Genomic DNA, 57,671 nt, shown 5'->3' with positions numbered 1-57,671 from the left:
GATGGCGCAAACGTACCAAAGGTGACATCGTCGCGCCGATGGAGGTGACGCCCATGCGCCGTCCAGTCTTTTCCAATTTGCTTCTAGCATCCGGTTTTTTTGCGCTCGCACAGTTGATGATGCCGACCGGCGCCGCCGCCGAGGCACGGCTCGCGCTGGTGATCGGCCAATCCGCCTATCGCACCGTGCCGGAACTGCCCAACGCCGCCAACGACGCCAAGGGCATGACGGAGCTGCTCGGCAATGCCGGCTTCACCGTCACCACGGCGGCCAATCTGGCGCAGAGCGAGATGCGTGCGGCGATCTCGGATTTCGCCGGCAAGGTCAGCGCCAGCGGCGCCGACACCGTGGCTCTGGTGTTCTATGCCGGCCATGGCCTGCAAATCGACGGCGAGAACTATCTGGTGCCGGTCGATCTCGACCCCAAGCGCGAGGCCGACATTCCGCTCCAGGGCGTGCGGCTGAACGACCTGCTCAACACGCTCGGCGCGCTGCCGACGCGGGCGCGCATCTTCATGCTCGACGCCTGCCGCAACAATCCGTTCCCCGCGCTCAGCGGCGCCGGTCATGGGCTTGCGATCGTCGACACCAAGGCCGGCGCGCCCGGCTCCTTCATCTCCTATTCGACCTCGCCCGGCGCCGAAGCCGAGGACGGCAACGGCATCGACAGCCCCTATACCACCGCCGCACTGACCATCGCCAAGCAGCCCAATCTGCCGATCGAAGAGGTGTTCAAGCGCATCCGCGTCGCCGTGGCGCAATCGACCGCAGGGCGGCAGATCCCCTGGGAAAGCTCGTCGTTGACCACTGATTTCAAGTTCTTCGGCGAGAGCAGCGACCAGCCGCCTTCCCTTCCGGGCGCAAATTCGATGGCGCTCGCCAGCGCCACGCGCAGCGTCGAGGACTGGCGCAAGGATTTGCAGGGCAAGCCCGCCAAGGTCGCCTATGAGCTCGTGATCAGTGAGGATACGGTGCCGGCCTATCAGGCCTATATCGAGCTGTACGCACAGGACGCTCAGACGCCGCGCCTGCGCACGGTGCTGGAGCGGCGGCGGCAGATGCTGGCCTGGGAGCGCGCGGTCTCGATCAATACCCGCGCCTCGTTCGAAGCTTATCTTGCGAACTGGGACAACAGCGACTTAGCTGCGACCGCGCGCAGGCTGCTGCTTCGCGTCCAGAACCGCAATTATGGCCAGGCCGCTGCCGCCGCTGCGGCGCCGGCCCCGATCGCCGTCGCAATGGCGCCGACCTGCCCGTGCTCGACGCCGTCGCCGCCTGCAACGCCGGTCAATCCGAGCGTCGCGCCCATCATCAAGAAGCGCGTCGACGACACGCCGCCGAAGCGCAAGGTGGTCGAGACGCCGCCGAAGCGCCGGCCGCCGCCCGAAGAGGTCGTCTACGAGCGTGCGCCGCCCCCGGGGCCGCCGCCCGGCGCCGTGATGCAGGGCATCGGCATCGGTATCGGGATCGGCATGGGAATGGGCGGCGGCCGCGGCGGAGATCATTATCGCGGCGATTACCGCAGATACTGAGCCGGCCCGGCACAAACAGAGATCCGGCTCGCGCCGATAGCGCAAGCCGGATCTACTGCAACAGTACCGGACGATGCGGCGCACGGCGTCGTCGCGTTCAGGACATGCGGCGCGGGCCGATGGCCTCGAACTGCGCCTTCTGCTCGTCATTGAGCGTGGCGTAGAAATCATCGAGCGCTGCGCGCACCGACTTGATCCCATCCAGCATCACGCCGAGGCGCTGGCGGATTGCGGACATGCGTGCCGGCGGTGTCATCACGTCATTGGGCTCGCAGGCTGCCTTGAGCGATGCACTGATCTTGGCGCTGGTATCCTGGAGCACCTGGAGGGCCGCGCGCTGGGTATCGTTCGGACGAATCCTCTCCTCGATCGTGGCGCCAGGCCAATCGAACGCGGCGGACGCGCTGCAATTCTGCACCGACGATCCACTCGCATCGTTCGATGCGGTCGCGCGCCGCTGGTCGCCAGCCAGCGCATTGAAGCGCGCCTTCTGCTCGTCAGTCAGCGAACCATAGAACTTGTCGAGCGCAGGCTGGACCAGATCGACGGCCTTCTGCATGGCTTCGACACGCTGCTGCATCGCCGCGAGCCGGCCGGGCGCCGTCGCTGCGGCCTGCGTCGGACAGGATGTGCGGATCAGCGCTGCAGCGTCCATCGAGGCATTGCCGAGCGCATCGAGATCGGCGCCTTGCGCATCGCTCGGCTGCACCGCCGCCGCAATCTGGTCGATCGGCAGACCGACGATGGCACGCCGGTCGCTGCCGCAGAGCTGATCGAGCGGCGCGCTGCGCGCCCGCCGTCGTCCCTGCGGCTGCTGCGGCAGATAGGCCGACAACCGATCATAACCGTAGGGGCCGAAAATGCCGGCATAGATGTCCGGATAACCGTAGCCCCAGAAGCCGAGACCGTCGCCCCAGATTGTGTAGTCGTAGAGATCATTGTAGGCGAACGGCCAGAACAGCGGTCCGACCCAGCCATAGCCGCCACCCGCATGTTGCCACCATCCGCTGCTTGCGCCGCTCCAGCCGGCCAGTGCGGCCGCGGTCGCGATCTGCGCACGCGCCACTGGATTGCTGATCAGCCGGCCGTTCCGAAATGTGCTTGAGTTGAGCGCATTGCGGAAGTTCGCGGGCCGTATCGCCGCGTTGCGGATATGACCGAAATTGGGGCTGCCGCGCCGGGCGCCTGTTGCGAACCGCATCCCGCGATGATGCCCGCCGCCGTGCGCGTGCCCGCCGCCGTGGCCGCGGAAATGGCCGCCACCATGATGACCACCGCCGTGCCCGCCTCCGTGCCCGCCACCATGGCCACCGCCATGTCCGCCCTTCGCCAGCGCCGCGCCTGCCAGCATGCAGGCAAACGCCACCGCGGCAATTCCAATGACCGGTCGCATCATCACGCCCTCCCGCGCAAAGCCCTGCCGTTGAGGCATCGGAACTTGGCGGGAATGGAACCGGCAACGTTGCCAAAAGTTCCCGGTTCTTGGCTGCGCAGGGCCCTAGGCCTCCGGCACGATCTTGCCGGGATTGAAAATATTGAGCGGATCGAGCGCCTTTTTCAGCGCCCGCATCGCATCTAGCGCTTCGGGACCGAGCTCGGCCTTGAGATATTTCTGCTTGCCTTGGCCGATGCCGTGCTCGCCGGTGCAGGTGCCGTCCATCGCCTGCGCGCGCTCGACCAGGCGATGCATGAACTCCTCGCCGCGCGCCATCTCGTCGGGATCGTTGACGTCGCAGACCAGTGAGCAATGGAAGTTGCCGTCGCCGACATGGCCGACGATCGGCGACAGCAGGTTGAGCCGCTTGAGATCCTCCTCGGTCTCGCTGACGCAGTCGGCGAGGCGCGAGATCGGCACGCAGACGTCGGTCGCGACGACGCCGATGCTGTCGCCGGGCCGCAGCGCCTTCACCGACCAATAGGCATCGTGCCGCGCCTGCCACAGTTTGGTGCGGTCCTCCGGCTTTGTGGTCCAGGAGAACTCGCCGCCGCCGCACTCCTTCGCAATCTCGCCGAAGGCCTTGGACTGCTCGGCGACCTCGATTTCGCTGCCGTGGAATTCCATCAGCAAGAGCGGCGTCTCCGGCAGCGTCAGCTTCGAATAGGCATTGCAGGCCTTGACCTGCGCGGCATTGAGCAACTCGATGCGCGCCACGGGAATGCCGGTCTGGATCGCCAGGATCACGGCCTGACAGGCGCCGTGCACGGTTTCGAATGACACCGCACCCGCCGCGATCGTCTCGGGGATACCGCGCAGGCGAATGGTCAATTCCGAGATGATGCCGAGCGTGCCTTCGGCGCCGACAAACAGATGGGTGAGGTCGTAGCCGGCGGATGATTTCTTGGCGCGCGTGCCGGTCGTGATGATCTCGCCGTCGCCGCGCACCACCTTCAAGGCCAGCACGCTGTCGCGCATGGTGCCGTAGCGCACCGCATTGGTGCCTGAAGCGCGCGTCGAGGCCATGCCGCCGAGCGAAGCATCCGCGCCGGGGTCGATCGGGAAGAACAGGCCCTGGTCGCGCAGATGCTCGTTGAGCGCCTTGCGGGTGACGCCCGGCTGGATCACGCAGTCGAGGTCCTCGGCATGCACCGCGAGCACCTTGTTCATGTCGCGCAGGTCGATCGAGATGCCGCCGGCCGGTGCGTTGACCTGGCCCTCGAGCGAGGTGCCGGTGCCAAAGGGAATGACAGGGACGCGATTTTTGGCGCAGATCCGCACCACGTCCTGGATGTCGGCGGTCTCCTGCGCCATCACCACGCCGTCAGGCGGCTGGTTGGGAATCCACGTCGTGGTATGGCCGTGCTGTTCGCGAACGGCCTGCGAGGTGATGAGGCGGTTGCCGAAGCGTGCGGCAAGCTGTTCCAGCGCGCTTGTGAGGGCTTTCGGCTCCGGCCGCGGCGGATTATTGGTGATGGTCGTGCCCACGGAATTCCTCCCGACAGAAGGACCGTGGCAAAGGACATAAAATCGGTCAAGTCAAGGGACCGGACACATGGCTAGGGAAGGACATATGCCGGAGACTGCCGCCTCAGCGCCACAAGCCGAGCCGTTCCGCGCCTCGATCATGCAGATCGAGCCGCAATGGATCGACTACAACGGCCATCTCAACATGGCCTATTACAATGTGATGTTCGACCGCGCGATCGACCAGCTCTGGCTCGAGCTCGGGATCGGGCCAGCCTACATGAAGGAGCGAGGTGGCTCGACTTTCACCGCCGAATGCCATGTACGGTATCTGCGCGAGATCCACCTCGGCGATCCCGTGCAGATCTTCGTCTGGCTGCTGGAGGCCGACGACAAGCGGCTGCACACTTTTGAGGAGATGCGTCATGCTAGCGAAGGCTGGCTGTCGGCAACTTCCGAGAACATGTCGCTGCACATGGACATGAAGGCGCGGCGCGTTGCGCCATTTCCGCCCGATATCCAGGCGCGCATCGCCGCGGTCACAAAGGCGCACAGCACCCTGCCCCGCCCCGTGGGCATCGGCCGCAGCGTGGCGATGCCCTCGAAGCGGTAGCCGCTATATCCTGTTGCGGCCGCGCGCCAAGCCGACCACGGCCGAGACCAGGAACAGGACGACCGCGATGAAGAAGATGATCTTGGCGATCTCGATCGAGGCGCCGGCGATGCCGCCGAAGCCCAGGATACCCGCGATCAGTGCGATAACCAGAAACGTCACAACCCAGCCAAGCATGGTCAAACCCTCGTCTTGATGTCCGTCTTGCGTCCGGCGCTGACCGCGCCGCCTGCCCAGACAATCTCGACGCGAGAATGATGGTTCCGGCCGACGCAGGAGCGAAATTCGCTGCCTTCGCAGGAACAAATCGGCCCGCCGCGCACGTGGAAAACCCTGTCCATCGCCCCATATAGGGACTAATCCCTGTTAAGAAGGCTCCCTTCCACCACCCCGCGGTGCGATCGTGGGGCCAATGATTCGCATGACCGAGCCGAGCAAGATCACCAACGTTCCCGACCACCAGCCCGCAGCCGGCGGCATTGCCGCGCGTGCGCGGGCCTCCGTGGGTCCGAAATATCTGTCCGGGCTCAATCCGGAGCAGCGCGAGGCGGTCGAAACCCTGGACGGCCCGGTTCTGGTGCTGGCCGGTGCCGGCACCGGCAAGACGCGCGTCCTGACCACGCGCATCGCCCACATCCTGAGCCAGGGCCGCGCCCGCCCCGCCGAGATCCTGTCGGTGACCTTCACCAACAAGGCCGCGCGCGAGATGAAGCACCGGCTCGGCCAAATGCTGGGCCACGCGGTCGAGGGCATGCCGTGGCTCGGCACCTTCCACTCGATCGGCGGCCGCATCCTGCGCGTCCATGCCGAGCTGGCGCAGCTCAAGTCGAACTTCACCGTGCTCGACGTCGACGACCAGGTCCGGCTGCTCAAGCAGCTCCTGCAAGCCGAGAACATCGACGACAAGCGCTGGCCGGCGCGCATGCTCGCCGGGCTGATCGACGGTTGGAAGAACCGTGGCCTGATGCCGTCGCAGGTGCCCTCGGGCGAGGCCGCTGTCTTTGCCAACGGCAAAGGCGGCAAGCTCTATGCGAGCTACCAGGAGCGGCTGAAGATATTGAACGCCGCCGATTTCGGCGACCTGCTCTTGGAAAACATCCGCATCTTCCGCGAGCATCCGGACATCCTGCGGCAGTACCAGCAGCGCTTCAAATTCATCCTGGTCGACGAGTACCAAGACACCAACGTCGCGCAATATCTGTGGCTGCGGCTGCTGTCGCAGGCGCCGGCATCAACCAAAGCCGTCATTCCGGGGCGCGTCGAAGACGCGAACCCGGAATCTGGAGATGAGTCCTCAGCTCGAGATTCCGGGTCTGCGCCTTCGGCGCATCCCGGAATGACGGTGGCGGCTGCAGGCCCCACCAAAAACATCTGCTGCGTCGGCGACGACGACCAGTCGATCTATGGCTGGCGCGGCGCCGAGGTCGACAACATCCTGCGCTTCGAGCACGATTTTCCGGGCGCCAAGGTGATCCGCCTCGAGCGCAACTACCGCTCGACCGGCCACATCCTCGCCGCCGCCTCGCATTTGATCGCGCATAACGAAGGCCGACTCGGCAAGACGCTGCGCACCGAGGATCAGGACGGCGAAAAAGTCACGGTGACGGGCTCGTGGGATTCCGAAGAGGAAGCGCGCGGCATCGGCGAGGAGATCGAGCAGCTCCAGCGCCAGGGCGAGAAGCTGAACGAGATCGCAATCCTGGTGCGCGCCTCATACCAGATGCGCGAGTTCGAAGACCGCTTCGTCACGCTCGGCCTGCCCTATCGCGTCATCGGCGGGCCGCGCTTCTACGAGCGCGCCGAAATCCGCGACGCGCTGGCTTACTTGCGCGTCATCAATTCGCCGGCCGACGATCTCGCCTTCGAGCGCATCGTCAATACGCCCAAGCGCGGCCTTGGCGATGCCACCGTGCAGATGCTGCACGATCACGCCCGCAAGCGCCGCATCCCGCTGTTCGAAGCGGCCCGCGCGGTGGTCGAGACCGACGAGCTGAAGCCGAAGGCGCGCGGCTCGCTTCGTGATCTCATCACGCAGTTCGACCGCTGGCGCACCCAGCGCGAGGTCACCGCGCATACGGATCTTGCCCAGATCGTGCTCGACGAGAGCGGCTACACCGAGATGTGGCAGAAGGACCGTTCGGCCGATGCCGCGGGCCGGCTGGAGAACCTGAAAGAGCTGGTGCGCTCGATGGAGGAGTTCGAGAACCTGCAAGGATTCCTCGAGCATATCTCGCTGGTGATGGACCGCGACGGCGGCGCCGAGGACGACGCCGTGTCGCTGATGACGCTGCATTCGGCCAAAGGGCTCGAATTTGACAACGTCTTCCTGCCGGGCTGGGAGGAAGGCCTGTTCCCGAGCCAGCGCACGCTGGACGAACAGGGCCGCGCCGGCCTCGAGGAAGAACGCCGGCTCGGCCATGTCGGCCTGACCCGCGCCCGCCGCCGTGCCATGATCTATTTTGCAACCAACCGGCGCATCCATGGCACCTGGTCGACCACGATCCCGTCGCGCTTCCTCGACGAACTGCCGGCGGCCAATGTCGAGATTACAGAATCCAAGGGCGGCTCGGCCTGGGGCGGCACCGGCGGCTATGGCGCCTCGCGCTTCGACGACATGGAGGCGTTCGGCTCCAGCTATTCGACGCCGGGCTGGCAGCGGGCGCAGGCCAACCGCAACCGCGGCGGTCAAGGTCGCAATGGCGGTGGCCGCGGCGGTTTCGAGGAAGAGACCGCCTCGTTCTCGTCTTCCTCCTCGCCCGATTTCGGCAGCTTCTCCTCGCGCCGCCGCGGGCCCCTGACCATCGAGGGCGAGCTGGTCGCCAAATCCACCGGCACGACGTCCGAATTCTCGCTGGAAGACCGCGTCTTCCACCAGAAATTCGGCTACGGCCGCGTCACCAAGATCGACGGCAACAAGCTCACGATCGCCTTCGACAAGGCCGGCGAGAAGAAGGTCGTGGACAGCTTTGTGCAGCGGGCGTGAGCGCCCGTCCCTGTTGCAGCGGTGTTACGCCGCCGCGTTTCTTCCGCTCGCCCCTTGACCATCACGAACTTCCCCGTATCAGATGAAGCCCATGGTCCGGGGCTCCATCACATTGATCGTGCTTGCATTGGGAATGCCGCCGCTCGCAGCGGCGGAGACCATGAGCTTTGGCGATGCGATCGGCAAGCTGGCGGCGAGTTGCGGCGCGGAAATCGTCGCCAATTGCCGCGGCGTCAATCCGGACTCGACCCGCCTGAAGGAGTGCCTGTCGCGCAACCGCGACGTGCTGTCGCCGCAGTGCCAGAGCGACTATCTCGGCGTCTTCGACGCCATCCAGAAACGCGTTTCGGCGCGCGTCACGGTGGCGAACGCCTGCCAGCGCGAGATCGTCAAGGTCTGCGGCGGCTCGACCAGGGAGACCAGCAAGTCGATCCCCTGCCTGGTCTCGACCCCCAAGGGCATCAGCAACAATTGTCTGAAGGCCATCGACGACGCGGGGTATCGCTGATGCGCGCGAAGGGGCTCTCCACCGCCGGACTAGGCATCGCGCTGAGTTTCGTCCTGCTCGCGAGCGCGGCCGGCGCGCAGACGGCGGCACCGACCCGCGACGACATCGTCGGCAAGCTCAACCATTTCGAGGAAGCCGCCGAGGTCGATCTTCCCGCGCTGAAGCAGCAGGTGATGGAGCGCGCCAAGGCCAGGATCAAGAATGATCCCGGTCCGGTGAACCGGCCGTTGATCGCGCCCGATCTTGCCAAGCTGCCCGCCTTCAACGCACAGATTCAGTTCGACGCCGACACGCCGATCATCCAGCCGGCGTCTTACCAGACGGTGGGCCGCATCGCGGACGCATTGGTGCATTCCTCGCTGCTCCCCTACACGTTCCTGATCGTCGGCCATGTCGAGTCCAATTCGAAGACGCGCGAGGCCAACGCGATCCTGAGCCAGCGCCGGGCAGATGCGATCCGCGACGTGCTGGTGAACACGTTCAAGATCTCGACCAAACGGCTGCATCCGATCGGCCTCGGCGAAGAGCAGTTTCTCGACCGGGCCAAGCCGACGTCCGCCGTCAACGGCCAGTTGCAGATCCTGACCTATGCCAAGTTGCCGGAAGAGCCTGCGCACCCTGCTGCGGCACCTGCGCCTGCGGCGAAAAAGCCCGCCAAGAAGCGCTGAGCGCGTGCATCCCAGCGTCCGACGGAACCCTTTGAAGTTTTGACCATTTTGTGACCTGTCTCACAGCGCAACAGCACGGTTTCGCGCGACAATAGGGCCGGTTTGTGCACCGCCCGGTCAGGTGCTATAGGCTTTTTTCGTCCTTCCCCGACCCTGTGCTGAACGAGAGCGAGATGGCTGGCTATTTTCAACGCCAACTGGCCGACTACGTCGAATATCATCGCGATCCCTGGAACTGCGCGATGCACGTGGTCGGCATCCTGCTGCTGTTCACCGGCGCCGTGCTGCCGCTGACCCTCGTGCATGTCTCCGTCTTCGGGATCGAGGTCAGCTTGGCGGTGATCATGGCGCTGCCCGTGCTGGTCTACTGGCTGATGCTGGACGCCGGGATCGGGTTCGCCATCCTGGTCTCGATGATCGTGCTGCTTTCAGTCGCAACCGCAATCGGCAATCAGGTCTCGGTCGCCATGATGTGGTCGATTTTTGCCGTGCTGATCGGCATTGGCGTCGCAGCGCAGATTGTCGGTCACAAGGTTTTCGAGGAACGGCAGCCGTCGATGGTCGATCACCCCACGCATTTCCTGCTTGGACCGATGTTTGTCATGGCGAAATTATTCATTGCATTGGGCTTCCGTCGCGACCTTGCCGCGATTCTGGCGCCTCTTCCGGCCAATTCCCTTTCGACCCGATAACTTCCAGAAGCGAAACAGCAAACCGTCTTCATGGCTCTCGTACTGGTTACCGGTGGCAGCGGCTTCATCGGACATCATCTCGTAGAAGCGCTCCGCGCCCGCGGGCAGCAGGTGCGTGTCCTCGATGTCCGGCCGACGGCCGCGGCGCACGCGGACGTTGAATATGCCCATGGCTCGGTGCTCGACCGCGATGCGGTCGATGCCGCGCTGACCGGCGTCGATCAGGTCTATCACCTCGCCGGCCTTCCCGGCATGTGGGTCGCCAACAAGCAGGACTTTCATGAGGTCAATTGCCGCGGCACAGAAATCGTGCTCGCGGCCGCGATGAAGCGCAGCGTGTCGCGCTTCCTGCACTGCTCGACCGAATCGATCCTGTTCCCCTATTCCGACCTCAACGGTGTTCCCGCCGAAGAGGCTCTGCAGCCTGCCGAAGCGATGCCCGGCGCCTATACGCGCTCGAAGTCGCTCGCCGAGCATTGCGCCGCAAAGGCCGCAGCAAGTGGCTTTCCGCTCGTGATCGGCACGCCGACCATGCCGATCGGTGCCGCCGACCACAATCTGACGCCGCCGACGGCGATGCTGTGGTACTTCCTCCAGAAGAAGGTGCAGCCGCATCTCAACTTCCTGGTCAACCTCGTCGACGTCCGCGACGTCGCCATGGGCCTCGTGCTGAGCATGGAACGCGGCCGGGTTGGCCAGCGCTACATTCTGGGCGGCGACTGCGTCCCGCTCGGCAACATCCTGCGGATGATGTCGGCGATGAGCGGCCGACGGCAGTTTCCAATCATCGTGCCCGGCAGGATCGCCGAGCTCTCCGCGATCATGCTCGAATACATCGCCGATCGCATCACGCGCCGGCCGCCCAACGGCACTGCCGAGGGCGTGCGCATTGCGCTGGCCGCGAGCGACCTCTCGATCGGCAAGGCGCGCACCGAACTCGGCTATTCGCCGCGTCCGATCGAGCCTGTGCTGCGCGAAACCATCACCCATCTTCTCGCCCGCAACGGTCAGTCGGCCTCCGGCTCGCTCGAGCATCACGCGCTCTCCTCGCGCGCGAGCTGAGCTCTCGGCCCAACGCAAAGAACCTTCATGTCCTTCGATTTCAGCAAGCTTCTCTCTGTCGCCTGGGGTGGTTGGACCACGACCTGGCCGACGCAACTGCTCGCCCTGATCTGGCTCGCCTGGCTCGTAAGCTGGGTCGGCGCCTCGTTCTGGCAGGGCCGCACCCAGAAGCAGGTGATGACGCTGGAATCCGGCCGCTATCGGATCCCGATCCTGGTCGGCGGCATCCTGTTCACGCCCTGGACGGCCGAAGTGCTGAACGAGAAGCCGCTCTGGGTGTTCAGCAACACCGGCGTCTACATCACGGCCCTGATCGTGCTCGCCGGCATCTCCTTCACCTGGTGGGGGCGGCTGCATCTCGGCAAGTTCTGGTCCAACACCATCACCCATAAGGAAGATCATCGCGTCGTCGACACCGGCCCCTACGGCATCGTGCGCCACCCGATCTACACCGGCCTGATCGCGGGCATGCTGGCGACCGGCATCGCGGTCGGCACCGTCACCGCAATCCTCGGCGCCATCCTGATCTCGCTCGGCATGTGGCAGAAGGGCCGGATGGAAGAGGTGTTCCTGTCGAAGGAACTGGGCGAAGACGCCTATGGCGCCTATTGCCGCCGCGTGCCGATGATTATTCCGTTCCTGTCGCCGCGGTGACGTAACCAGCCGCCATATCCGCCGTTGTCATCCTGGCGAAAGCTTGGCTTTCGCCAGGACGACGCTGGGGAAGCAGTGCGTGGGACCGCATCAACCCTGCCTGTTATGAGGAACCACCGCTCCCTGCGCCCGTTACCCACGACGCCTGCAACTAGCCGCAGAGCATCGCCATGTCTGATGCCTACGATTATTTTCGCGAGCACGCGATTGCCGCCGTCCGTAAGGCGCGGGCGTTGCCGCCCGGGCGGCCGAAGCGAAAGCAGCGCACGGTGGCGCGGGTCTATCACCTCCTGTCCAAGGAGGCCGCGCTTGCGCCGAACATCCATCATCTCGATGATTTTCGCGCGGTACGGCGGCTCGAGCGGCAGATCGGCCGCTGATCTCCCCGCACAGCCCGTCGGCGCTCGTCCCATGCAAATTCGATCGGCTGCCATTCCAATGGAATAGACCCTGACGACGCACCGCACAGGTTGACGTCCGAGCCGCCAGCCAGTTGGATGCGCGCGCAAACAGGGGCTTCTCATGACGTTTTCAGGCATCTTTGCGCAGTTCGTTGCGCTCCTCGGCGGCATCGCGCTGCAATGGCGGAAGCTATCGGGCACCGAGCCCGCACCCGCCTGGGGAGAGAAGCCAGCGATCCCCGAGGCCAAGCCGCAAGGCACGATCCCGACGCTCAAGATGCCGACCGCGCGCGGCTGGAGCGCGGGCCAGAAGCCGTCCGTCGCGCCCGGGCTCCAGGTCAATGCGTTTGCGACCGGCCTCGATCATCCGCGCTGGATCGAGGTGCTGCCCAATGGCGATGTGCTGATCGCGGAAGCGACGCAGATCGCCAGCCCTCCGCGCACCGTGTTTCACTACGCGATGCAAGCGACGATGCGGCGCGCCGCCGCGCTCGGCGTTTCCGCCAACCGCATCACGCTGCTGCGCGACAGGGACGGTGACGGCGTTGCGGAGGTTCGCGGCGCCTTCATGGAAAACCTCCGCCAGCCGTTCGGCATGGCACTGGTCGGCGACACCTTCTATGTCGGCAACACCGACGGCGTGATGGCGTTTCCCTATGTCGCGGGCGCCGATCGCATCACTGCGCCGGGCAAAAGGCTCACCAATTTCAAGCCGGGCGGCCACTGGACCCGTAGCCTGCTTGCGAGCCCCGACGGCAAGAAGCTCTATGCCGGCGTCGGCTCGCTCAGCAACATCGCCGAGATGGGGATGGAGGTCGAACAAGGCCGCGCCGCGATCTATGAGCTCGACCTCGCCGCCGGCGCGCATCGCATTTTTGCTGCCGGCCTGCGCAATCCGGTTGGCCTGGCTTGGGAGCCCACGACGGGCGTGCTCTGGACTGTCGTCAACGAGCGCGATGGGCTCGGCGACGAGACACCGCCGGACTATCTGACCTCGGTGCGCGACGGCGGTTTCTATGGCTGGCCCTATTGCTACTGGGGCAAGACGGTGGACGACCGCGTGCCGCAGGATCCGGCGATGGTCGCCAAGGCGCTTCAACCGGACTATGCGCTCGGCGGCCACACCGCTTCGCTCGGCCTGTGCTGGATGCCCGCGGGCACCCTGCCCGGCTTCCCGGACGGCATGGTGATCGGTCAGCACGGCTCGTGGAATCGCAGCAAGCTGTCCGGCTACAAGGTGGTGTTCATCCCGTTCGAGAACGGTCGTCCCTCCGGCCCCGCGCGCGACATCCTCTCGGGCTTCCTCGCGCCCGATGAGAAGGAATCCTACGGCCGCCCGGTCGGCGTCGCGATCGGCCCCGACAAGTCGCTATTGATGGCCGACGACGTCGGCAACGTGATCTGGCGCGTGACGGGCGCTTAGAGGATCACGTCCCAACGCAGAGCGTAGCGCGCTGCTTGCGCAGCAGCGCGATCACCGACAGCGCCGTGATCAACCCCGTCTTGGGATTTTCGGACGGGATGTTCTCGATTCCCATCGAGAAGCGTGCGGAATCTGCCTCAACCTCGATGCGGTGAACGTTGCGCGTCACGGTCGGGTCGGCCCAGATCTGCACTTGGGTGCGATCCGGCCCGACGCCGGCAAGCGACAGCGCGACCGCGACGTTGAGATTGGCCGGGAAACCCTTTGCGGCCTCGCGCGCGTGCCTTCGAATAGCTTGAGCGGCTCGCGCAGCTTGTCGATATCGATGCTGTTCTCGAGGATGAACGGCGCGCCCTTCAAGCCGTCGATCGGCTTGCGCGTCACCATCTTCACCGAATGAATGGTGCCGATTGCGGCCGCGTTGACGGCGTCGAGCCCGATCAGCGCGCCGGTCGGCACGATGATGCGGCCGCCATTGGCGCGGGCGACATCGACGAGATCGAAATTGTCGAGCAGCCCGCCGACGCTGACCACGAGCGCGGCCTTGCCGCGCCTGACCGCGGGCTCGACGATCTCGCGCAGATGCCGGCTCGGTGCACATTCCACCACGATGTCGGCGGCATCGCCGAGCTGATCAATCGATAGCACGGATGGTGCCCGCCGCAGGCCGCTGAGAAACGCCCGATGCTTGACGGGATCGCGCACCGCCACCGCCGACAATGTCAGTCCCTCGATGCCTTGATCCAACGCAGATGCGATCTTGGTGCCGATCGAGCCCAATCCCGCGATGGCAATCCGCAAATCGCTCGAAGCCTTATGTTCGGTCATCGCATCCCACTTTCTGGCTGGATTGATGTCATAGCGTATCGTTTTCTGTATAAGCCAGTGCGAATTGAGTTCGCCTTACCGATCCCCGGCATGGCGTGGACTGTGATCCGCCGCCGCAATCCCACTGATACGGAGTATTCTCATGCGCACCCATTCGATCGCAGCCATTCCCGCCGACGGGATCGGTCCCGAGGTCATCTCGGCCGGAATCCGCGTGCTGGAGGCTCTGGCAAAACGCAGCGGCGACCTCGCCTTCAACGTCAAAACGTTCGACTGGGGCTCGGACTATTACAAGAAGCACGGCGTGATGATGCCGGCCGATGGGCTCACCGAGCTGAAAAAATTCGATGCGATCTATTTCGGCGCGGTCGGTGCGCCTGACGTGCCTGACCACATCACGCTGTGGGGGCTGCGCCTGCCGATCTGCCAGGGCTTTGACCAATACGCCAACGTGCGGCCGACAAAAATCCTGCCGGGCGTCGCCTCGCCGCTGCGCAATGTCGGCGTCGGCGATCTCGACTGGGTGATCGTGCGCGAGAATTCGGAAGGCGAATATGCCGGCATGGGCGGCCGCGCCCACAAGGACCTGCCGGAAGAGGTCGGCACCGAAGTCGCGGTCTTCACCCGCGTCGGCGTTACCCGGATCATGCGCTATGCGTTTGAGCTCGCGCGATCGCGTCCGCGCAAGCTGCTCACGGTCGTGACCAAGTCGAACGCGCAGCGCCATGGCATGGTGATGTGGGACGAGATCGCGGCCGAGGTCGCCGCTGATTTTCCCGACGTCAGCTGGGACAAGATGCTGGTCGATGCCATGACGGTGCGCATGACGCTGCATCCGAAGAGCCTCGACACGATCGCGGCGACCAATCTCCATGCCGACATCCTCTCGGATCTCGCCGGCGCACTGGCGGGCAGCCTCGGCGTGGCGCCGACCGGCAACATCGATCCGCAGCGCCGCTTCCCCTCGATGTTCGAGCCGATCCACGGCTCGGCCTTCGACATCACCGGCAAGGGCATCGCCAATCCGGTCGCAACGTTCTGGACCGGCGCGCAGATGCTCGAGCATCTCGGCGAGAAGGATGCGGCGAGCCGACTGATGGCCGCCGTCGAGCGCGTCTGCGCAGCCGGCGTGCTGACACCCGATGTCGGCGGCAAGGCGACGACGAAGGAAGTGACGGATGCCGTGATCGACGCGATCCACGGGTCGAACGTCTGATCGCCACTCTCCGTGATGGCCGAGCTTGTCCCCGGCCATCCACGACCTTTTCGTGCGGCACCAAGAACGTGGATGCCCGGGACGAGCCCGGGCGTGACGAATTTGCGGAACAGCCGGACGCTCAATGAATGCTGCTTTCGCAGCGATGATGCGCTCTACCTCCGCCCCGCGGGAGCCGCCGGCGGCGTCGCCATCGCGGCGGCCGGCGCCGGAGGGGTGAGGTGGCGCGGAACGATGATGGTCTGGCCCGGGACGAGCTGCGCGTTCTCCGGCAATGAATTGCTCTGCGCGAGCGACCACAGCGGCACGCGGTTGGCAGCGGCGATGCTCTCCATGGTGTCGCCGCGACGAACCGGCAGCCGAACTCCGCTATCCCACAACTCGACCAGTGCATCGCCGGGCACGAGATAGCGCAGCGGCACGGCATCAGCCTGGGCCTGCGGTGGGATGCGCGGCAACTGCGTCACCATCTCGACGATCTGGCGATGGATGTCGTCGGACTTCTCGATGTTGATGTGCGAGACGCGCGCGTTTTCCTTCAGATCATAGCTCGCGTAATGACCGCGAAAACCGGGCACCGCCACGACATCGCCGCCCCCCAGCACGCTGTCGGACAGGAAGATGTTGATGAAGCGCTCGACATTGAGCGGGACGTCGCCGGTCGCATGCGCGGGATCGATGGCGATGACGAGGCTGATCGGGACGTTCTCCTTCGCCGCCATTTCGGAGATGACGATCGAGCACAGCCCGCCCATGGAATGGCCGACCAGCACGATCGGTGCCGCCTTCTCCTTGTAGCTGGCGATGACACGGTTGCCGATCAGCCGGCACAGGGTGAATTCATAGACATCGGCCGAGAAGCCGGCCTGGGTCAGTTTCTCGCCGAGCCGGTCCATGCCGGTCGAGAAGATCGGGCCCATGGCACCACGGAACAGGTAGACCCTCGGCGGCGGCAATGGCTCGAACGGGGGCGGCGGCGGCGCGGCGGGGACGGCCGCGGTGGCCTTGGACTTGGCCGGTGAGGTCGCGGCCACGCCGCTGCTCATGGCGAGCAGCGCAACCGCGGCCAGCGCGACTAGTCGCCTCAAACGAATCATCAGTCCACCAGTCCCACCACGGAAGGCAACGGCCTTCCCTGCCGGGCTTAGTGACCACCGATTGGGTGGATTTTGGGGCACGGAACCGGCTGCGGCCCCTCGCAAATCCATCGAGCTGCCGCGTATCCGCGGGAGATGACAGGCTTTGCGACGATCGGCCTCAGGCCGGCGTCGCGAGAGCTAAAGCGGCAGAATCCGGTTCAATAGGTCGAGCAGCGTGCGCTGCTCCGCGTCGCTGAGCGGCGCCAGCATCCTTTCATTGTAGGGCTGCGTCAGCCTTGCCCCCTCCTGAATGAGCTTTGCGCCCTTTGGCGTCAGCATGAACTCGACGGCGCGGCGATCCGACTTCGAGCGGTTGCGCTTGATGAAGCCGGATGACTCGAGCTCGTTCAGGATCTTGATCAAGTTCGGCAGACGCAGGCGGAGCAGGCTGGCAAGGCTGCTGGGGGGAACGCCGGGATTGTCGCGAATGACGACGAAGATCGCATAGGTCGCGGGCGTCAGGCCCAACGCGGCGAACTCCTCGTAGAAGCCTTCGAAGAACTTCAGCTGCGCCAGGCGCAGCATGAAGCCGGGTGTCCGCTGCAGCGCCCGCAGATCCAGCGATGTCTCCAAGTCGACCTCCACTTGGGATCTGCTGAAGGTCGTCGCCACGATCAAGGCGAGGACGCGTTCCGCTCCGAGAGCGACGGTCAGTGCCCGCTGGCGAAGCAATAGCGGTTGGGAGCTGACCATGAGCGGCATTGCATCGAGTCCGGTCGACCCGTTTGCGCCCGATTTCCTGATCGACCCCTATCCCGCCTATGAGGCGTTGCGCGCGCTCGGGCCTGCGTTCGCACTGGAGCGTTACGGCGTGTGGGCCATGGCAGGCTATGCCGAGGTCGAACCAGCCCTGAAGGACTGGAAGACGTTCATCAGTGGCGAGGGCGTCGGGCTCCACGGCATGAACCCGGCACTCCCGAAGCCGCTGACGCTCCAGATCGATCCTCCCGACCACGACAAAGGCCGGCGGGTTCTCGGCCGTACGCTGTCTCCGGGTCTCGCAAGAAAGCTGCGCGAGACGTTTCAGCGTGAAGCAGAGAAGAAGGTGTCGGAGCTTATCGACAAAGGCACATTCGATGCCGTAACCGATCTCGCCGAAGCCTATCCCATGAAGGTGTTTCCGGATGCGATCGGCATCAGGCCGGATGGCCGTGACAAGCTGCTGGCTGGAGCACGTTCGTGTTCGACAGCTTTGGCCCTGACAACGAGATGCTGGCCGCATCGCGGAAGGAAGGTCTCGCCGCCCAAAGCTGGATCATGGAATGCTGCGCGCGAGATGCGCTACGGCCCGACGGGCTCGGCATGATGATCTACCAAGCGGCCGACGAGGGCGAGATCAGCGAGCACGAGGCAACGCATTTGGTGCGGCCGTTCCTTACCGCGGGGATCGACACCACCGTCAACGGAATCGGCAACACCCTGCTTGCGCTAGCCACCCATCCGGATGAATATCGCAAGCTGCATCACAAACCGGAGTTGGCGCGCAATGCTTTCGAGGAAGGACTGCGCTACGATTCACCGGTGCAGACGTTCTTCCGCACCACCTCGCGCGATGTCGAGATTGGCGGCGGCGTGATCCCGGCGCATCGCAAGGTGCTGCTGTTCATGGCTTCCGCCAACCGCGATCCCGCACGCTGGGACAGAGCCGACCGCTTCGACGTCGAGCGGGTTGCGACGGGCCATGTCGGCTTCGGCGCCGGCATCCACGCCTGCGTCGGCCAGATGATCGCGCGCCTGGAAGGCGAATTGATCTTCAGCGAGCTCGCAAGGCGCGTGAAGACCATCGAGCTCACGGCAGAGCCGAGGCGCAGGCTCAACAATTCGCTGCGCGGCCTTGCGAGCATGCCGGTGCGGGTGATGGCGGCCTAGTTCCTGGCCGGAGCCGCTGCGGCCGCCGAGCGCGCTGACCGCGGCACACCGGGCTCCGCGACCGGCACAGCCGGGGCGCGCGAGCGCATGATCGCGGCGTTGATTTCCGCGATGACGCGGCGCTGGATCGCCTCGTTCTTGTCGATCGAGATGTGGCCAACACCGGTGCCGCGAACATCGACATTGTCAAGCTTGCCCCGCAGGCCAGCCGCGGCCCGCACCGGCTCGCCGGGACCATCGCCGATATAGATGTTGATGTAGCGCTCGGCGCCGGTCGAGAGCTTGGTCTTGAACACGGAGTCGAGGCCTATCGCGAGCTTCACGGGAACGCCGAGCTGGTTCAGCTTGGCGATCATGTCCGGCAGCGCGGTCGCGCCCGAGGAATGGCCGACCAGGATGATGGTCTTGAGGCGGCCGGCCTTGTAGGCGGTCGCCGCTTCATCGGCGAGCGAGGACCACGAGACGAAGTTGGCGACGGTCACCGGGATGCCCTGCGCCTGGAGCCGGGCGCCAATCGTGTCGAGCCCGAGCGAGAAGATGTTGAGCACGCCACGAAGCAGGTAGACATGCGTGGTCGCTGCCGCTGCCTGGCTCGGCGCGGCCTTGGCGCCGGTCGGGCTTATGGCAACAGCTGACAGCAGAAGCAGGCCCATCGCCCACATGCGGAGGGCGGGCAACTGGCTGGCGCCGGCGGTGTGACGGCCGTTCGGTCTCATCGATGTTTTCCCTGGGGACAATACGCTTCGCGATTGGTCGGAATCGTAGCCACGGCCCGCTCGCAGACGCAACAAAGAGCCGCGTGAGCGACAATCTTAGCCGCGCTCCGTGACCATCGCGCAACACTTGGCTGAAACCTGCCACTGAAGGGCCTGTTTTGAGACCATTTTTCTCTGAGCAATTGCGACCCGGCAACGGCGTTCCTATCTCATGGCTCCGCTGACCCGCCCTCCCGGGACGGGTTCCAGCCTCCCTCCCCAGCCTTTGCCCCTCAGCCTTGCGGCCATCATGTCCTCTATCATTTCCGTCGCCAATCTGTCGAAAACCTATGGGTCCGGCTTCAAGGCGCTCAAGAACGTCAGTCTCGACATCAAGCGTGGCGAGATCTTTGCGCTGCTCGGCCCCAACGGCGCCGGCAAGACCACGCTGATCTCCATCATCTGCGGCATCGCCAACCCGAGCGAGGGCCGCGTCCTCGTCGCCGGCGAGGACATCCAGACCTCCTACCGCAAGGCGCGCTCTCTAATCGGCCTGGTGCCACAGGAGCTGCACACCGATGCCTTCGAGAGCGTGTGGGCGACCGTGAGCTTCTCCCGCGGCCTGTTCGGCAAGCCGAAGAATCCTGATCACATCGAGAAGGTCCTCAAGGACCTCTCGCTATGGGACAAGAAGGACAACAAGATCATCACGCTCTCCGGCGGCATGAAGCGCCGCGTGATGATCGCAAAAGCACTGTCGCACGAGCCGCAGATCCTGTTCCTGGACGAGCCCACCGCCGGCGTCGACGTCGAGCTGCGCAAGGGCATGTGGGAGGTCGTGCGCGGCCTTCAGCAGTCCGGCGTCACCATCATCCTCACCACGCACTACATCGAGGAAGCCGAGGAGATGGCCGACCGCATCGGCGTCATCAACAAGGGCGAGATCGTGCTGGTCGAGGACAAGACGACCTTGATGCAGAAGCTCGGCAAGAAGCGGCTGACGCTGCATTTGCAGGGCAAGCTCGACGCGCTGCCGCAGAGCCTCAGCCATTATAAGCTCGACCTGTGCGATTCCGGCGCCACGCTGGTCTACGACTACGACACCAAGGGTGATCGCACCGGCATCACCAGCCTGCTCAGCGACCTCCGCACCGCCGGCATCCGTTTCAACGATCTCGACACGACGCAATCGTCGCTCGAGGACATCTTCGTCGATCTCGTGAGGACGTCATGAATCACCGCGCCATCCGCGCCATCTACCTGTTCGAAATGGCGCGCACCTGGCGCACGCTGCTGCAAAGCATCGTCTCGCCGGTGGTCTCGACCTCGCTCTATTTCGTGGTGTTCGGCGCCGCGATCGGCTCGCGCATCAGTCAGGTCGAGGGCGTCAGCTACGGTACCTTCATCGTGCCGGGCCTGATCATGCTCTCGGTGCTGACGCAGAGCATCGCGAATGCCTCATTTGGCATTTACTTCCCGAAATTTACCGGAACGATCTACGAAATCCTGTCGGCGCCGATCTCCTATTTCGAGATCGTGCTCGGCTATGTCGGCGCCGCCGCGACCAAGTCGATCATCCTCGGCCTGATCATCCTCGCCACCGCCGGGCTGTTCGTTCCATTGCATATTCACCATCCGGTCTGGATGCTGGCCTTCCTGGTGCTGACGGCGGTGACGTTCAGCCTGTTCGGCTTCATCATCGGCATCTGGGCCGACGGCTTCGAGAAGCTGCAGATGATCCCGATGCTGGTGGTGACGCCGCTGACCTTCCTCGGCGGCAGCTTCTATTCCATCGACATGCTGCCGGCCGGCTGGCGCACGGTGGCGCTGCTCAACCCAGTCGTCTATCTGATCTCGGGCTTCCGCTGGAGCTTCTACGAGATCGCGGATGTCAGCGTGTCCGTCAGCGTCGGCATGACGCTGGCATTCCTGGTGGCCTGCCTGATCGTGATCTGGTGGATTTTCCGCACGGGGTATCGGCTGAAGAATTGAGCCTGCCGTCATTCCGGGCGTGCGAAGCACGAGCCGGAATCCATCGTGCAGCAGAGTTGGTCGATGAATAGATTCCGGGTTCGCCACTGCGTGGCGCCCCCGAATGACGAGGTGGGGTACCAATTGCCCCTTTGCCGGCGTTGTGAATCCACGTCCGGCTCGCGAAAATGTCAGCGCTGCCGGGCGCCGTGCGGCACAAGACGGCCTTGCTTACATCAGGCATGACGTTAACGATGGACAGGCAGGCCACTGGAACCAACGCCGAATGACAGGCATAATGCACGCCGGGGACGGAGAGCCGCGGCGCCTAGCGTGAACAGGCCGGAGGCCGGAAGTCAGATGCGTACATTTTTGATTGCTTTCACATCCCTGATGCTTTTGAGCGCGGGCGCCGCGCACGCCAAGGTCGAGATCACCGTCGACAAGGACAACCAACAGATGACCGTCGCCGTCGACGGCGTCGCGCGCTATCACTGGCCGGTGTCGACCGGCATCCCCTCGCGCGAGACGCCGAACGGCGCGTTCCGCGCCTTCCGCATGGAAGAGGATCACTACTCCAAGGAATTCGACGACGCGCCGATGCCGCACGCGATCTTCTTCACCAAGGTGGGGCACGCCATCCACGGCACCGATTCGGTCGGCCGGCTCGGCTCGCCGGCTTCGCATGGCTGCGTGCGGCTGTCGCGTCAGAATGCCTCGACGCTCTATGCCTTGGTGCAGCAACAGGGCGTGCTCAACACCACGGTGACGTTGACCGGCTCGGCGCAGGTGGCGCTGGCGCGCAATCCGCGCGGCCGCAATCCCACCGCCGTCGCCCGCGCTCCACAGCCCGCCGAAGAACAATACAGTGCCGCAGGCGATCCCGTGAACTTGACGCCGCCGGCGCAGCCCGCCCGCCGCTACATGCCGCAGGACGACAATTACATCTATCCGGCCGACGGCAGCGACACCGGCGCACGCTATCCGGCGCCGCGCTCGGCCAGCCGCCCGCTCTATGACGCGCAGGTCTATCAGCAGCAGCAGCCGCGCCCCTATTACGACCAGGGCTATAGCCAGCAGGGCTACTCCTATCAGCCACAGCCCCGGCACGTTTATCAGCCGCGGGGCTATTATTATCAGAACTGACGCTCGCAACCATTTCCGCCAACCGCGCTCGGCGATCAGCACGACCAACAGATTGCCATTCGAGGCATCATGCCGCCACGTGCCACGACCATTCTGCCTGTGCTCTGGGCTTTGCTAGCGGGACCGGCGATGGGATTCGACCTCGAAGCGCATCGCGGCGGGCGGGCGCTGCTGCCGGAAAATACCCTGCCGGCCTTCGCCAACGCGCTGTCGATGGGCGTGGACACGCTCGAGCTCGACGTCGGCGTGACTGCCGACGGCGAAGTCGTCGTCTCGCATGAGCGCGGGCTCAATCCGGATCTCACGCGCGGCCCAGACGGGGCCTACATCACTCCGCCCGGCATGCCGTTCGTGAAACTGCGGCTCGACGAGGTCAGGACCTACGACGTCGGCCGGATCCGGCCGGATAGTGGGTACGCAAAGCAATTCCCCGATCAGCGCGCCTTACCGGGGACACGCATTCCCACCTTGAGCGAGCTGTTCGCGCTGGTGCGCAAGTCCGGCAACATGCGCGTGCGCTTCAACATCGAAACCAAGATCGATCCGAACCATCCGGACGAAACGCTCGACCCGCAGGCTTTCGTCACCAGGCTGCTCAGCCTGATCGAGGCCGAACAGTTTTCCGAGCGTGTCATGATCCAGTCGTTCGACTGGAGAACGTTGCTGCTCGTGCAGCAGCAAGCACCGAAAATACCAACCGTGTACCTCACGCTCCAGCGCGGGTCAGGCCAGACGGTGGCGCTCGACAAAGCCACCAACTGGACGGCGGGCTTCAGTCCTGCGGATCACGGCGGCTCGCTGCCGCGGACGATCAAGGCCGCCGGTGGCGCGGTCTGGTCGCCTTATTTCGGCGATGTGACCGGGGCGCTCATCTCGGAGGCCCGCGGACTTGGGTTGCGCGTCGTAGTGTGGACGGTCAACAAGCCCGACGACATGGCGCGGATGATCGAGCTCGGCGTCGATGGCATCATCTCCGACAGGCCGGACCTGTTGCGGCAGATCGCCGGCGAGAAGGGAATTGCGTTGCCGGCGGGGACGCCGGTGGCGCCGTAAGGTTTATCCGTCTTCATGGCCGGGCCTGTCCCGGCCATCCACGCGTTCCGTCGTCGTCCGAAGAACGTGGATGCCCGGCACAAGCCCGGGCATGACGACCTCTTGTGGATCTGCGCGCCATACCTTCGCCTGCCCTACTCCCCGTCCCGCAAGCGCCGATACAGCGCACCCAGAATATTGGAATAGTCGTCGGTCCAGACCCGCATCCTGTCGTCAGCTTCGGTCTGCTCCCATGACTTCGAGGAAGCGAGCCTGCCGATGTCCGCCTCCTCCCGCGCGGAGATGACGACGTCGGTCGAGAAGATGTAATCGGAATCGCGCCCGGAATCCTCGTTGAAGACCCAGCTCGTGAGATCGTTGGCATCGGCAATGCCGACCACGACGGTCTCGAGATCGAGATGCCGGTTGGAGACGTGCATCACCACGGCGCCATGCGGGGCGAGCTTGTCCTTGTAGATCTTCATCGCCTCCTTGGTCGCAAGGTGAATCGGGATCGCATCGGACGAATAGGCATCGACAATGATGAGGTCGTAGGCGCCGTTGGGCTCCTTTGCGAAGGTGAGCCGCGCATCGCCGATCACCGGCTTCATATCCGGCAGGCAGCTCGAGATGTAGCGGAAATTCCTGGGGTCGCGCGCTGCGTCGACCATGGATTGGTCGATCTCGAAGAATTTCCAACTCTCGCCGGGTTCAGCAGCACAGGCAAGCGTGCCGGAGCCGACACCGATCGCAGCAACCTTCAGTGGCGCGCCCTTGCGCTCGCGGATCGCGCTGACCGCCTGACCGATGCCGCCGTCCTTGTGATAGTAGGTGATCGGCTCGGGCCGGCCGACGACCGGCGTGCCATCATTGTTGCGGAAGCGCTCCGCGCCGTGGATCGTGGTGCCGTGCATCAGCACGTGGAAATAGCCGCCGGGCGTCACCACGATCTTGTGCACGCCGAAGAAGCTGCGCACCGTCGTGACGCGTCCCTCGTCTGCGGGATAGACCCGGATCAACGCCAACGCGAGGGCGACGGTCGCAAAAATCTTCCAGCGGCCGGCATTGAGCGTCAGCGCCAGAAGAGCTGCCAGCCCGCCGACGGCACCGGCGATCCAGACGCGATGGTCCTCGAACCAGGTCGAGAGGTCGCCCGTCGTAGTGGAGGGCGCGACGAGCGCCACCGCGAGCGCGGCGAGCGCCGGCCAGTACCATTTGACGATGCCCGCCAGCCGCTCGTTCGCCGACGGCCGGCATAGCGCGGCGAGCGCAATCAGGATCGGGTATTCGGCGATCCACGAGAAGGTGAACGGCGCGACGAGCCCTGCGAACAGGCCGCCGACCATGCCGCCGAACGACAGCGCGACATAGAAGCCGGTGAGATATTTGGCTGCCGGCCGCGTCCGCGCCAGTTCGCCGTGGCAGGCCATGGCGATGAGGAAGAAGCACAATTGATGACCGCCGAGCGTGAGCAGCAGGTTCTGCTCCCCGCCGAAAGCCAGCAGGACAACCACGCCCGCGATCGCGACCGGCTGGAGCATCAGCATCCATTTGTGCGGCAGCAGCGGACGCGACTGGAACACGACGACCCAGGTGAGCAGATACAGGGATAACGGCAGCACCCACAGAAGCGGTGCCGCCGCGACATCGGTGGAGATGTGCGCGGTCACCGCGATGAGCAGACCCGACGGCACCGCGGCCAGGAAGATCCAGCGCAGCCGCGTCACCAGACCGGGCGCCGGCGCATTGACCTCCTCCGCTCGCGCATCGACCACCGTCAGCTGCGGCGAGCGCAACAGCAGCACGCCGCAGGCGGCGATCAGCAGGATCAGGAGGCCATAGCCGGCGGTCCACAACCGGTTCTGCGTGTGCAGCGTGAACATCGGCTCCAGCAGGAACGGATAGGACAAAAGCGCGAGGAAGCTGCCGATGTTGGAGGAGGCATAGAGGAAATAGGGATCGTGCCCGGCGGGATGGCCGGTGCGGACGAACCAGGCTTGCAACAGTGGATTGTTGGCGGCGAGCGCGAAGAACGGCAGGCCGATCGAGACCACGAACAGGCCGAGCAGCCAGACCGCATAGCCCGAAGCGGGCGGCTCGCCATAGGCGGAGGCGATGCCGAGCGGCAGGGTCGCCAAGGCCGCGATCAGCAGCACCAGATGCACTGCGACCGGAACGATGCGGCTTTTGACCTGCATCAACAGATGCGCATAGGCGTAACCCGCCAGCAGCAGCGACTGGAAGAACACCATCGCGACCGACCACACCGCCGGCGAGCCGCCGAGCCGCGGCAGCACCATCTTGGTGAACAGCGGCTGCACCGAGAACAGCAAGAGCGCGCTGACGAAGATCGCGGCGGTGTAGACCGTCAGCAACAGCCGGTTGCGTGATGAGGACGGCTGCTCCGTGGCGGCGGGTTGCACGATCGAATCCATGGAAGCTCCGGCAAAAGCGTTTTCCAGCGAAGTGGGCACCGGTTCGCGCGACAGAACGCGTCGGACGATGCCCCCGGCGGGCGCCGGACGGCCGCAATGGAGCACAAGGCGCCTGAACGGGCAATAAAGGCGCTCCTGATGTTGCGGCGAGGAATGCTTGATATACAGATGTCGTACGGGGCGATGCGAAGCATCGAACCTGGAACCTCGAAATTCCGGGTTGCGCTCCGCGCGCCCGGAATGACGGTGGATTGGACTTGAACACTTCATGACAGAAACCGACGTCGTCATCATCGGCGCTGGCCATAACGGCCTCACCTGCGCAGCTTATCTCGCGACGGCAGGTCTACGCGTGCGCGTGGTCGAGCGCCGCAAGGTGATCGGCGGAGCGGCGGTCACAGAGGAATTTCACCCCGGCTTCCGAAATTCGGTCGCGGCCTACACCGTGAGCCTGCTCAATCCGCAGGTGATCCGCGACTTGAATCTTGCGGAACAAGGCTTGCGCATCGTCGAACGGCGCGCGCAGAATTTTCTACCCGCACCCGACGGCAGCTATCTCCTCACCGGCGAGGGGCGGACGAAGGATTCCGTGGCGCGGCTGAACGCGCATGACGCCGATGCGCTCGACGGTTTCACGCGCGAGCTGGAAGAGATTGCCGACGTGCTCAGGCAGTTCGTGCTGCGCGCGCCGCCGAACCTGCTTGACGGCTTTGGCACGAGCGCGATCCGCGAGGCCGTGAATGCGTTAAAGACGGCCAACATTCTGCGTGGGCTGACGCTGGAGCAGAGCCGCAGCCTGCTCGACCTCTTCACCCGCTCCGCCGGCGAGATGCTGGACGAGCGTTTCGAGCATGATCTTGTCAAGGCGCTGTTCGGTTTCGATGCCATCGTCGGCAATTATGCCAGTCCCTACGCGGCGGGTTCGGCCTATGTGATGCTGCATCACGCCTTCGGCGAGGTGAACGGCAAGAAGGGCGTCTGGGGCCACGCCATCGGCGGCATGGGCGCGATCACGCAGGCGATGGCGCGCACTGCGCGCGATCGGGGCGTCGCGATCGATACCGACGCGGGCGTGCGCGAGATCATCGTCGAGCGCGACCGCGCGGTCGGCGTAGTGCTGGAGAACGGCACCGCCATCCGCGCCAAATATGTCGCAGCCAACGTCAACCCAAAACTGCTCTATACGCGGCTGGTTGCGGCCGACGCCCTGCCCCAAGACTTCCTCGCCCGTATCCGGCACTGGAAGAATGGCTCCGGCACCTTCCGCATGAACGTGGCGCTGGACCGCCTGCCCTCGTTCACGGCGCTCCCCGGTCAGGGCGATCATCTCACCTCGGGCATTATCCTGGCACCGAGCCTCGGCTACATGGACCGCGCGTATCACGATGCGCGCGCGCAGGGCTGGAGCCGTGAACCTGTCGTCGAGATGCTGATCCCCTCGACGCTGGACGGCACGCTGGCGCCCGAAGGCAAACATGTCGCGAGCCTATTCTGCCAGCACGTCGCGCCGGAGCTTCCCGATGGAAAGTCCTGGGACGACCATCGTGACGAGGTCGCCGATCTCATGATCGCGACGGTGGACAAATATGCCCCGGGCTTTGCGGCGAGCGTGCTCGGCCGCCAGATCCTCTCGCCGCTCGATCTTGAGCGGCAGTTCGGCCTCTTGGGTGGAGACATCTTCCACGGCGCGCTGACGCTGAACCAGCTGTTCTCGGCGCGGCCGATGCTGGGCCATGCCGATTATCGCGGCCCGCTGAAAGGCCTCTACCATTGCGGCTCCGGCGCCCATCCTGGTGGCGGTGTCACCGGCGCTCCCGGCCACAACGCCGCACAGGTGATCTTGAGGGATCACCGGTCGCTGTTCGGAAGCCGTGGATAGGTCTGTGGACGAGCTGTGGATCGCCTGTCGAGATGCCTGCGCACGGCGGAGCGCCACAGGCTGGTCGATAGGCGGTGGAGAACTGCGGGGCCACTGCCGGAAAAGTCCGTGGATAGGCGTCGTACAAGGTGCGGATAACCTGTGGAGACTGCTCGATAGCCACATGTCGCAAAACGACCTCGCCCGCCAGGGGGTAATCCCCCTCGCGGGCGCTGGGTCAAAAACAGCCTATGAAGAAAAGTAGCCCCCGCTGGGAAATGGGAGGCGGAAATTACTTCAAAGAGGTGCTAATCGAACCGAACTTCTCGTTCAGGCTGGTGCCCAGGCTGTTCACCACGGTGATGATCGCGAGGGCAATACCGGCTGCGATCAAGCCGTATTCGATCGCAGTTGCACCGGACTCGTCCGACCAGAACTTCTGAACCATGCGCTTCAAGATTTGCCTCCGTTCCATTTCAAGCTGTGTTGGCGCCGCCAAACATCCGGAAATTTACGGCATGCGACCTACGGTCCGGTTAATCTGAGAGCTGCAACTTGTGCTGAAAATTGGGACTAAAAACTGCAAAAATTGAACCCGACGGAACCTTAGAATGCAGCCCGCCCCTACCCATCGCGCCAGCTTCTCGATCGGCAGCGAGGCCGCCGCCAGGCGTGTCGTCGACCTGCTCACCGAGGTGTTTTTCGAGGGGGATGCGGCGGTCGCTGCTTTCGAGCGGCCGGACGGCCGATGGGACGTCACCCTGCATTTTGCCGCCGCGCCGGACCAAGCATGGCTGCGCGAACTGGTTGCAACTTCAGCAGGAAATGAGATCGCACAGACGCTAGCCTTCGATATCGTCGAAGCCAAGGACTGGGTCAAAGCGAGCCTGGAAGACCTCGTCCCCGTCCCGGCCGGCCGTTTCGTCGTGCACGGCAGCCATGACCGCGACCGCGTGGCAGCGAACAAGCTCGCCATCGAGATCGAGGCGGCGCTCGCCTTCGGTACCGGCCACCACGGCACGACCCGCGGCTGTTTACTGCTGCTTGACCATGTCCTGAAGAGTTCCCGGCCGCGCAACTTGCTCGACCTCGGTACCGGCACCGGCGTGCTGGCGATTGCAGCCGCGAAGGCGTTGCATCGCGCGGTGCTTGCCTCCGACATCGATCCGCCCTCGGTGCGGGTGGCGGCCCAGAACGCGGCGCTGAATGACGTCGGCAACCATGTGCGGGTGATCCGCGCCACCGGCTTCGCCGCGGCGGAGTTCGGCAAATGGGGTCCGTTTGACCTGGTGTTGGCCAACATCCTCGCCAATCCATTGCGGCAATTGGCGAGTCCGATGGCGCGGCATCTCGCAGCCGGCGCCTACGTCATCCTCTCCGGCCTGTTGACGCATCAGGCCACCGCCGTGATCGCCGCCTACCGCGCGCGCGGCCTCGTGCCGCTGCGGCACCTGCGCATCGAGGGATGGAGCAGTCTGTTGCTGCGGAAGATGGGGTGACTGGTCGAAGCTGCCCTAGGTTGGGCCAAGCGCAGCGTGTCCACCAACCTCATTCGCGAACGCCCACTACTCCCCCGGCTTCTCGTTCTGGCGCGTCGCGCGCTCGTCCTGCAACGCCCGCCTCGCGCGGCGTTCGGCGAATCGATCGATCATCTGGCTGATGAGGCCGCGCGGCTTCTTCGGTGTCGCCGTAGCCGGCGCGCGGCGCACCGGCGGCGAAATCTTCTCAAACGTGAATGATGGCATCGTGTGTCCCCTCGCCGTTGAGATGAACCACCTGCTCGAATTTCCCTGTTATCCGGACGAAGCGCAACTGCCGCACCCTTTACTCCACTCAATTCGAATGGAACCATTTCAAGCACAGTCCATGCCAGATGCGACGCAAATGCGTCTAGATTGCGGACTGATCCCCATCATCCTAAAGTGATCCACCATGTTCGAAGCGCACTTCCAAACATTCGAGGAGCCCGAGGCCGGCGTCGCATTGGCGGCGCGCCTCGCTGCGCTCCGCGAAGAACTCGCCCGCCGCAAGCTGACAGGGTTCGTGATCCCACGCGCCGACCAGCAGCAGAATGAATATGTGCCGCCGTCGGAAGAGCGGCTCGCCTGGTTGACCGGCTTCACTGGATCGGCTGGATTGGCGGTGGTGCTGACCCAGGAGGCCGCGATTTTCGTCGATGGCCGCTATACGCTCCAAGCCGCCAAGCAGGTCGATGCCAGGGCTTGGGCGGTGGAATCGCTGATCGATCCGCCGCCGGAGAGCTGGGTGTCGGCGCACTTGAAGCCCGGCGAGCGCCTCGGATTTGATCCATGGCTGCACACTTCTTCAGCAGCCGAGCGCCTGTCCGCTGCCTGCGGCAAGGCCGGCGCCGAGCTGGTTGCGGTCGACAACAATCCCGTCGACGCGATCTGGCAGGACCGACCGCAACCTCCCCTCGCGCCGGTGACCGTGCACGGAATGCAACATGCCGGTCTCACTGAAGCCGACAAGCTGACCCAGATCAGAGCCGAGATCGACAAGCTCGGCGTCGACGCGCTGGTGGTGTCGGACAGCCATGCCGTGGCCTGGACCTTCAACATCCGTGGCGCCGACGTTGCGCATACGCCGCTGCCGCTGTCCTACGCGCTGGTGCCGAAGGACGGACGGCCAACGATCTTCATCGACCAGCGCAAGCTCTCCAACAGCACGCGCGACCATCTCGAACAGTCCGCCGACGTCCGTGAGCCCGATGCGATGGCGCCGACGCTGATGGCGCTCGCCAAGAGCGGCGTCGCAATCGCGCTCGACAATGCCACCGCAGCCGACGCGCTCAGCCGGCTGATTGCAGGCGCCGGCGGCAAGCCGGTGCGCGGCAGCGACCCGATCGCGCTGCTCAAGGCGGTGAAGAACGCAACCGAGATCAAGGGCACGAAGACGGCACATGTGCGCGACGCCGTGGCGCTGGCGCGCTTCCTCGCGTGGATCGATCGCGAGGCACCGAGCGGCAAGCTCACCGAGATCGACGCGGTCGAGGCGCTGGAGACATTCCGCCGCGACACCGGTGCGCTGAAGGACGTCTCGTTCCCGACCATCTCGGGCACTGGCCCGAACGGCGCCATCGTGCACTACCGCGTCACCCGCAAGAGCAACCGCCGGATCGCCCCCGGCGACCTGCTGCTGATCGATTCCGGCGCGCAGTATGAAGACGGCACCACCGACGTCACCCGCACGATGGCCGTGGGCGAACCGACGGCGGAGATGCGCGACCGCTTCACCCGCGTCCTGCGCGGCCATATCGCGATTGCGCGCGCGGTCTTTCCCGACGGCACCACGGGCGCGCAGCTCGATACGCTCGCGCGGCAATATCTCTGGGCCGCCGGCGTCGATTTCGAGCATGGCACCGGCCACGGCGTCGGCAGCTATCTCTCGGTGCACGAGGGGCCAGCGCGGATCTCGAAGCTCGGCACCACGCCGCTGAAGCGCGGCATGATCCTGTCCAACGAGCCGGGCTACTATAAGACCGACGGTTTCGGCATCCGCATCGAGAACCTCGAACTGGTGGTCGCCGCCGACATCAAGAGTGCCGAGAAGCCGATGAATGCATTCGAGACGCTGACACTGGCGCCGATCGACCGCCGACTGATCGATGTGGCGATGCTGGCCAAAGACGAGCTCGATTGGCTCAATGCCTACCACGGCCGCGTCCGGACCGAGGTGCGGCCGGGGCTGGACGAAGCGACGAAGACCTGGCTCGATCAGGCGACGGCGGAGCTGAGGGCGTAATGCGCATGGCGCCGCACGCGCTACGCAACTCTCCTCGCCCCACCGAGCTGTCATGCCCCGCGAAGGCGGGGCATCCAGTACGCCGCGGCGTCTCCGCATAGCACGACTGCCTCTGGAATGCTGGATTCCCCGCCTTCGCGGGGAATGACAACTAGAGTGGCGCACGGGCAACGCGCCCAATCGATCGCGATCACCCTCACCATAACCCTCCCGGAATCCGTATAGCCGCATTCCGAAACACCGATATCCGCCTTGCGCGAGCAAGCTACAGTCCGACTCGCATTTTGAAGAGACGGATACGCATGCACGGCATGATCAGCAAGCCGCCGGGAGCGGCGACCCTCGCGACGTCGCGCTTGGTGCTGCTGCTCTTGGTGGTCATGACCGGGATCGCGCCGATCTCGCTCTACATGCTGGTTCCGGCACTGCCGGTGCTGGCGAGCAATTTCGGCAGCGACATCTCGATCGCGCAGATGACAGTGTCGCTCTACATGGTCGGCATCGCGCTGTCGCAGCTCATCATGGGGCCGCTGTCGGACAGGTTCGGCCGGCGCCCGGTGCTGCTTGGAGGGCTGGCGCTGATGATCGCGGCGAGCGTTGCCTGCATCTTCGCGCAAAATCTGCCGCAGTTGATCGCCGCGCGCTTCTTCCAGGCATTGGGCGGAGCCGCCGGCATGGTGGTGAGCCGCGCCATCATCCGCGACATCTATGAGCGCGACCGCGTCGCCTCGATGATCAGTCTCGTGGTCGCTGCTCTGATGATCGGACAGATGGTCTCCCCGCTCACCGGCGGCTTGATCGAGACCGCGTTCGGCTGGCGCGCGATCTTCTACGCCATCACGATCGCCGCGATCATCGTCGCCGTCGGCATCGCCGTCGCACTGCCCGAGACGCGCCGCACCCGTGCCGCCGGCAGCGGCTTTCGCCGCGACGTCGGCATCCTGATCCGCAACCGCGCCTTCGTGGGTTACGTGATGTGCCAGGTGCTGGCCTCGCAGATCATCTTCACCTTCGCCGGCGGCGGCCCCTATATCGTGGTGACGCAGATGGGCCGCAGCAGCGCGGAATACGGCGCATGGTTTGCGACGACGGGTTTCGCGTATCTTGTCGGCAATCTGCTTTGCGTGCGCTTTGCGCCGCGGCACTCGCTGGAGAAGCTGATCTGGTTCGGGCTTGCCCTCCAGCTCTGCGGCAGCCTGCTGAACCTATTATGGAGCTTCGCCGGCTGGAACGAAGCGCCCGGCTGGCTGTTCGGCACCCAGATGATCGTGATGGTCGGCAATGCCTTCGTGATGGCGAATTCGGCCGCCGGCGCCATCAGCATCCGTCCCGAAGCCGCCGGAACCGCCTCGGGCGCGATGGGCTTCCTTCAACAGGGTATCGGCGCACTGATGTCGCAATTCGGCGCCTATCTCGGCGGCCACTCCGCCACCACGCTGCCGCTGACCTCCGCGGTCCTCGCGATCTCGCTGCTCTGCGCCTGCATGATGATATTCGTCGTGCCCCACCGGGAGATGGTGGTGAGCGAGACCCTGATCGGGCAAGCGGAAGAGGAAGAGAGCGGGATGATGTGAGGGACGGCTTGCCGCCTCGCGGTCATCGCGAGCCGACGGTTCCGCGCGAAGCGCGGCCCGATGACTGGCTCCGCGAAGCAATCCAGACCGTCGCCGCGGAAAGACTCTGGATTGCTTCGCTGCGCTCGCAATGACGAAGAAAACCTCATTCGCCGATCAGCTTCAGCCACTCGTCCTCGGTCAGCACCTTGACGCCGTGCTTGTTGGCTTCCGCGAGCTTCGAGCCTGCGCCGGGACCGGCGACCACGAGATCGGTCTTCTTCGACACCGATCCCGACACCTTTGCACCCAGCCGCTCCGCGGTTGCCTTGGCCTCGTCACGCGTCATCTTTTCCAGCGAGCCGGTGAACACCACGGTCTTGCCGGCGACGGCCGAATTGCTCTTCGGCTTCTCGGCGTCGACGATCTCGACTTCCTTGGTCAGCCGCTCGACGATGCCGCGATTGTGGCTCTCGCCGAAATAGTCGGCGATGCTCTTGATCACGGTGTCGCCGATCTGGTCGAACGCGTCCATGTCCGCCATCGCCTCCTCGTCGCCCTTGGCGACCTTGAGGCAGGCGTCGTGAAAGGCGTCCCAGGAGCCGTAGCCGCGTGCGAGGGCCAGCGCCGTGGTCTCACCGACATGGCGCATGCCGAGCGCATAGACGAAGCGCTCCAGCGCGATTTTCCGGCGGCTCTCGATGGCGTCGAACAGATTTCGCACCGACGTCGCGCCGTAACCCTCGATCTCTTCAAGCTTGAGCTTTGAGTTGCGCTTCTCCAGCGTGAATATGTCGGCAGGCTCCTTCACCCATCCCTCGTCGAAGAAATACTGGAGCTGCTTCTCGCCGAGACCGTCAATGTCGAAGGCGCGGCGGGAGACGAATAGCTTGAGATGCTCGATCTTCTGATAGGGGCAGGCGAACTCGCCGGTGCAGCGGGCGCGCGAGCCCTCCTCGCCGGTCGCCGTCTCCTCACGCACGACGTCGGTGTGCAGCGGACACGGGCACTTCTTCGGGAAGTGAAATTCCTTGGCGGTCTTCGGCCGCTTGTCGAGGACGACATCGACCACCTGCGGGATGACGTCGCCGGCGCGTTGAATCACGACCGTATCGCCGATGCGGATGTCGCGGCCCTCGCGCAGCACCTCGCCCTTGTTGCCGATGCCCTTGATGTAATCCTCATTGTGCAGCGAGACGTTCTGCACGATCACGCCCCCGACACCGACCGGTTCGAGCTTGCCGACCGGCGTAAACGAGCCGGTGCGGCCGACCTGGATCTCGATGTCGCGCAGCACGGTCATGGCACGTTCGGCCGGGAATTTGTGCGCGATGCCCCAGCGCGGCGTGCGCGAGACGAAGCCGAGCCGTTCCTGCCAATCGATACGGTCGACCTTATAGACGACGCCGTCGATGTCGTAGTCGAGTTTTGCGCGCTGCTCCTCGATTGCGTGATGGAACGCCAGCAGCTCCTCGACGGAGTGACACAGCTTGGTCAGCGGATTGGTCTTGAAGCCGCAACGCTCGAACCAGGCGATCATGCCGCTCTGCGTGCCCTCGGGCATCGCGCTCATCTGGCCCCACGCATAGGCGAAGAAACCGAGCGGACGCGAGGCGGTGATGGTGGGGTCCTTCTGCCGCAAGGAGCCTGCGGCCGAGTTGCGCGGATTGGCGAAGACGGTGCCGCCCTCCGCCTTCTGCCGCTCGTTGAGCGCCAGGAACGCCATTTTGGTCATATAGACCTCGCCGCGCACCTCACAGATGTCGGGGACGTTGCGGCCCTTCAGCTTCTGCGGCACGTCTTCGAGCGTGCGGATGTTGGCGGTGACGTCCTCGCCCACCGCACCGTCGCCGCGGGTTGCGGCGGTGACGAGCTCGCCGCCCTCATAACGTAGTGACATCGAGAGACCGTCAATCTTCGGCTCGGCGGAGAAATTGACCTGATCGTCGTCGAGCTTCAGGAAGCGCACGATGCGGCCGACGAAGTCGCGCACGTCCTCTTCGGCAAAGGCGTTGTCGAGCGACAACATCGGGACGGCATGCCGCACCTTCCTGAAGCGGCCCGACGGCGCCGCGCCGATCTTCTGTGACGGCGATTCCGCGCTGACGAACTCCGGAAAGCGCTTTTCGATGGCATTGAGGCGCTGGCGCAGCGCGTCATATTCGGCGTCGCTGACGGTGGGCGCGTCCTCTTGATAGTAGCGCCTGTCGTGCTCGCCGAGCTCAAGCGCGAGCCGCATGTGCTCGACCTTGGCCTGCGCCTTGGTGAGCTCGGCGACGTCACGAAGCGGTGTTGCTTTGGATTTTGCTCTGACCATTATACTTAAGGTTGCGTCTCGTCGTTCCGGGATGGTCCGGAGGACCAGACCCGGAACCTCGAGATTCCGGGTTCGCACGTCGTGCGCCCCGGAATGACAGTGGGAGGGGCTCGTGGCTTATTACGTCTATATTCTAGCAAGCCGACGGGATGGGGCAATCTACGTCGGCATCACCAATGACCTTGTGCGTCGCGTCTATGAGCATCGAATCAAGGCGGTGCCGGGCTTCACGACCAAGTACAACATCACACGGCTGGTCGGTTTGAGACTTATGATGATCCAATAGCTGCAATCTCGCGCGAGAAAGAACTCAAGAAGTGGAAGCGGGTCTGGAAAACTCAGCTGATCAAGAAGGAGAATCCAAACTGGAATGATCTCTACGAGTCGATCTGCAAATGACGCGTCATTCCGGGATGGTCCGCAGGACCAGACCCGGAATCTCGAGATTCCGGTTCGGCTCTTCGAGCCGCCCCGGAATGACGGATAACTAAGCCGTCGCCGCCTTGAGCAGCCGTTCCGCGGCCGCCCTGGCTTCGGCCGTGATTTCCGCACCCGCCAGCATCCGCGCGATCTCCTCGCGGCGGTGATCGGCGGCCAGTGCGTTGACGCGGGTGGCGACGCGCTTGCCCTTGTCAAGGGCGTCCTTGGATATCAAGAGGTGCTGGTCGGCGCGGGCGGCGACCTGTGGGGCGTGGGTCACGGCCATCACCTGGACCTTGCCGGCAAGCCGCGCCAGACGGCCGCCGATGGCGTCGGCGACCGCCCCGCCAACGCCGGTGTCGATTTCGTCGAACACCAGGGTCGGCGCCGAGCCGCGATCTGACAGCACGACCTTAAGCGCCAGCAGGAAGCGCGAGAGTTCGCCGCCGGAGGCGACCTTCATCAGCGGACCCGGCTTGGTACCCGGATTGGTCTGCACCCAGAACTCGACGCGGTCGAAACCCTGCGGTCCCGGCGCGGCCTCGTCGGTCTCGACCTGAGTCATGAATTTTGCGCGTTCGAGCCTGAGCGGCGCGAGCTCGGCATTGACCGCCTTGTTGAGCTTCTCCGCCGATTTCTGCCGCGCCAGCGACAATTTCTTGGCGGCGGCCGCATAGCGCGCATCCGCCTCGATCGCGGCCTGCTCCAGCTTCTTCAGCTGCGAGGCACCGGCATCGATCAGCGCGACGTCGGCGGCATATTTGGCGGCAAGCGCGGCGAGCCCGTCGACCGGCGTCGAATATTTGCGTGACGCCGCACGCAAAGCGAAGAGCCGCTCCTCGATGCGCTCGAGCTCGGCGGGATCGAAATCGGTTGCCGCCAAGGCCGCCTGAAGGTGCTGGTCGGCTTCCTCCAGCGCGTTGATCGCGGCGTCGATCGCTTTCACCGCGGGCTCGACCAGCGCCGGCGAGTTGACGCCGCGGCGCTCCAGCCGTCGCACCGCGGCGGACAGCGCCGCGACCGGCGAATGATTGCCGCCAACCGCCTCCTGCGCCTCGCGCAAATCGGAGGCAATCTTCTCGCCCTGCATCATGGTGGTGCGGCGCGAAGCCAGCGATGTCTCTTCGCCGTCCTTGGGCGCGAGCTGCTTCAGCTCGTCGGAGGCATGGCGCAGATAATCTGCCTCGCGGGCGGCGCGCTCCATGCCGGCGCGGTGCTCCTCAAGCCCGGTGTTGGCGGTGCGGCGCGCGTCCCATAGCATCTCGACCGCGGCGACGTCCTTTTCGAGGCCGGCGAAAGCGTCGAGCAGGCGACGATGGGTGGCGGCATCGACCAGCGCACGCTCATCGTGCTGGCCGTGGATCTCGACCAGGGCGGCGCCCACCGCCTTCAGTGTCTGCACGCTGATCGACTGGTCGTTGATGAAGGCACGGGTGCGGCCATCGGCGAGCTGCACGCGGCGGAGAATCATCTCACCGGTATCGTCCAAGCCGTTCTCGGCCAGGATCTTCGTCGCGGGGTGATTTTTGGGGACATCGAACACGGCGGTGACCTGCCCCTGCTCCGCACCGTGGCGCACGAGGCCGGCGTCGCCGCGGCCGCCGAGCGCCAGCGCAAAGGCATCGAGCAGGATGGATTTGCCCGCACCGGTCTCGCCGGTCAAAACCGCAAGGCCGGTGGCGAATTCGATATCGAGCCGTTCGATCAGGACGATGTCACGGATCGACAGACGCGCCAGCATGGAACCAAATTTCCTAGCCGAGACCCATCTTCTTGAAGGTCCGGCTGATCCAAGACCCCTGATTCTCGCTCGGTTCGAGACCGCCGGATTTTACAAGATTATAGGCGTCCTTGTACCAGCGGCTATCAGGAAAATTGTGCCCGAGCACGGCCGCCGCGGTCTGCGCCTCGCCGACGATGCCGATCGCCATATAGGCCTCGGTGAGCCGGAACAACGCCTCCTCGACGTGGCGGGTGGTCTGGTACTGCGTGACGACGGTCTTGTAGCGGTTGATCGCAGCCGTGTAGTCGCGCTTCTGCGCGTAATAGCGGCCGACATTCATTTCCTTGCCGGCGAGCTGGTCGCGCGCGCCCTCGATCTTGGCCTTGGCCGAGGTGGCGTATTCCGAGTTCGGATATTTGCGCACTACCTCTTCCAGCGCGGCAATGGCCTTCTCGGTGCGGGCTTGGTCGCGGCTGATGTCCGGGATCTGGTCGTAATGCGAGGCGGCGATCAGGTATTGTGCATAGGCCGCGTCCGGGCTGCCGGGATGCAGCGTGACATAGCGGGTGGCGGCGCCGATGCAGCCGTCATAGTCGCCGCCCTGGTAGGACGCGTAGGCCGACATCAGCAGCGATTTGCGGGCCCATTCGGAATAAGGATGCTGGCGGTCGACCTCTTCGAACTTCTTGGTCGCCGCCTTCATGTCCTTCTTCTCGTTCATGAGGTACAGGCCCTCATTGTAGATCTTGTCGGCGGGCTCCTCGACGAAGGTGTCGTCCTTGGCGGTGAACTTGTCCCAGAGTGCGCCGGTGCCGCAGCCGGCCAGCGGCAGCGCGAGCAGGATGAAGGTGACGGCGTGAAGCAGGCCGCGGGCTCGAGACGAGACCGGGAGATATCCGCGCGTCATACGCTGTGCCGACATGAGTTTTGCCTTGACGCCCTGTGATGCGGTGCCCGCCAGCCCATGACCCCCGTCATGGGCGCGAAATGTGACCGTGGTGCCTGCCATACGACCACGCCGATCTATCCGAAAAACGATCGTTACCAACCGGATAGGCAGGCATTTCGCCCGGATTAAGGCGAACGTGCCGCAATGCTAGTCGATCATGGTTACCAGGAATTTCCCGGGGTCGGTCGCAAGCCGTGGCTGCGACAACAGGTCTGTCAGGACACGTCCGGCCCGTAGGCTGCGGCGATCCGGCCGCCGACGATACCGCGACCAACTTCGCCCTGCGGACGCGTGGTGCGGCGGGCCGTTTCGCCTTCGACCACCCGCCAGGCGGTACGGTCGGCCAGCAGCGCGGTCAGGACGGCATGGTTGAGCTTGTGGCCGCCACGCACCGAGCGGTAGGCGCCAAGCAGCGGCAGCCCGGCCAGCGCGAGGTCGCCGATCACATCCAGCACCTTGTGGCGGGCACATTCGTCGGCATAGCGCAGGCCCTCGGTATTGAGCAGCCGCTCGTCGTCGAACACGACGGTATTGTCGAAGGAGGCGCCGAGGGCATAACCCGCGCTCCAGAGCCGCGCGACATCGCCCATCAGCCCGAAAGTCCGGGCCCGGCCGACTTCGCGGCGGAAACGTTCGGGGCTGAGGTCGAAGGCGTAGCTCTGCTGGCCGATGACGGGGTTGGTGAAGTCGATCTCGACCTCGGTGCGGAACCCATTGGCGTAGGGCCTGATCTCGCCGAAGGAGTCGCCGATCTTCACCGAGATCGGCTTCAAAACCTGAATGAAGCGGCGCTGGGCCGATTGGGTGACGATGCTGGCCTGGTCGATCGCGGCAATGAAGGCGGCGGCACTGCCGTCCATGATCGGCACTTCGGACCCGTCGATCTCGATCGTGGCATTGTCGACACCCATCCCGCGCAGTGCAGCAAGCACATGCTCGGCGGTGGAGACCAGCGGGCCGTCGCGATCGCCGAGGACGGTGGCGAAGTCGGTCGCGATCACCTGCTCGGCGGTCGCTTGAACTTCGCGGTCACTTCCCTCAAGCCCGGTGCGGACAAAAACAAAGCCCGCGTCGACAGGCGCAGGCCCAAGCGTGAGAGTGACGGGAAGACCGGAATGAACGCCCACGCCTGCCACCGAGGCTTGCGCACGAAGCGTTGTTTGCCGGCTAAATTTCATCAGGAACCCGCCCCACTACGACCACCGCGACTTATACGAGACCCGCCCGGCCGGCCAGTGCCGACGTCCCGCGAATCCGTATCCCCAAGTCACGGGCAAACCATAGTCACTGCCCCAAACAGCGCCAACTCACGCTTTTTTACCGATTGTTACCCCAAACCCGCCGTATTCGCGCCAAGGCTTAACCAAATTGCACTGAGGTCTGGGGGCCGTCATAGGCAGTTTCACTGAACCATCAACTGCGGAATTAATGATTTAAAATCAGCTACTTAGTCGCGCAATCCGGGCATGGACGGGACAAAAGAAAAGGTCCCGGCAAACGGGTTGCCGGGACCTTTTTTCGTCTGGCTCGGTGTAACAATCCTCAGGTCGCCTGCCGCCGCAGGAAGGCCGGGATATCAAGATGGTCGTCTCCCTGTGGCGCCGGCGCAACAGGCGCGGGACGACCGTGCATGTCCAAGCCCTGCGGCGCCGGACGGCGGGCATACTCCGATACCGGCTCGCTCGTCGCGATCTGCTGCGCGACGGTCTTCTGCGGTCGGCGCTCGGGCAGCGGTGGCATCGCGGGACCAGCGGTGCGGGCGGCGATCGGCGCTTCGCTCTCCTCGTCGCGACGGCCGAGGCCGACATTGGCGAGACGCTGGAGCAGCGACAGACGGCTCTTCTGGGGGGTCTCTTCCTCGACCTCGCCGCGGGCCTGGCGAATCTCGGCTTGGGCCGGCATCGGCAGTTCCTCAAGGCGCGGCATCCGCGGCGCGCGAACCGGCGGGCGCTCGGCCTGTGGCGGGATGAAGTTTTCGGGCGTCATCGGCTCCTGCATCGCGATCGGGGCCTGCTCCGGCTCCGGGAACAGGGTCGGCTTCTGCGCGATCGGGCGCACGGTGACATCGCCGTAGGTCTGCACCGGCGCGGGCGCCTGCGGGACGTCCGCGACGGCGGCGGCGATGGCGGCGAGCGCAGCGCGCTCGACGTTCTGACGGGGCGCGGCACCGGCCGGAGCCGGCGCGGCCGCCGGGGCCTGCGCGTCGAGCTTCTGGGCGCGTTCGGCAAGACGCTGATTGTCGGCACGGAGCCGCGCGGTCAAATCGGCAAGACGGCTCTCGGCAGCGACGGCCGGAGCAGCGGCGGCCTGCTGTGCCTGCGGAGCCGGGTTCGCGACAGGAGCGGAGGTCGCCTGGCTGTTGCGGGCGATCGCGGCCTGCTCGATGCCGGTGGCAACGACCGAGACGCGGATCAGACCATCGAGCGCTTCGTCGAAGGTCGCGCCGACGATGATGTTGGCGTCCTGGTCGACCTCCTCGCGGATGCGGGTCGCGGCCTCGTCGACCTCGAACAGAGTGAGGTCCTTGCCGCCGGTGATGGAGATGAGGAGGCCCTTGGCGCCCTTCATCGAGCTATCGTCGATCAGCGGATTGGCGATGGCAGCTTCTGCGGCGGTCAGCGCGCGCTTGTCGCCCGACGCCTCGCCGGTGCCCATCATCGCCTTGCCCATCTCGCGCATGACGGCGCGGACGTCGGCGAAATCGAGATTGATCAGGCCTTCCTTGACCATCAGGTCGGTGATGCAGGCAACGCCGGAATAGAGCACCTGATCGGCCATCGCGAAGGCGTCGGCGAAGGTGGTCTTCTCGTTGGCGACCCGGAACAGGTTCTGGTTCGGGATGATCAGGAGCGTGTCCACGACCTTGTGCAGCTCGTTAATGCCCGCCTCGGCGGTGCGCATGCGGCGGCCGCCCTCGAAGTGGAACGGCTTGGTCACGACGCCGACGGTGAGAATGCCCATGTCGCGCGCGGTCTTGGCGATCACGGGTGCAGCGCCGGTGCCGGTGCCGCCGCCCATGCCGGCAGTGACGAACACCATGTTGGCGCCCGAGAGATGGTCGCGCAGTTCGTCGATCACCTCTTCCGCCGCCGCGGCGCCGACGTTCGGCTGCGAGCCGGCGCCGAGGCCTTGGGTGACCGCCGTGCCCATCTGCACGATGCGCTGCGCTTTCGACATCGTCAGCGCCTGCGCGTCGGTGTTGGCGACCACGAAGTCGACGCCCTGGAGGCCCGCCGTGATCATGTTATTGACGGCATTGCCGCCGGCGCCGCCGACGCCGAACACGGTGATCCGGGGCTTCAGTTCGTGAATATCAGGAACATTGATGCTGATGGTCATGGTTGCTGCCTCTCGATCACGCGCGCGTGGGTTCGCCCCGGCCGGCGGCCGCGGGAGTTGGTGAAAATCGACAATTGCGGAAAGCAGTCATCAGAAGCCCTCGCGTAGCCATCGTCCGACCTTTCCGAAGTATCCGCCGGTCCCTGTCTTGACCTGCTGCCGCGTATGCCGCGGTTCGACATGTTCGAGGTGAACATATTGCGGGTAGACGAGAAGTCCGGCCGGCACCGCGAACGCGGCGTTCTTCGCCTCGTTGGGCAGCCGACCGAAGCCGAGCGGACGTCCGACCCGCACGGGCCGGCCGAGAATTTGGGTGCCGAGCTCGACGAGGCCGGTCAGCTGCGAGGCGCCGCCCGAGAGCACGACGCGGCCGTTGGGCTCTGAGGCGAAAGGCGAATCCTTCAGCTTGTCCCGAACCATTTCGAAGACTTCCTCGGCACGGTGCTTGACGATGTTGGCGATCGTGGCGCGGGAGACGATCTGCGGCAGATCCTGCTCGTCACCGGCTGTCGGCACAGACATCAGCTCACGCGAGTCCGATCCGCCGGTGATAACGGTCCCGTATAACGTCTTGATTCGCTCGGCATCGGCAATGGTCGCGGAGAGTCCGCGCGCAAGATCCATCGTGATGTGTTGCCCGCCGACCGCAAAACCGGCCGCATGCACGAAACGGCCGCCGGAATAGACGGCGATCGTGGTGGTGCCTGCGCCCATCTCGACCACGGCAGCGCCGAGATCGGCCTCGTCATCGGTCAGCACCGACAGGCCGGCGACATAGGGGCTTGCCGCCATGGCTTCGACATTGATGTGGCAGCGCTCCACTGCCAGCATCAGGTTCCGCGCCACGGTGGCGTCGCAGGTGACGACATTCATGTCGACGCCGAACTGGTGCGCGACCATGCCACGGGGATCGCGGATGCCCTTGACGCCGTCGAGGGTGTAGCCGACCGGGAGCGCGTGCAGCACGGTGCGGCCTTCGCCCGTGGCATGGCGCATGCCGGTCGAGGTGACGCGGCTGACATCGGCCGGGGTCACAGCGCCGCCTCGGATGTCGGCGGCAGCCTCGACCAGCTGGCCGGAGAGCCGGCCGCCGGAGACCGACAGCAGCACGGACTCGACCCGCACCTTGGCCATCGTCTCCGCGAGCCCGACGGCCTGTCGCACCGCCTGCTCGCATTCGGTCAGGTCGATCACCGCGCCGGCCTTCATGCCGCGCGACTGGATCTGGCTGTAGCCGATCAATTCCACGGCATGGGTGCGGCCGCGCAACGCCTCGCTCGGCGGCGACGGCTTCAGCCGCGCGATCATGCAGGCGATCTTGCTGGTGCCGATATCGAGGCAGGCGACGATGCCGCCGCGTTTGTGCGGCATCGGGCGTGTCTTCGGCGTCTGGGTGCGATCGAGACCGGTCATGCGGAATCCCCGGCCTTCTTTTTCTTCTTGTCCTTGAACTGCTCCTCGCGCGCCTTGGCGGCGTCGTCGGACAGCTGCACCACCAGACGATCAGGCAGGCGCATGTCGACAGCGACGATGTCGCGGGAGAACAGCCTGTCCTCCTTGTCGAGCTTGGACAGCATCGCGAGCGCGTTGCCGACGTCCTGCTCGGGCAGGCGGATGTCGAGACCGTCCTTGAGCCTCAGATTCCAGCGCCGCTCGCCGACATAGATCGCGGCTTTCGTCACCGAATTGACCTGCGGATAACGCGCCAGCAGGGCGAGGAAATCGCGAGCCTGCGCCTCGGCGCCCTTGCCGACCACGAGCGGCAGCGACAGGAAGCGGCGCGAGACATAGGGTTCGAGCACGGCGCCGTCATCGGCGATTACGGAGAGCCGGCCGGCCTCCTGCCACAGCGCGAACGGCTTACGTTCGGTGAGCTCGATCATGAGCTGGCCCGGATAGAGCTTCAGTACGGTCGCGTCCGCAATCCAGGGATTGGCCTTGAGCTTGTCGCGCACCGCCTCGGCGTCGAGGAACAGCAGCGAGGAGCGACCACTGACGCCGCCAATCGCGAGGATCTCGTCCTGGGTCAGCTGCTTGCGGCCGTTGATCACGACGGAGGTGATGCGGAAGCCGGCGGAATTGGCTAGCGCGTTGCGGGCATCGTTCACCGCGGTGATGAAATCCTGGAGATGGCCGCCCTTGACGATGCCGAAGCCGCAGCTTCCGATCAGGAGCAGCACGGTCATGCTGATCCCGACCCGGCGCGGCAGATAGCGCTCGACGAGCGCGACCACACGCGGCGGCGGCTCGCGCTCGACGACGGCCTTCACCCTGGCCTTGGTCTTGATCTTGTCCTTGGCGGCGGCGCGCGCCTCGGCGTGCTTGTCCTGCACCCACTCGCGCAGAAGCACGACCGCTCCGATAGCGGCCGCTTTCAGGTCAGCTTGGGGCCTCAGCGATCTCAGAAGCGACCGGGTGAGGCTTCCTGCACCATCCATTGCACGAGCTCAACAGTTTGCCCGCGACATCGCGCGGATCCTGGCGAACATGACGTCTCGGGCCTGCCGGACCGGGAGGCTGGTCTTCAGAAGAAAACCTCTCCCCTTCAAAGCGTTCGCTGGAGGTGACATCACCCGCAACAGCTCACGCGCCGGCAACCAAAGCGCCATATGCGCCGCCAGCGTTAACCTTCGGACGTCCTGGTAAACAAAAGGTAAAATTCGTTAACGCGGGATGCTTTTTGCCTCGCGATGTGAGGCATTTATGCCGCGATGTCCGGCATTTTGCCGGCTTTCGGCCCCAAATCGGGTCGTTTCGGCGGTTCGGCCGTTAACCAGTCCTAATTATTTCCGGGCCCGCCGCTCGGCGAGCTCGATCAGGCCGCGCAGGAAGTCGACGAACGCGATGCCCTCGGCCTTCAACGCCTTGGGGTAGAGTGAAGAGTTGGTCAACCCGGGGAGCGTGTTGGTTTCGAGATAGACGAGGCCCTTGTCCGAGACGATGAAGTCCGAGCGGGAATAGCCATCACAGGACATCGCCCGATGCGCCAGCATCGCCTGCTCCCTCAGCGCAGCGGTGATCTCGGGTGCAAAACGGCCCGGGCAGATCTCCTGGGTCGACTTCGAAAGATATTTCGCGGCGTAGTCGAAATTGCCCTCGCCCGGAATGATCTCGATCGGCGGCAGCGCGATGATCGAGCCATCGGTGCGCTCCAGCACGCCGCAGGTCGCCTCGACGCCGGCGACGTAGGGCTCGATGACGTACTCTTCGTGCTTCGCCGCGTTGCGGACCGCGACGAGATCCTGCTTGGCGTTGACGAAGATCAGGCCGTAGCTCGATCCGTCGCGCGCCGGCTTTGCGATCAGCCGGCCGTATTCGGCGAAAGCCTCGTCGATGTTGTCGAGCGCAACGTTGGCCGGCGGCGTCACGCCGCCGAGCGCAGCAAACCGCTTGGCCGCGATCTTGTCGAAAGCGAGATGCGAGGAGGCCGAGCCCGATCCGGTGAAGGCCACGCCGCGCGCCTCGCACATCAGCTGCAATTCGCCGTTCTCGGCACGCCCGCCATGCAGGCCGAGCACCAGCACCCGGCCTTCCGCCTTGGCCTGGTCGAGCGCCTGCGCCAGCGGAATGCCGCGCGTACCGGGCTTGAACTCGTCCTCGAACGGACGGGCATGGTCGAGCAACTGCTTCGACTGCACGACATGCACCTTGTCCTCGACATCCCACCACCACAGATCGGCCTCGGGCAGCGCCTGGTGCAGCGCCTGGGCCGAGGCGACCGAAACCAGACGTTCGCGGTTGGAGCCGCCGAAGAGGATGGTGATGCGCATGGTGTCTCGTCGCCTCTGTCTTTTTGTCATTCCGGGGCGCGCAAAGCGCGAACCCGGAATCTCGAGGTTCCGGGTTCGGCGCCGCGCACCGCCCCGGAACGACAATTATACGGAAACCCCGATCCGCTTGATTTCCCAGTGTAGCTCAATTCCGGAATTCGCCTTCACGCGTTCGCGCACGGTCTCGCCCAGAGTCTCGATATCGTGCGCGGTGGCCTCGCCGGTGTTGATTAGGAAATTGCAGTGCATCTCCGAGACCTGCGCTCCGCCGACGCGCAAGCCCCGGCAGCCGGCCGCGTCGATCAGCTTCCAGGCGGAATGGCCGGGCGGATTCTGGAAGGTCGAGCCGCCGGTCTTCTCGCGGATCGGCTGCGCGGTCTCGCGATGGCTCTGCACCTCCGCCATGCGCGCGCGGATCGCATCGGTATCCCTGATCTCGCCGCCAAATCGCGCGGAGGTGAAGATGATGGACGGATCGACCCCGCTGTTGCGGTAGGCGAATTTCATCTCGGCATTGGAGAAGACATGCTTCGTGCCGTCGCGGCCGACGCCTCGCGCCTCGATCAGCACGTCCTTGGTCTCTCCGCCATTGGCTCCCGCATTCATGCGCAGCGCGCCGCCGATGGTGCCGGGAATGCCGAAATAGAATTCGAGGCCGCCGATATTGGCGGCGGCCGCGACTTCCGCCACGCGCTTGTCGAGTGTCGCCGCACCCGCGGTGACGACATCGCCGCTCGCGCTCGTCTCGCCGAAGGCGCGCGGTGCAAGACGAATCACCACGCCCGCAATACCGCCATCGCGCACAATAAGGTTGGAGCCGACGCCGACGACATAGACCGGAATGTCGGTAGCGAGATGCGCAAGAAAGTAAGCGAGGTCGTCTTCATCCGCCGGCGTGAACAGCACCTGCGCGGGACCGCCGACGCGAAACCAGGTGAGTTCGGCCAGCGACTGATTGGCGAGCAGCCGACCGCGCAGTTGCGGCATCGCGGCTCTGAGTGAGGGCGTGATGTCGGGAAATTCCACCGCCCTACCCCAGCGCCTTCAACTCATCCGGCAAGGAATATGCCCACTGTGTGATGTTGCCGGCGCCAAGGCACACGACGAGATCGCCTGATTTCGCCAATCCCTTGACGATGCCGGCGAGTTCCGACGCCGCCGGCAGCGGAATCGCCTCGCGGTGGCCGTGGGCGCGCAGGCCTTCGACGAAATGGTCGCGATCGATGCCTTCGATCGGCGCCTCGCCGGCGGCATAGACGTCGGCGACGATCACCGCATCCGCATCGTTGAAGCAGGTGCAGAATTCCTCGAACAACGATTGCAGGCGGGTGTAGCGATGCGGCTGCACCACGGCGATTACCTTGCCGGTGTAGGAATCGCGCGCCGCTTTCAGCACGGCGGCAATCTCGACCGGGTGATGGCCGTAATCGTCGATGACGGTGACGCCGTTCCACTCGCCGGTCTTGGTGAAGCGCCGCTTAACGCCGCCAAAGGCTGCGATGGCACTGCGGATCTTGTCATCGGGAACACCGAGCGTGTGCGCGACCGCAATTGCCGCCGCCGCATTCGAGGCGTTGTGCCGGCCCGGCATCGGCAGCGCGAGGTCGGCGATCTCGTGCACAGCCCCGCTCTTGCGGTCGCGGATCACGACCTTGAATTTCGAGCCGCCGCCGCCCGCCGTGAGGCCGACCAGCCGCACGTCGGCTTGCGGATTCTCGCCGTAAGTGATGATGCGACGATCCTCGATCCTGCCGACGAGGCTCTGCACCACGGGATGATCGATGCACATCACGGCAAAGCCATAAAACGGCAGGTTCTCGACGAAATGACGGAACGCATCCTGCACGGCATCGAAGGTCTTGAAGTGATCAAGATGCTCGGGGTCGACATTGGTGACGATGGCGACATCGGTCGGCAGCTTCAGGAACGTGCCGTCGCTCTCGTCGGCTTCCACCACCATCCAGTCGCCGGCGCCAAGACGTGCGTTGGATCCGTAAGCATTGATGATGCCGCCGTTGATCACGGTCGGATCGAGCCCGCCGGCATCGAGCAGCGCTGCGACCATCGTGGTCGTCGTGGTCTTGCCGTGGGTGCCGGCAATCGCGACGCAGCTCTTCAGCCGCATCAGCTCGGCCAGCATCTCGGCGCGACGCACCACGGGAATGCGCCGCTCGCGCGCAGCCATCAGCTCCGGATTGTCGCGCTTGATCGCGGTGGAGACCACAACGACCTCGGCGCCGTCGACGTTCTCGGCCTTGTGGCCGACCGAGACTTTCGCGCCCTTCTTGCGCAGACGGTCGAGATTGTAATTGTCGGCGGCGTCGGAACCCTGCACGGCATAGCCGAGATTGATCAGCACCTCGGCGATGCCGCTCATGCCGATCCCGCCAATCCCGACGAAGTGGATGGGTCCGATCTCGCGCGGCAGTCTCATGCTCTGTTCCCTGACCTCGCCGCCCGCGAAGGCGGCATCTGGCGAAGGTCACGGCCAAATCAGCCGCGCGCCTTTCCTACTGGATGCCCCGCTTTGGAAGGCGATGACAAGGGCTTTTTCGCGTCAGATTCCCGCGACTTTGACCACCAGATCGGCGAGCCGCTCAGCCGCATCGAGCCGGCCCGCGCTGCGGGCCGCTTCGGCCATGGCAGCAAGACGCCCCGGCTCGGCGGCGAAGGCGGAGATTTCGGCGGCAAGGCGATCCGAGCTGAACTCGGTCTGCGGGATGCGGATGGCGCCATCGACCTTCGCCAGCACGCCGGCATTGGCGAACTGGTCCTGGTCGATCGAGCCGGGGAGCGGCACCAGGATCGAGGGCCGCCCGATCGCGGCAAGCTCGGCGACCGTACCCGCGCCGGAACGCGACACCACCAGATGGTTGGAGGCGAGCCGTGCCGGCAGATCCGTGAAGAAGGGTGCGAGCTCGGCCTTGATCTTGAGCTTGTCGTAAACCGCGCGAACGCGATTCATGTCCTCCTCGCGCACCTGCTGGGTGAGGACGAGGCGGCTCCACAGCGCAGGCTCGAGCCGCTCGATCGCGCCCGGCACGATGTCGGCCATGATGCGCGCGCCCTGGCTGCCGCCGACGACGAGCAGGCGCAGCGGGCCGCTCACTTCAGGCGCGACATATTTCACCGCTGCAGCCGCGAGGATCGCGGGCCGCATCGGCGTGCCGACCGTCGTGGTCTTGCCCGATAGCGCCGGATCGCGGTCGAGCACGCCGGGCAAGGACGTCGCGATGGCGCGGACGCGGCTCGACAGGAACCGGTTGGCGCGGCCGAGCACAGCGTTGGCGTCGTGGATGATGCCGGGCACGCCGGCGAATTTTGCCGCAACCAACGGCGGCAACGTCGGATAGCCACCAAAGCCGACGACGGCAACGGGCTTCAATCGCTTGATCAGAGTGTAGGCGGAAAGCGTGCCGGCGGCGAGCGTGAGGCCGGCATAGGCAAGCTGGAACGGATTGCGACCGCGCGCAGTCTCGCTGCTCACCACGTCGATCATGTCCTTGCTGAAGAGGCCGCTATAGCGCAGTGCGCGCTCGTCAGTGACGAGGCGGACGCGAAAGCCGCGCCGGATCAATTCGACGCCGAGCGCCTCGGCCGGGAACAGATGGCCGCCGGTGCCGCCCGCGGCGAGAAGAATCAGGGGGGACGTGTCCATAACTGCCCTTTTACAAGTCCTCCGCTGTCATTGCGAGCGCAGTCGGCCGGACTACCAGTTCCTCATCCTGAGGAGCGCGGAACGCGCATCTCGAAGGATGAAGGCCCGACCGGTGGCCGCGCCCTTCGAGACGCTGCGCGAAGCGCGGCTCCTCGGGCTGAGGATCACGCGTAGCTGCGCATGGCCTCGGCGTGGCCGCTTGCCTCAACCTCGGTGCGCGGACGCAGCCGCGTCAGCGCCAGCATCATGCCGACGCCATACGCCAGCGACACGATCGAGGAGCCGCCATAGGAGATGAACGGCAGCGTCATGCCCTTGGCAGGGATGAGCTGGAGATTGACGGACATGTTGATCGCCGCCTGCACGCCGAACAGGATGGCAAGGCCAGAGGCCGCAAAGCGCGAGAACATGTCCTCATTGGCATAGGCGCGCGACAGCGTGCGGATGACGACGAAAGCGAACAGCGCCAGCATGGCCAGGCACAGAATGATGCCGAACTCTTCGGCGGCGACCGCGAACACGAAATCGGTATGGCTGTCCGGCAGGCTGCGTTTTGCTATGCCCTCGCCCGGTCCGAGCCCGAACCAGCCACCATTGTAGAAGGCTTCCATGGCAGTATCGACCTGGAAGGTGTCGCCAGAGGCCGGGTTCATGAAGCGCCTGATGCGACCCGCTACATGGGGAACAAAAAGGTAGGCGCTGAACAGGCCGGCCGCGCCCAGGCCTGCAAGCCCGAACACCCAGACCATGCGCATGCCGGCGATGAAGAACAGCGAGCCCCACACCATCAGGATCAGCATGGTCTGGCCGAAATCCGGCTCCATCACCAGCAGCGCGACCAGCATCAAGAGCAGCACCAGCGCCATCGAGGTCGCCGGCATCTCCGGCCGCCTGGTCGATTCCGCGAACAGCCAGGCGGCGATGACGACGAACGACGGCTTTGCGATCTCGGAGGCCTGGATGTTGACGCCGAGCAGCGTGATCCAGCGCCGCGAGCCCTTCACCTCCGGGCCGATAGCGAGCGTGAGCACGATCAGGATGATGCTCGCTGCGAAGATGATCAGGGCCGAGCGGCGGATCGCCCGCGGCGAGAGGAAGGAGACGCCGACCAGCACCAGGCAGGACGGCGCCAGGAACAACACATGACGGCCGAAGAAATGGAAGGGATCGAGGCCGATGCGGGTCGCAACCGGCGGACTCGCCGCCAGCGACAGGATCACCCCGGTCAGCATCAGCGCCAGGATGGCGCCCATCAGCGGCTTGTCGACGGTCCACCACCACTCGGAAAAGGGGGTGCGTTCTTCACGGGAGAGCATGGGCGGCCGCTTTCGGACAGAGATAGTCCATTGGTCGCCGAGGTTGGTTACCGGGGGGTTAATGGAAGTGGATGAAGTTGTGAACAGTCTCGTGCCCCGGACGCAGCGCAGCGCGCCGCCTCTTCGCGGCGTGGTGCGCTGCTGAGCCGGGGCCCAGCGGCTTGTGGGTCCCGGCTCTGCGGAGCGTCACTTCGTGCCGCACCGCGTCCGGGACACGATAGCGCTACTCGTAATTGATCGTGATGTCCCCCGCGCGCTGATCGCGCTTGTAGACCTGGTTTGGACCGGGAATGAAACCGATCCTGACAGCCCGCTCATTACTCCAGGCGACGACGGGATCAAGGTGCCCGCGCACACTAAGAAACGTCGGCGTACTCTCAGGCGAGAACGTCCGACCGCGAGCCACGATGCTGGCCTGCGTGCTGTCGGGTACCGTGGCTCCGCACTCCTTCCAGACCACGACAACCAGCTTACTGCCGCTGGGGGAAGCGAACGACGCGGCACGCGCCGAATCCGCTCATGACGTTGTCAATGAGGACAGCAAAGAAGAAACCCGCGGCGACCGGGACAGCAAGAGCAGCGACGATAATTCCAGTCCAGCGTCGCCGCGACATCCTCACACCACCGGCTTCACGCCCGGCAGCGCCTGCACCAGTTCGCGGAACTTGGTGCCGCGGATCTCGAAATTGCGGTACTGGTCGAAGGAAGCGCAGGCGGGCGACAGCAGCACGACTGCGTCGGTGAGCCCTGAGGCTTCCGCATCGCGCGCGGCATGCTCGACCGCGACGTCCAGCGTCTGGCTGATCTCGTGCGCAACCTCGCGGCCGAGCGTGCCGGAGAATTCCTGCGCGGCCTCGCCGATCAGATAGGCCTTGCGGATACGCGGGAAGAAGGAGGTCAGGCTGGTGATGCCACCCGCCTTCGGCTTGCCGCCGGCGATCCAGAAGATGTCGGCGAAGGACGACAACGCGTGCGCGGTGGCGTCGGCGTTCGTTCCTTTGGAGTCGTTGACGAACAGCACGTTACCGCGGCGACCGACCTGCTCCATGCGGTGCGCAAGGCCGGGAAAGCTGCGCAGGCCGTTCTGGAGCACATCAAGATTGATGCCCATCGCGAGCGCAGCGGCCGCGGCGCAGGCCGCGTTCTGCGCATTGTGCTGGCCACGCAGCGACCCGATACCGCCGAGCGCAGCGACTTCGCTGCGGGCGCCACCCGAGGTGCGCACGATGTTCCCGTGCTCGACATGGATGCCGCTCGCCAGCGGGTTCTTGACGGAGATACGCACTACGTTCTTGCCGGCGCGGTCGAGCCGGTCGGCGATGTCGCGGCAAAACCCATCGTCGACGCCGACGATCGCGGTGCCGCCCGCCTGCACACCGGCGACGAGACGCTCCTTCACCGCGGCGTAATGCGCAATCGTGCCGTGGCGGTCGATGTGGTCCTCGCTGACATTGAGCAGGATGCCGACGGAAGGATCGAGCGAGGGCGCGAGGTCGATCTGGTAGGAGGACATCTCGATGACGTGGACGCGGCCCATGCGCGGCGGCTGCAGCGACAGGATCGCGGTGCCGATATTGCCGCCCATCTGGGTGTCGTAGCCGGCCACTTTCGTCAGGTGCGCGATCAGCGCCGTCGTGGTCGACTTGCCATTGGTGCCGGTGATGGCGACGAACGGGGCATCCGGCGCGTGGCGGCGCCGCTCGCGGCAGAACAGCTCGATGTCGCCGATCACCTCAATGCCGGCCTCGCGCGCCTTCAAGACGCTCCAATGCGGCACCGGATGGGTCAGCGGCACGCCGGGCGCGAGCACCAATGCGGCAAAACTCGCCCACGAGATGTTGCGCAAATCCGCGGTGACGAAGCCGGCTTGCGCCGCCTTGGCGATGTTCTCGGCATTGTCGTCGGCGGCGATCACCTCGGCGCCACCGGCTTTCAACGCATGGCAGGAGGCGAGCCCCGAACCGCCGAGGCCGAACACAGCGACAGTCTTGCCGGCAAAGGACGTGACCGGAATCATCGATCCATCACCGCAGCTTCAGCGTCGACAGGCCGGCGAGCGCCAGCATCACCGAGATGATCCAGAAGCGGATCACGATCTGCGGCTCGGTCCAGCCGAGCTGCTCGAAATGGTGATGGATCGGCGCCATCCTGAAGATGCGTTTTCCCGTGAGCTTGAACGACACCACCTGCACGATGACGGAGACCGCCTCCAGCACGAACAGGCCACCGATCACCGCGAGCACGATCTCGTGCTTCACCGCCACCGCGATGGCGCCGAGCATGCCGCCGAGCGCGAGCGAGCCGGTGTCGCCCATGAAGATCGAGGCTGGCGGTGCGTTGAACCAGAGGAAGCCGAGACCGGCGCCCAGCAATGCGCCGCAGAGCACCGCGAGCTCGCCGGTACCGGCGACATATTTGATCTGGAGATAGTCGGCGAACACGGCGTTGCCGGCGAGATAGGCGATCATCGCAAAGCTCGCCGTCGCGATCATCACCGGCACGATGGCAAGCCCGTCGAGGCCGTCGGTGAGGTTCACGGCGTTGCCGGCACCGACAATGACGAAGGCGCCGAACACGACGAAGAACCAGCCGAAATGCAGCACGGTGTCTTTCAGGAACGGAATCGTCAGCGCGGTCGACGCCGGATCGCGATTCAGCCGCACCAGCGCGTAGCAGGCAACCAGCGCGATCACCGCCTCGATCAATAGGCGAAGCTTGCTGCCGAACCCGGTCGTGGTCTGCTTGGTCACCTTGAGGTAATCGTCATAGAAACCGACGAAGCCGAAACCGAGCGTCACCGCCAGCACGATCCAGACATAGGGGTTGAGCGGATTGGCCCACAGCACGGTACCGACGGTCAGGCCGGACAGGATCATCAGCCCGCCCATGGTGGGCGTGCCCTTCTTGGCGAGGTGCGATTGCGGACCGTCGGTGCGGATCGGCTGGCCCTTGCCCTGACGGATGCGCAAATGATCGATGATCCAGGGACCGAACAGGAACACGAACAGCGCGCCGGTGACGATGGCGCCGCCGGTGCGGAAGGTGATATAGCGGAAGACGTTCAGGAAGGTGCGAAACGCACCGAATCCCGGAAATGTGTTGGAGAGCTCGATCAGCCAGTAAAACATTCAGACGGTCCTATGACGCCTTTGCACACGCGGCCTTGGCTTTGTTGTTGGCCTCAACGTGCTCACGCGCATTCGCTGGTTTTCATCATCGGATCGGTCGCGACCTCAGGGAAAACGGACGGTTTTGCGCCGCAAAGGGCGGGATTCGGGAGCAGCGCCTTCCAAGCAGTTTACGCCTTTGCCTGCAAGGCGGCCACCAGGCCCGGCACAAACTTGTTGACCCAGAACATCTTCTTGCTGCCCTTGACAACCACGACGTCGCCTGCCTTCAGCAGGCTCGCAACCTCGTCCGGCTTCAGCGTGGCGGGATCGTCGTGCCAGCCGAGGCCCTTGCCTGATGGCAGCACGTCGAAGAGGTGGCGCATCAAGGGGCCGACACAATAGACGCCATCGATACCTTCGAGATGCTTGGCAAGGCCGGTGTGGTAGGTTGGCGCGTCAGCGCCCAGCTCCAGCATGTCGCCGAGCACCGCAATGCGACGGCCGCCGGTCACGTTGCGCGCCTGCAAGCTTTGCAGCGCAGCTGCGATGCTGGCCGGATTGCCGTTGAAACTGTCGTCGATCACGGTGATACCGCCGACCGCCTGCTCGACGCCGCGGCCGGTCATGATGCCGACCCGATCGAGCTTGATCGCGAGCGTCGCCGCATCGAGGTTCGCTGCGCGGATCGCGGCGAGCGCGGCCAACGCATTCTGCACGCGGTGCGGCGCGCCCGGCGTCAGGCTGAAGGCGATCTCCTTCTTGCCGAGCCTGGCCACGACCTGCCAGCTCTCGCCGTGCGGGGCGTGCGCGACTTCATGCACCTCGGCATGCTCACCAAAGCGCACCACCTTGCCCTTCCATTCCGGCGCCTTGATCCCGGCGGGCAACACCAGCACGCCGTCCTCGGGCAGGCCACGTACAATCGACACCTTTTCGCGCGTGATGGCTTCGAGCGAGCCGAGCTTTTCCAGATGCACCGGCTGGACATTGACGACGAGCGCGACCGTCGGCCGGGTCAACTCGCTGAGCCGCGCGATCTCGCCGGGCTGGTTCATGCCCATCTCGACGACCCACACGCTGGCATCTAGCCTCGCATTGCACAGCGTCAGCGGCACGCCCCAGAAATTGTTGAAGCTCGAGGGGCTGGCATAGGCGTTGGGATAAGCGGCCAGAAACTCCTTGGTGCTGGTCTTGCCGGCGCTGCCGGTCAGCCCGATCACCGCACCACGAAAGCGCGTGCGTGCGGCGCGCGCGAGGCCCCAGAGGCCGTCGATCAATGTGTCCTTCACGACGATCTGGGGAATGCGGATGCCCGCGATCTCGTGCGGCACGATCATCGCGACCGCTCCGGAAGCTTCCGCCTTGTCCGCGAACTCCCAGCCGTCACGCGCGCTGGCGAAGGCGGAGACGAAGCCGCCGCTCGGTGTTCCGCTCAGCGCGACGAACAGGCTGCCCGGCTTCACCAGGCGGCTGTCCTGGGTGACGAAATCGATCGGCGTATCCGGGAACGATCCGCCGACGCCCAGCGCACGCGCCACCTCGGCAACCGTCCATATCGGCGCGCTCATGCAACCCTCGATGCTAATGCGGCGGCGACCGCCTCGTGATCACTGAAGGGCAGCACCTCGCCACCGACGATCTGTCCGGTCTCGTGGCCCTTGCCGGCGATGAGCAGCGCGTCGCCCTCCTGCAAGTCCTCGATCGCCGCGCGGATCGCAGCAGTGCGGTCGCCGATTTCGCGGGCGCCCTTCGCGGTGGCGAGGATCGCCGCGCGGATCGCTTCCGGCTTCTCGCTGCGCGGATTGTCATCGGTGATGATGATGCCGTCGGCGTTCTCGGCCGCGATTTCGCCCATGATCGGCCGCTTGCCGGCATCGCGATCGCCACCGGCGCCGAACACGACGACCAGCTTGCGCCTGGCGTAGGGACGGAGCGCCTGCAAAGCTTTCGCCAGCGCATCGGGCTTGTGCGCATAGTCGACGAAGATCGGTGCGCCGTTGCGCTCGCCGACCCGTTCGAGACGTCCCTTGGCGCCTTCGAGATGTTCGAGGCTCGCGAACACATCGGCTGCATCGCTGCCTGTGCCGATGGCAAGGCCGGCCGACACCAGCGCGTTCTCGATCTGGAACTCGCCGACCAGCGGGAGACGGACCGCGTAACACTTGCCGCGATGCTCGATCGCGAGCGCTTGCGAAAAGCCCTCGACCTCGGCGCCGGCGAGACGAATGCCCTCGCTTGCCCCGTCCCCATTGCGGCCGACCGCCATCACGCGCAGGCCGCGCGCCTTCGCTGCGTCGAGGACGTCCGCCGAGCAATCATGATCGGCCGAGATCACAGCCGCGCCGTCAGGGGCGACCAGCTCGCGGAACAGCCTGAGCTTGGCCGCAAGGTAATGCGCGACGGTCGGATGGTAATCCATGTGGTCGCGCGAGAGATTGGTGAAGCCGGCGGCCGAGACGCGCACGCCGTCGAGGCGGTACTGGTCGAGCCCGTGCGAGGACGCCTCGAAGGCGAGATGCGTGACGCCGTCGCGCGCGATGTCGTCGATCTGCCGGTGCAGCGCGATCGGATCCGGCGTCGTCAGCGAGCCGTAGACGGTGTGCTTGGGCGAGACGAGACCGATGGTGCCGATGCTGGCGGAGGCATGCCCCAGCCGCTCCCAGATCTGGCGCGTGAACGCCGCAACCGAGGTCTTGCCGCTGGTACCGGTGACCGCGGCAATCGTCGAAGGCTGCGCAGGGAAGAATTTTGCCGCCGCCAGCGCCAGCGCACGACGGGGGTTGGCGACCGTCACGAACGGCACCTTGCGGCCATCAGGCGCATGATCGCCGACGACGGCCGCCGCGCCGGCCGCGACCGCAGCATCGACGAAGCGCGCACCGTCCGTCTTGCTGCCCGCAAGGGCGAAGAAGAGATCGCCCGGCCTGACCTGCCGGCTGTCGAGGGCAAGGCCGGTCACATCGAGCGCCGCGGCAGCGGGCTCAATTACGACATCATTGCCTAGCAGTTCGCGCAGCTTCATGGTCTTCCAGCCGACACGCCGTGCCGGAAAGCCGAATCTTCGGAAAAGCCCGACTCAGCAGCGGCAATGGCCTACCCGGTTGATTACTGGGTTGTTCTGGATGCTGCAAGAATAAGGCGGTCCGCAGGCGGCAGATCGAACCGGGGCTCGACGCCCAGAAGCGGCGCGATCCGCTCGATCACCTTGCCGCCGGTCGGCACCGCGTTCCAGCCCGAGGTGATGAAACCCTTCGTTTCAGGAATGGCCTGCGGCTCGTCGAGCATGATCAGGACGTGATATTTCGGATCGTCGCAGGGCAGGATGGCGGTGAACGAGTTGAGCACACGCTTCTTGGCGTAGCGGCCGTTGATGACCTTCTCGGACGTGCCGGTCTTGCCGCCGACGTAATAGCCCTTGATGTCGGCGGTCTTGGCGGTACCGATCTCGGCATTGAGCCGCATCAGATACCGCATCTTGTCGCTGGTGTCCTGCTTGATCACGCGCTTGGCCAGCGCCGCCGCTTCGGCTTCGCTGCGCTTCATGAAGGTCGGCGGAATGAGGTAACCGCCGTTCACCAATGCATTGATGCCCATCACCGCCTGGAGCGGCGCCACCGAGAGGCCCTGGCCGAACGCAGCCGTGACCGTGTTCAGCTCACTCCAGCGGCGCGGGATCAGCGGCGCCGCGCTCTCCGGCAGCTCGGTACGCAGCCGCGTCAACTGGCCCATCTTGGCGAGAAACGCCTTATGCGCCTCGACGCCCTGGTTAAGCGCGATCCGTGCCGCGCCGATGTTGGACGAATAGGTGAACACTTCCTTGGTGTTGATGAAGCGCCCGAGCGGGTGGCTGTCGTGGATGGTGAACTTGCCGTAGTGCAGGTTCCCGCGCGCATCCCACGACGAGTTCAGATTGATCTTGCCGGAATCGAGCGCCATCGCCAGCGTGAACGCCTTGAAGGTCGAGCCCATCTCGTAGACGCCGGTGGTCAGGCGATTGATGCGGTCGGGGTCGTGCGCTTCCTTCGGATTGTTGGGATCGAAGTCCGGCAGGGACACCATCGCCACGATCTCGCCGGTCTTGACGTTGGAGACGATACCGGAGGCGGCCTTGGCGTGAAACTTGTCCT

47 protein-coding genes and 2 pseudogenes (1 of these 49 only partly in view) are annotated in these 57,671 nt (G+C 65.0%); 22 read left to right on the top strand and 27 right to left on the bottom strand.

Going from position 1 to position 57,671, the window contains the following annotated elements:
* Window positions 1-53: 53 nt before the first annotated feature.
* Window positions 54-1,532, top strand: coding sequence for a caspase family protein (locus IVA92_RS29590; RefSeq protein ID WP_247278503.1), 1,479 nt, complete (start codon window positions 54-56; stop codon window positions 1,530-1,532).
* Between the two features lie 97 nt (window positions 1,533-1,629).
* On the opposite strand, the gene IVA92_RS29585 is transcribed toward IVA92_RS29590, so the two are convergent.
* Together IVA92_RS29585 and IVA92_RS29580 are read right to left on the bottom strand one after the other, a co-directional pair.
* Window positions 1,630-2,928, bottom strand: coding sequence for a Spy/CpxP family protein refolding chaperone (locus IVA92_RS29585; protein WP_247278502.1), 1,299 nt, complete (start codon window positions 2,926-2,928; stop codon window positions 1,630-1,632).
* 102 nt (window positions 2,929-3,030) lie between these two features.
* Window positions 3,031-4,455, bottom strand: coding sequence for an FAD-linked oxidase C-terminal domain-containing protein (locus IVA92_RS29580; RefSeq protein ID WP_247278501.1), 1,425 nt, complete (start codon window positions 4,453-4,455; stop codon window positions 3,031-3,033).
* 85 nt (window positions 4,456-4,540) lie between these two features.
* On the opposite strand from IVA92_RS29580, the gene IVA92_RS29575 reads away from it, so the two are divergent.
* Window positions 4,541-5,047, top strand: coding sequence for a thioesterase family protein (locus tag IVA92_RS29575; protein ID WP_247278500.1), 507 nt, complete (start codon window positions 4,541-4,543; stop codon window positions 5,045-5,047).
* A 3-nt stretch (window positions 5,048-5,050) separates the two neighbouring features.
* Here the strand turns inward: IVA92_RS29575 and IVA92_RS29570 are convergent, their stop codons facing one another.
* Window positions 5,051-5,224 carry a DUF1328 domain-containing protein gene (locus IVA92_RS29570; protein WP_008556598.1) on the bottom strand — a complete coding sequence of 58 codons (174 nt, stop codon included), beginning with the start codon at window positions 5,222-5,224 and terminating at the stop codon, window positions 5,051-5,053.
* Between the two features lie 235 nt (window positions 5,225-5,459).
* On the opposite strand from IVA92_RS29570, the gene IVA92_RS29565 reads away from it, so the two are divergent.
* From IVA92_RS29565 to IVA92_RS29530, 8 genes are all read left to right on the top strand, one after another.
* Window positions 5,460-8,030: a UvrD-helicase domain-containing protein gene (locus tag IVA92_RS29565; RefSeq protein WP_247278499.1), complete on the top strand. Its 2,571-nt coding sequence runs from the start codon at window positions 5,460-5,462 to the stop codon at window positions 8,028-8,030.
* A 91-nt stretch (window positions 8,031-8,121) separates the two neighbouring features.
* Complete coding sequence (locus IVA92_RS29560; protein WP_247278498.1) at window positions 8,122-8,538, top strand: hypothetical protein; 417 nt, start codon at window positions 8,122-8,124, stop codon at window positions 8,536-8,538.
* Window positions 8,538-9,206, top strand: coding sequence for an OmpA family protein (locus IVA92_RS29555; RefSeq protein ID WP_247278497.1), 669 nt, complete (start codon window positions 8,538-8,540; stop codon window positions 9,204-9,206). The genes IVA92_RS29560 and IVA92_RS29555 overlap by 1 nt, the downstream gene beginning before the upstream one ends.
* A 173-nt stretch (window positions 9,207-9,379) precedes the next feature.
* Window positions 9,380-9,898: an Mpo1-like protein gene (locus IVA92_RS29550; RefSeq protein ID WP_247278496.1), complete on the top strand. Its 519-nt coding sequence runs from the start codon at window positions 9,380-9,382 to the stop codon at window positions 9,896-9,898.
* Between the two features lie 30 nt (window positions 9,899-9,928).
* Window positions 9,929-10,960 carry an NAD-dependent epimerase/dehydratase family protein gene (locus IVA92_RS29545; protein ID WP_247278495.1) on the top strand — a complete coding sequence of 344 codons (1,032 nt, stop codon included), beginning with the start codon at window positions 9,929-9,931 and terminating at the stop codon, window positions 10,958-10,960.
* Between the two features lie 27 nt (window positions 10,961-10,987).
* Window positions 10,988-11,614: an isoprenylcysteine carboxylmethyltransferase family protein gene (locus IVA92_RS29540; protein ID WP_247278494.1), complete on the top strand. Its 627-nt coding sequence runs from the start codon at window positions 10,988-10,990 to the stop codon at window positions 11,612-11,614.
* Between the two features lie 170 nt (window positions 11,615-11,784).
* Window positions 11,785-11,994: a hypothetical protein gene (locus IVA92_RS29535; RefSeq protein ID WP_247278493.1), complete on the top strand. Its 210-nt coding sequence runs from the start codon at window positions 11,785-11,787 to the stop codon at window positions 11,992-11,994.
* A 142-nt stretch (window positions 11,995-12,136) separates the two neighbouring features.
* Window positions 12,137-13,438, top strand: coding sequence for a sorbosone dehydrogenase family protein (locus IVA92_RS29530; protein WP_247278492.1), 1,302 nt, complete (start codon window positions 12,137-12,139; stop codon window positions 13,436-13,438).
* 4 nt (window positions 13,439-13,442) lie between these two features.
* Here IVA92_RS29530 and IVA92_RS29525 read toward each other — a convergent pair.
* Window positions 13,443-14,266: pseudogene (locus IVA92_RS29525) on the bottom strand (aspartate dehydrogenase).
* A 142-nt stretch (window positions 14,267-14,408) separates the two neighbouring features.
* On the opposite strand from IVA92_RS29525, the gene IVA92_RS29520 reads away from it, so the two are divergent.
* The gene (locus IVA92_RS29520; RefSeq protein WP_247278491.1) at window positions 14,409-15,482 is read left to right on the top strand and encodes a tartrate dehydrogenase; all 1,074 of its coding nucleotides are present in this window, start codon (window positions 14,409-14,411) and stop codon (window positions 15,480-15,482) included.
* 155 nt (window positions 15,483-15,637) lie between these two features.
* Here the strand turns inward: IVA92_RS29520 and IVA92_RS29515 are convergent, their stop codons facing one another.
* Complete coding sequence (locus IVA92_RS29515; RefSeq protein WP_247278490.1) at window positions 15,638-16,579, bottom strand: LysM peptidoglycan-binding domain-containing protein; 942 nt, start codon at window positions 16,577-16,579, stop codon at window positions 15,638-15,640.
* A gap of 180 nt (window positions 16,580-16,759) precedes the next feature.
* Window positions 16,760-17,194, bottom strand: coding sequence for a MarR family transcriptional regulator (locus tag IVA92_RS29510; RefSeq protein WP_247278489.1), 435 nt, complete (start codon window positions 17,192-17,194; stop codon window positions 16,760-16,762).
* 118 nt (window positions 17,195-17,312) lie between these two features.
* Here IVA92_RS29510 and IVA92_RS36150 point away from each other — a divergent pair, with 118 nt between their 5' ends.
* Together IVA92_RS36150 and IVA92_RS36145 are read left to right on the top strand one after the other, a co-directional pair.
* The gene (locus tag IVA92_RS36150; RefSeq protein WP_346658134.1) at window positions 17,313-17,927 is read left to right on the top strand and encodes a hypothetical protein; all 615 of its coding nucleotides are present in this window, start codon (window positions 17,313-17,315) and stop codon (window positions 17,925-17,927) included.
* Window positions 17,924-18,490: a cytochrome P450 gene (locus tag IVA92_RS36145; RefSeq protein ID WP_346658133.1), complete on the top strand. Its 567-nt coding sequence runs from the start codon at window positions 17,924-17,926 to the stop codon at window positions 18,488-18,490. The genes IVA92_RS36150 and IVA92_RS36145 overlap by 4 nt, the downstream gene beginning before the upstream one ends.
* On the opposite strand, the gene IVA92_RS29500 is transcribed toward IVA92_RS36145, so the two are convergent.
* Window positions 18,487-19,206 carry a hypothetical protein gene (locus IVA92_RS29500; RefSeq protein ID WP_247278488.1) on the bottom strand — a complete coding sequence of 240 codons (720 nt, stop codon included), beginning with the start codon at window positions 19,204-19,206 and terminating at the stop codon, window positions 18,487-18,489. The genes IVA92_RS36145 and IVA92_RS29500 overlap by 4 nt on opposite strands.
* Before the next feature lie 289 nt (window positions 19,207-19,495).
* Here IVA92_RS29500 and IVA92_RS29495 point away from each other — a divergent pair, with 289 nt between their 5' ends.
* From IVA92_RS29495 to IVA92_RS29480, 4 genes are all read left to right on the top strand, one after another.
* Window positions 19,496-20,419: an ABC transporter ATP-binding protein gene (locus IVA92_RS29495; protein ID WP_247278487.1), complete on the top strand. Its 924-nt coding sequence runs from the start codon at window positions 19,496-19,498 to the stop codon at window positions 20,417-20,419.
* Entirely contained in the window at window positions 20,416-21,177 is a 762-nt protein-coding gene (locus tag IVA92_RS29490; protein WP_247278486.1) for an ABC transporter permease, read from the top strand. The genes IVA92_RS29495 and IVA92_RS29490 overlap by 4 nt, the downstream gene beginning before the upstream one ends.
* 339 nt (window positions 21,178-21,516) lie before the next feature.
* Window positions 21,517-22,302 carry a L,D-transpeptidase gene (locus tag IVA92_RS29485; protein WP_247278485.1) on the top strand — a complete coding sequence of 262 codons (786 nt, stop codon included), beginning with the start codon at window positions 21,517-21,519 and terminating at the stop codon, window positions 22,300-22,302.
* Window positions 22,303-22,371: 69 nt separating this feature from the next.
* Window positions 22,372-23,355, top strand: a complete 984-nt coding sequence (locus IVA92_RS29480) for a glycerophosphodiester phosphodiesterase (RefSeq protein WP_247278484.1) — start codon at window positions 22,372-22,374, stop codon at window positions 23,353-23,355.
* A gap of 134 nt (window positions 23,356-23,489) precedes the next feature.
* Here IVA92_RS29480 and IVA92_RS29475 read toward each other — a convergent pair whose 3' ends face one another.
* Window positions 23,490-25,769, bottom strand: a complete 2,280-nt coding sequence (locus tag IVA92_RS29475) for a fused MFS/spermidine synthase (protein WP_247278483.1) — start codon at window positions 25,767-25,769, stop codon at window positions 23,490-23,492.
* Between the two features lie 268 nt (window positions 25,770-26,037).
* On the opposite strand from IVA92_RS29475, the gene IVA92_RS29470 reads away from it, so the two are divergent.
* Window positions 26,038-27,648 (top strand): NAD(P)/FAD-dependent oxidoreductase, encoded by a 1,611-nt coding sequence (locus IVA92_RS29470; protein WP_247278482.1) that lies wholly within the window; start codon window positions 26,038-26,040, stop codon window positions 27,646-27,648.
* Window positions 27,649-27,919: 271 nt separating this feature from the next.
* On the opposite strand, the gene IVA92_RS29465 is transcribed toward IVA92_RS29470, so the two are convergent.
* Complete coding sequence (locus IVA92_RS29465; RefSeq protein ID WP_247278481.1) at window positions 27,920-28,084, bottom strand: Flp family type IVb pilin; 165 nt, start codon at window positions 28,082-28,084, stop codon at window positions 27,920-27,922.
* 154 nt (window positions 28,085-28,238) lie between these two features.
* Here IVA92_RS29465 and IVA92_RS29460 point away from each other — a divergent pair, with 154 nt between their 5' ends.
* Window positions 28,239-29,126 carry a 50S ribosomal protein L11 methyltransferase gene (locus IVA92_RS29460; RefSeq protein WP_247278480.1) on the top strand — a complete coding sequence of 296 codons (888 nt, stop codon included), beginning with the start codon at window positions 28,239-28,241 and terminating at the stop codon, window positions 29,124-29,126.
* 66 nt (window positions 29,127-29,192) lie between these two features.
* Here IVA92_RS29460 and IVA92_RS29455 read toward each other — a convergent pair whose 3' ends face one another.
* The gene (locus IVA92_RS29455; protein ID WP_247278479.1) at window positions 29,193-29,372 is read right to left on the bottom strand and encodes a hypothetical protein; all 180 of its coding nucleotides are present in this window, start codon (window positions 29,370-29,372) and stop codon (window positions 29,193-29,195) included.
* 187 nt (window positions 29,373-29,559) lie between these two features.
* Here IVA92_RS29455 and IVA92_RS29450 point away from each other — a divergent pair, with 187 nt between their 5' ends.
* Together IVA92_RS29450 and IVA92_RS29445 are read left to right on the top strand one after the other, a co-directional pair.
* Window positions 29,560-31,389, top strand: coding sequence for an aminopeptidase P family protein (locus IVA92_RS29450; RefSeq protein ID WP_247278478.1), 1,830 nt, complete (start codon window positions 29,560-29,562; stop codon window positions 31,387-31,389).
* 302 nt (window positions 31,390-31,691) lie between these two features.
* A complete protein-coding gene (locus IVA92_RS29445; RefSeq protein ID WP_247278477.1) occupies window positions 31,692-32,963 on the top strand; it encodes a multidrug effflux MFS transporter in 1,272 nt (423 codons plus the stop codon).
* Between the two features lie 145 nt (window positions 32,964-33,108).
* Here the strand turns inward: IVA92_RS29445 and ligA are convergent, their stop codons facing one another.
* Window positions 33,109-35,259, bottom strand: coding sequence for an NAD-dependent DNA ligase LigA (ligA, locus tag IVA92_RS29440; protein ID WP_247278476.1), 2,151 nt, complete (start codon window positions 35,257-35,259; stop codon window positions 33,109-33,111).
* 112 nt (window positions 35,260-35,371) lie between these two features.
* On the opposite strand from ligA, the pseudogene IVA92_RS29435 reads away from it, so the two are divergent.
* A pseudogene (locus IVA92_RS29435) lies at window positions 35,372-35,658 on the top strand (GIY-YIG nuclease family protein).
* Window positions 35,659-35,746: 88 nt separating this feature from the next.
* On the opposite strand, the gene recN reads toward IVA92_RS29435, so the two are convergent.
* From recN to IVA92_RS29355, 16 genes are all read right to left on the bottom strand, one after another.
* Window positions 35,747-37,420, bottom strand: a complete 1,674-nt coding sequence (gene recN, locus IVA92_RS29430; RefSeq protein WP_247278475.1) for a DNA repair protein RecN — start codon at window positions 37,418-37,420, stop codon at window positions 35,747-35,749.
* Between the two features lie 13 nt (window positions 37,421-37,433).
* Window positions 37,434-38,324, bottom strand: a complete 891-nt coding sequence (locus tag IVA92_RS29425; RefSeq protein ID WP_247278474.1) for an outer membrane protein assembly factor BamD — start codon at window positions 38,322-38,324, stop codon at window positions 37,434-37,436.
* A gap of 242 nt (window positions 38,325-38,566) precedes the next feature.
* Window positions 38,567-39,529, bottom strand: a complete 963-nt coding sequence (gene lpxC / locus IVA92_RS29420) for a UDP-3-O-acyl-N-acetylglucosamine deacetylase (protein ID WP_247278473.1) — start codon at window positions 39,527-39,529, stop codon at window positions 38,567-38,569.
* 364 nt (window positions 39,530-39,893) lie between these two features.
* Window positions 39,894-41,690: a cell division protein FtsZ gene (gene ftsZ, locus IVA92_RS29415; protein WP_247278472.1), complete on the bottom strand. Its 1,797-nt coding sequence runs from the start codon at window positions 41,688-41,690 to the stop codon at window positions 39,894-39,896.
* Between the two features lie 90 nt (window positions 41,691-41,780).
* Window positions 41,781-43,103 (bottom strand): cell division protein FtsA, encoded by a 1,323-nt coding sequence (gene ftsA / locus IVA92_RS29410; RefSeq protein WP_247278471.1) that lies wholly within the window; start codon window positions 43,101-43,103, stop codon window positions 41,781-41,783.
* Window positions 43,100-44,128: a cell division protein FtsQ/DivIB gene (locus tag IVA92_RS29405; RefSeq protein ID WP_247278470.1), complete on the bottom strand. Its 1,029-nt coding sequence runs from the start codon at window positions 44,126-44,128 to the stop codon at window positions 43,100-43,102. Before IVA92_RS29405 ends, ftsA begins: the two co-directional genes overlap by 4 nt.
* Before the next feature lie 345 nt (window positions 44,129-44,473).
* Window positions 44,474-45,460 carry a D-alanine--D-alanine ligase gene (locus IVA92_RS29400; RefSeq protein WP_247278469.1) on the bottom strand — a complete coding sequence of 329 codons (987 nt, stop codon included), beginning with the start codon at window positions 45,458-45,460 and terminating at the stop codon, window positions 44,474-44,476.
* Window positions 45,461-45,565: 105 nt separating this feature from the next.
* Entirely contained in the window at window positions 45,566-46,486 is a 921-nt protein-coding gene (murB, locus tag IVA92_RS29395) for a UDP-N-acetylmuramate dehydrogenase (RefSeq protein ID WP_247278468.1), read from the bottom strand.
* A 4-nt stretch (window positions 46,487-46,490) separates the two neighbouring features.
* Window positions 46,491-47,894: a UDP-N-acetylmuramate--L-alanine ligase gene (gene murC / locus IVA92_RS29390; protein WP_247278467.1), complete on the bottom strand. Its 1,404-nt coding sequence runs from the start codon at window positions 47,892-47,894 to the stop codon at window positions 46,491-46,493.
* A gap of 123 nt (window positions 47,895-48,017) precedes the next feature.
* Complete coding sequence (gene murG / locus IVA92_RS29385) at window positions 48,018-49,118, bottom strand: undecaprenyldiphospho-muramoylpentapeptide beta-N-acetylglucosaminyltransferase (RefSeq protein ID WP_247278466.1); 1,101 nt, start codon at window positions 49,116-49,118, stop codon at window positions 48,018-48,020.
* Window positions 49,119-49,282: 164 nt separating this feature from the next.
* Complete coding sequence (gene ftsW, locus IVA92_RS29380) at window positions 49,283-50,434, bottom strand: putative lipid II flippase FtsW (RefSeq protein ID WP_247278465.1); 1,152 nt, start codon at window positions 50,432-50,434, stop codon at window positions 49,283-49,285.
* A 616-nt stretch (window positions 50,435-51,050) separates the two neighbouring features.
* Window positions 51,051-52,451, bottom strand: a complete 1,401-nt coding sequence (murD, locus tag IVA92_RS29375) for a UDP-N-acetylmuramoyl-L-alanine--D-glutamate ligase (protein ID WP_247278464.1) — start codon at window positions 52,449-52,451, stop codon at window positions 51,051-51,053.
* Between the two features lie 7 nt (window positions 52,452-52,458).
* A complete protein-coding gene (gene mraY, locus IVA92_RS29370) occupies window positions 52,459-53,562 on the bottom strand; it encodes a phospho-N-acetylmuramoyl-pentapeptide-transferase (RefSeq protein WP_247278463.1) in 1,104 nt (367 codons plus the stop codon).
* Window positions 53,563-53,732: 170 nt separating this feature from the next.
* A complete protein-coding gene (gene murF, locus IVA92_RS29365) occupies window positions 53,733-55,112 on the bottom strand; it encodes a UDP-N-acetylmuramoyl-tripeptide--D-alanyl-D-alanine ligase (RefSeq protein ID WP_247278462.1) in 1,380 nt (459 codons plus the stop codon).
* Window positions 55,109-56,566, bottom strand: coding sequence for a UDP-N-acetylmuramoyl-L-alanyl-D-glutamate--2,6-diaminopimelate ligase (locus IVA92_RS29360; protein ID WP_247278461.1), 1,458 nt, complete (start codon window positions 56,564-56,566; stop codon window positions 55,109-55,111). The genes murF and IVA92_RS29360 overlap by 4 nt, the downstream gene beginning before the upstream one ends.
* Before the next feature lie 83 nt (window positions 56,567-56,649).
* Window positions 56,650-57,671, bottom strand: partial view of a penicillin-binding protein 2 gene (locus IVA92_RS29355; protein ID WP_247278460.1) — the 3' portion only. Its footprint extends 733 nt past the window's final position; 1,022 of the gene's 1,755 nt are visible here — the last part of the coding sequence; its start codon lies off the right edge, out of view — the gene reads right to left on this strand; its stop codon occupies window positions 56,650-56,652.

The organism is Bradyrhizobium sp. 154 (assembly GCF_023073875.1).
Lineage (GTDB): Bacteria > Pseudomonadota > Alphaproteobacteria > Rhizobiales > Xanthobacteraceae > Bradyrhizobium.
This window is presented reverse-complemented; position numbering and strand designations above follow the sequence as displayed.

Coding starts and splice junctions, on each gene's coding strand:
- IVA92_RS29590 (WP_247278503.1), top strand. CDS start 54: ATGCGCCGTCCAGTCTTTTCCAATTTGCTTCTAGCATCCGGTTTTTTT.
- IVA92_RS29585 (WP_247278502.1), bottom strand. CDS start 2,928: ATGATGCGACCGGTCATTGGAATTGCCGCGGTGGCGTTTGCCTGCATG.
- IVA92_RS29575 (WP_247278500.1), top strand. CDS start 4,541: ATGCCGGAGACTGCCGCCTCAGCGCCACAAGCCGAGCCGTTCCGCGCC.
- IVA92_RS29570 (WP_008556598.1), bottom strand. CDS start 5,224: ATGCTTGGCTGGGTTGTGACGTTTCTGGTTATCGCACTGATCGCGGGT.
- IVA92_RS29565 (WP_247278499.1), top strand. CDS start 5,460: ATGATTCGCATGACCGAGCCGAGCAAGATCACCAACGTTCCCGACCAC.
- IVA92_RS29560 (WP_247278498.1), top strand. CDS start 8,122: ATGGTCCGGGGCTCCATCACATTGATCGTGCTTGCATTGGGAATGCCG.
- IVA92_RS29555 (WP_247278497.1), top strand. CDS start 8,538: ATGCGCGCGAAGGGGCTCTCCACCGCCGGACTAGGCATCGCGCTGAGT.
- IVA92_RS29550 (WP_247278496.1), top strand. CDS start 9,380: ATGGCTGGCTATTTTCAACGCCAACTGGCCGACTACGTCGAATATCAT.
- IVA92_RS29545 (WP_247278495.1), top strand. CDS start 9,929: ATGGCTCTCGTACTGGTTACCGGTGGCAGCGGCTTCATCGGACATCAT.
- IVA92_RS29540 (WP_247278494.1), top strand. CDS start 10,988: ATGTCCTTCGATTTCAGCAAGCTTCTCTCTGTCGCCTGGGGTGGTTGG.
- IVA92_RS29535 (WP_247278493.1), top strand. CDS start 11,785: ATGTCTGATGCCTACGATTATTTTCGCGAGCACGCGATTGCCGCCGTC.
- IVA92_RS29530 (WP_247278492.1), top strand. CDS start 12,137: ATGACGTTTTCAGGCATCTTTGCGCAGTTCGTTGCGCTCCTCGGCGGC.
- IVA92_RS29520 (WP_247278491.1), top strand. CDS start 14,409: ATGCGCACCCATTCGATCGCAGCCATTCCCGCCGACGGGATCGGTCCC.
- IVA92_RS29515 (WP_247278490.1), bottom strand. CDS start 16,579: ATGATTCGTTTGAGGCGACTAGTCGCGCTGGCCGCGGTTGCGCTGCTC.
- IVA92_RS36150 (WP_346658134.1), top strand. CDS start 17,313: ATGAGCGGCATTGCATCGAGTCCGGTCGACCCGTTTGCGCCCGATTTC.
- IVA92_RS36145 (WP_346658133.1), top strand. CDS start 17,924: ATGATGATCTACCAAGCGGCCGACGAGGGCGAGATCAGCGAGCACGAG.
- IVA92_RS29500 (WP_247278488.1), bottom strand. CDS start 19,206: ATGAGACCGAACGGCCGTCACACCGCCGGCGCCAGCCAGTTGCCCGCC.
- IVA92_RS29495 (WP_247278487.1), top strand. CDS start 19,496: ATGTCCTCTATCATTTCCGTCGCCAATCTGTCGAAAACCTATGGGTCC.
- IVA92_RS29490 (WP_247278486.1), top strand. CDS start 20,416: ATGAATCACCGCGCCATCCGCGCCATCTACCTGTTCGAAATGGCGCGC.
- IVA92_RS29485 (WP_247278485.1), top strand. CDS start 21,517: ATGCGTACATTTTTGATTGCTTTCACATCCCTGATGCTTTTGAGCGCG.
- IVA92_RS29480 (WP_247278484.1), top strand. CDS start 22,372: ATGCCGCCACGTGCCACGACCATTCTGCCTGTGCTCTGGGCTTTGCTA.
- IVA92_RS29475 (WP_247278483.1), bottom strand. CDS start 25,769: ATGGATTCGATCGTGCAACCCGCCGCCACGGAGCAGCCGTCCTCATCA.
- IVA92_RS29470 (WP_247278482.1), top strand. CDS start 26,038: ATGACAGAAACCGACGTCGTCATCATCGGCGCTGGCCATAACGGCCTC.
- IVA92_RS29460 (WP_247278480.1), top strand. CDS start 28,239: ATGCAGCCCGCCCCTACCCATCGCGCCAGCTTCTCGATCGGCAGCGAG.
- IVA92_RS29455 (WP_247278479.1), bottom strand. CDS start 29,372: ATGCCATCATTCACGTTTGAGAAGATTTCGCCGCCGGTGCGCCGCGCG.
- IVA92_RS29450 (WP_247278478.1), top strand. CDS start 29,560: ATGTTCGAAGCGCACTTCCAAACATTCGAGGAGCCCGAGGCCGGCGTC.
- IVA92_RS29445 (WP_247278477.1), top strand. CDS start 31,692: ATGCACGGCATGATCAGCAAGCCGCCGGGAGCGGCGACCCTCGCGACG.
- ligA (WP_247278476.1), bottom strand. CDS start 35,259: ATGGTCAGAGCAAAATCCAAAGCAACACCGCTTCGTGACGTCGCCGAG.
- recN (WP_247278475.1), bottom strand. CDS start 37,420: ATGCTGGCGCGTCTGTCGATCCGTGACATCGTCCTGATCGAACGGCTC.
- IVA92_RS29425 (WP_247278474.1), bottom strand. CDS start 38,324: ATGTCGGCACAGCGTATGACGCGCGGATATCTCCCGGTCTCGTCTCGA.
- lpxC (WP_247278473.1), bottom strand. CDS start 39,529: ATGAAATTTAGCCGGCAAACAACGCTTCGTGCGCAAGCCTCGGTGGCA.
- ftsZ (WP_247278472.1), bottom strand. CDS start 41,690: ATGACCATCAGCATCAATGTTCCTGATATTCACGAACTGAAGCCCCGG.
- ftsA (WP_247278471.1), bottom strand. CDS start 43,103: ATGACCGGTCTCGATCGCACCCAGACGCCGAAGACACGCCCGATGCCG.
- IVA92_RS29405 (WP_247278470.1), bottom strand. CDS start 44,128: ATGGATGGTGCAGGAAGCCTCACCCGGTCGCTTCTGAGATCGCTGAGG.
- IVA92_RS29400 (WP_247278469.1), bottom strand. CDS start 45,460: ATGCGCATCACCATCCTCTTCGGCGGCTCCAACCGCGAACGTCTGGTT.
- murC (WP_247278467.1), bottom strand. CDS start 47,894: ATGAGACTGCCGCGCGAGATCGGACCCATCCACTTCGTCGGGATTGGC.
- murG (WP_247278466.1), bottom strand. CDS start 49,118: ATGGACACGTCCCCCCTGATTCTTCTCGCCGCGGGCGGCACCGGCGGC.
- ftsW (WP_247278465.1), bottom strand. CDS start 50,434: ATGCTCTCCCGTGAAGAACGCACCCCCTTTTCCGAGTGGTGGTGGACC.
- murD (WP_247278464.1), bottom strand. CDS start 52,451: ATGATTCCGGTCACGTCCTTTGCCGGCAAGACTGTCGCTGTGTTCGGC.
- mraY (WP_247278463.1), bottom strand. CDS start 53,562: ATGTTTTACTGGCTGATCGAGCTCTCCAACACATTTCCGGGATTCGGT.
- murF (WP_247278462.1), bottom strand. CDS start 55,112: ATGAGCGCGCCGATATGGACGGTTGCCGAGGTGGCGCGTGCGCTGGGC.
- IVA92_RS29360 (WP_247278461.1), bottom strand. CDS start 56,566: ATGAAGCTGCGCGAACTGCTAGGCAATGATGTCGTAATTGAGCCCGCT.